Origin of the sequence: Marinospirillum perlucidum, from assembly GCF_003336805.1 — a bacterium.
Lineage (GTDB): Bacteria > Pseudomonadota > Gammaproteobacteria > Pseudomonadales > Halomonadaceae > Marinospirillum > Marinospirillum perlucidum.
In genome coordinates this window covers 345,278-401,321 of the sequence record NZ_QFWJ01000003.1, presented here as the reverse complement: position 1 = coordinate 401,321, position 56,044 = coordinate 345,278, and the positions used below count along the sequence as shown (strand labels likewise).

Annotated in this window: 54 protein-coding genes and 5 tRNA genes (2 of these 59 cut by a window edge); 35 read left to right on the top strand and 24 right to left on the bottom strand. The window is 54.1% G+C overall.

All coding sequences use genetic code 11. From position 1 onward, the window contains the following. The 6 genes from alaS to DFK18_RS06675 form a co-directional block, all read left to right on the top strand. Positions 1–2,597, top strand: partial view of an alanine--tRNA ligase gene (alaS, locus tag DFK18_RS06700; protein ID WP_114417453.1) — the 3' portion only. Its footprint begins 46 nt before the window's first position; only the last 2,597 of its 2,643 coding nucleotides appear in the window; the start codon falls outside the window, past its left edge; the stop codon is at positions 2,595–2,597. Positions 2,598–2,633: 36 nt separating this feature from the next. After that, positions 2,634–3,872, top strand: coding sequence for an aspartate kinase (locus tag DFK18_RS06695; protein ID WP_114417452.1), 1,239 nt, complete (start codon positions 2,634–2,636; stop codon positions 3,870–3,872). 229 nt (positions 3,873–4,101) lie between these two features. Beyond that, entirely contained in the window at positions 4,102–4,296 is a 195-nt protein-coding gene (gene csrA, locus DFK18_RS06690) for a carbon storage regulator CsrA (protein WP_114417451.1), read from the top strand. A gap of 149 nt (positions 4,297–4,445) precedes the next feature. After that, a tRNA-Ser gene (locus tag DFK18_RS06685) sits at positions 4,446–4,536 on the top strand. 17 nt (positions 4,537–4,553) lie between these two features. Beyond that, a tRNA-Arg gene (locus DFK18_RS06680) sits at positions 4,554–4,630 on the top strand. 27 nt (positions 4,631–4,657) lie between these two features. Next, a tRNA-Arg gene (locus DFK18_RS06675) sits at positions 4,658–4,734 on the top strand. Between the two features lie 80 nt (positions 4,735–4,814). Here DFK18_RS06675 and DFK18_RS06670 read toward each other — a convergent pair. The 3 genes from DFK18_RS06670 to purD form a co-directional block, all read right to left on the bottom strand. Further along, positions 4,815–5,687 carry a phosphoribulokinase gene (locus DFK18_RS06670; protein ID WP_114417450.1) on the bottom strand — a complete coding sequence of 291 codons (873 nt, stop codon included), beginning with the start codon at positions 5,685–5,687 and terminating at the stop codon, positions 4,815–4,817. A gap of 3 nt (positions 5,688–5,690) precedes the next feature. After that, the gene (locus DFK18_RS06665; RefSeq protein WP_114417449.1) at positions 5,691–6,122 is read right to left on the bottom strand and encodes an acyl-CoA thioesterase; all 432 of its coding nucleotides are present in this window, start codon (positions 6,120–6,122) and stop codon (positions 5,691–5,693) included. Positions 6,123–6,253: 131 nt separating this feature from the next. Then, a complete protein-coding gene (gene purD / locus DFK18_RS06660) occupies positions 6,254–7,546 on the bottom strand; it encodes a phosphoribosylamine--glycine ligase (RefSeq protein WP_114417448.1) in 1,293 nt (430 codons plus the stop codon). 310 nt (positions 7,547–7,856) lie between these two features. Here purD and DFK18_RS06655 point away from each other — a divergent pair, with 310 nt between their 5' ends. Beyond that, positions 7,857–8,234 (top strand): phasin family protein, encoded by a 378-nt coding sequence (locus DFK18_RS06655; protein ID WP_114417447.1) that lies wholly within the window; start codon positions 7,857–7,859, stop codon positions 8,232–8,234. Positions 8,235–8,337: 103 nt separating this feature from the next. Here DFK18_RS06655 and phaR read toward each other — a convergent pair whose 3' ends face one another. Beyond that, entirely contained in the window at positions 8,338–8,841 is a 504-nt protein-coding gene (gene phaR / locus DFK18_RS06650) for a polyhydroxyalkanoate synthesis repressor PhaR (RefSeq protein ID WP_114417446.1), read from the bottom strand. Positions 8,842–8,988: 147 nt separating this feature from the next. Between phaR and DFK18_RS06645 the strand changes: the two genes are divergently transcribed. Next, positions 8,989–9,357, top strand: coding sequence for a hypothetical protein (locus DFK18_RS06645; RefSeq protein ID WP_114417445.1), 369 nt, complete (start codon positions 8,989–8,991; stop codon positions 9,355–9,357). A 12-nt stretch (positions 9,358–9,369) separates the two neighbouring features. Here DFK18_RS06645 and DFK18_RS06640 read toward each other — a convergent pair whose 3' ends face one another. After that, positions 9,370–10,119 (bottom strand): hypothetical protein, encoded by a 750-nt coding sequence (locus tag DFK18_RS06640; RefSeq protein WP_114417444.1) that lies wholly within the window; start codon positions 10,117–10,119, stop codon positions 9,370–9,372. A gap of 203 nt (positions 10,120–10,322) precedes the next feature. Here DFK18_RS06640 and DFK18_RS06635 point away from each other — a divergent pair, with 203 nt between their 5' ends. Together DFK18_RS06635 and DFK18_RS06630 are read left to right on the top strand one after the other, a co-directional pair. Next, positions 10,323–10,763 carry a PilZ domain-containing protein gene (locus DFK18_RS06635; protein ID WP_114417443.1) on the top strand — a complete coding sequence of 147 codons (441 nt, stop codon included), beginning with the start codon at positions 10,323–10,325 and terminating at the stop codon, positions 10,761–10,763. A 9-nt stretch (positions 10,764–10,772) separates the two neighbouring features. Beyond that, complete coding sequence (locus DFK18_RS06630; RefSeq protein WP_114417442.1) at positions 10,773–11,480, top strand: 16S rRNA (uracil(1498)-N(3))-methyltransferase; 708 nt, start codon at positions 10,773–10,775, stop codon at positions 11,478–11,480. An 11-nt stretch (positions 11,481–11,491) separates the two neighbouring features. On the opposite strand, the gene DFK18_RS06625 is transcribed toward DFK18_RS06630, so the two are convergent. Beyond that, positions 11,492–11,944 (bottom strand): DUF3429 domain-containing protein, encoded by a 453-nt coding sequence (locus tag DFK18_RS06625; RefSeq protein ID WP_114417441.1) that lies wholly within the window; start codon positions 11,942–11,944, stop codon positions 11,492–11,494. Between the two features lie 186 nt (positions 11,945–12,130). Between DFK18_RS06625 and DFK18_RS06620 the strand changes: the two genes are divergently transcribed. Genes DFK18_RS06620 through DFK18_RS06595 form a run of 6 tightly spaced genes read left to right on the top strand, consistent with a single transcriptional unit; the run spans position 12,131 to position 17,935 of the window. Next, positions 12,131–14,926, top strand: coding sequence for a monovalent cation/H+ antiporter subunit A (locus DFK18_RS06620; protein WP_178006177.1), 2,796 nt, complete (start codon positions 12,131–12,133; stop codon positions 14,924–14,926). Beyond that, positions 14,926–15,270: a Na+/H+ antiporter subunit C gene (locus DFK18_RS06615; protein WP_114417440.1), complete on the top strand. Its 345-nt coding sequence runs from the start codon at positions 14,926–14,928 to the stop codon at positions 15,268–15,270. The genes DFK18_RS06620 and DFK18_RS06615 overlap by 1 nt, the downstream gene beginning before the upstream one ends. Next, positions 15,270–16,784: a monovalent cation/H+ antiporter subunit D gene (locus DFK18_RS06610; RefSeq protein ID WP_114417439.1), complete on the top strand. Its 1,515-nt coding sequence runs from the start codon at positions 15,270–15,272 to the stop codon at positions 16,782–16,784. Before DFK18_RS06615 ends, DFK18_RS06610 begins: the two co-directional genes overlap by 1 nt. After that, positions 16,784–17,287, top strand: coding sequence for a Na+/H+ antiporter subunit E (locus DFK18_RS06605; protein WP_114417438.1), 504 nt, complete (start codon positions 16,784–16,786; stop codon positions 17,285–17,287). The genes DFK18_RS06610 and DFK18_RS06605 overlap by 1 nt, the downstream gene beginning before the upstream one ends. Beyond that, positions 17,281–17,550 carry a K+/H+ antiporter subunit F gene (locus DFK18_RS06600; RefSeq protein ID WP_114417437.1) on the top strand — a complete coding sequence of 90 codons (270 nt, stop codon included), beginning with the start codon at positions 17,281–17,283 and terminating at the stop codon, positions 17,548–17,550. The genes DFK18_RS06605 and DFK18_RS06600 overlap by 7 nt, the downstream gene beginning before the upstream one ends. 10 nt (positions 17,551–17,560) lie before the next feature. Continuing rightward, on the top strand, positions 17,561–17,935 hold the full coding sequence (locus DFK18_RS06595) for a Na+/H+ antiporter subunit G (protein WP_342769745.1): 375 nt from the start codon (positions 17,561–17,563) through the stop codon (positions 17,933–17,935). Here the strand turns inward: DFK18_RS06595 and hemH are convergent. After that, positions 17,923–18,921: a ferrochelatase gene (hemH, locus tag DFK18_RS06590; RefSeq protein WP_245944341.1), complete on the bottom strand. Its 999-nt coding sequence runs from the start codon at positions 18,919–18,921 to the stop codon at positions 17,923–17,925. The genes DFK18_RS06595 and hemH overlap by 13 nt on opposite strands. A gap of 126 nt (positions 18,922–19,047) precedes the next feature. After that, entirely contained in the window at positions 19,048–19,347 is a 300-nt protein-coding gene (locus tag DFK18_RS06585) for a DUF6482 family protein (protein ID WP_114417435.1), read from the bottom strand. Positions 19,348–19,647: 300 nt separating this feature from the next. On the opposite strand from DFK18_RS06585, the gene DFK18_RS06580 reads away from it, so the two are divergent. From DFK18_RS06580 to DFK18_RS06570, 3 genes are all read left to right on the top strand, one after another. Beyond that, positions 19,648–21,303, top strand: coding sequence for a BCCT family transporter (locus DFK18_RS06580; RefSeq protein WP_218563912.1), 1,656 nt, complete (start codon positions 19,648–19,650; stop codon positions 21,301–21,303). 87 nt (positions 21,304–21,390) lie between these two features. Beyond that, positions 21,391–23,241, top strand: a complete 1,851-nt coding sequence (locus tag DFK18_RS06575) for a putative nucleotidyltransferase substrate binding domain-containing protein (RefSeq protein ID WP_114417434.1) — start codon at positions 21,391–21,393, stop codon at positions 23,239–23,241. A 16-nt stretch (positions 23,242–23,257) separates the two neighbouring features. Continuing rightward, positions 23,258–24,028, top strand: a complete 771-nt coding sequence (locus DFK18_RS06570; RefSeq protein ID WP_114417433.1) for a 3'-5' exonuclease — start codon at positions 23,258–23,260, stop codon at positions 24,026–24,028. A gap of 96 nt (positions 24,029–24,124) precedes the next feature. On the opposite strand, the gene DFK18_RS06565 is transcribed toward DFK18_RS06570, so the two are convergent. The 3 genes from DFK18_RS06565 to DFK18_RS06555 all read right to left on the bottom strand — a co-directional run bounded on the left by DFK18_RS06565 (position 24,125) and on the right by DFK18_RS06555 (position 29,647). After that, a complete protein-coding gene (locus DFK18_RS06565) occupies positions 24,125–25,357 on the bottom strand; it encodes an EAL and HDOD domain-containing protein (RefSeq protein WP_114417432.1) in 1,233 nt (410 codons plus the stop codon). 79 nt (positions 25,358–25,436) lie between these two features. Continuing rightward, positions 25,437–28,493 (bottom strand): SbcC/MukB-like Walker B domain-containing protein, encoded by a 3,057-nt coding sequence (locus tag DFK18_RS06560; protein ID WP_114417431.1) that lies wholly within the window; start codon positions 28,491–28,493, stop codon positions 25,437–25,439. Beyond that, the gene (locus DFK18_RS06555) at positions 28,490–29,647 is read right to left on the bottom strand and encodes an exonuclease SbcCD subunit D (protein WP_114417430.1); all 1,158 of its coding nucleotides are present in this window, start codon (positions 29,645–29,647) and stop codon (positions 28,490–28,492) included. Before DFK18_RS06555 ends, DFK18_RS06560 begins: the two co-directional genes overlap by 4 nt. 214 nt (positions 29,648–29,861) lie before the next feature. On the opposite strand from DFK18_RS06555, the gene DFK18_RS06550 reads away from it, so the two are divergent. Further along, positions 29,862–31,289, top strand: a complete 1,428-nt coding sequence (locus DFK18_RS06550; protein ID WP_114417429.1) for an MBL fold metallo-hydrolase RNA specificity domain-containing protein — start codon at positions 29,862–29,864, stop codon at positions 31,287–31,289. Positions 31,290–31,542: 253 nt separating this feature from the next. Here the strand turns inward: DFK18_RS06550 and DFK18_RS06545 are convergent. Both DFK18_RS06545 and DFK18_RS06540 read right to left on the bottom strand, forming a co-directional pair. Beyond that, positions 31,543–31,629 (bottom strand) — tRNA-Leu (locus DFK18_RS06545). A gap of 31 nt (positions 31,630–31,660) precedes the next feature. Next, positions 31,661–31,747 (bottom strand) — tRNA-Leu (locus DFK18_RS06540). A gap of 133 nt (positions 31,748–31,880) precedes the next feature. Here DFK18_RS06540 and rnr point away from each other — a divergent pair. The 7 genes from rnr to dnaB all read left to right on the top strand — a co-directional run bounded on the left by rnr (position 31,881) and on the right by dnaB (position 38,957). Next, positions 31,881–34,394 carry a ribonuclease R gene (gene rnr, locus DFK18_RS06535; RefSeq protein WP_114417428.1) on the top strand — a complete coding sequence of 838 codons (2,514 nt, stop codon included), beginning with the start codon at positions 31,881–31,883 and terminating at the stop codon, positions 34,392–34,394. 2 nt (positions 34,395–34,396) lie between these two features. Next, complete coding sequence (gene rlmB, locus DFK18_RS06530; RefSeq protein WP_114417427.1) at positions 34,397–35,206, top strand: 23S rRNA (guanosine(2251)-2'-O)-methyltransferase RlmB; 810 nt, start codon at positions 34,397–34,399, stop codon at positions 35,204–35,206. A gap of 150 nt (positions 35,207–35,356) precedes the next feature. Continuing rightward, positions 35,357–35,764 (top strand): 30S ribosomal protein S6, encoded by a 408-nt coding sequence (rpsF, locus tag DFK18_RS06525; RefSeq protein WP_114417426.1) that lies wholly within the window; start codon positions 35,357–35,359, stop codon positions 35,762–35,764. Positions 35,765–35,787: 23 nt separating this feature from the next. Continuing rightward, positions 35,788–36,015 carry a 30S ribosomal protein S18 gene (rpsR, locus tag DFK18_RS06520; protein WP_114417425.1) on the top strand — a complete coding sequence of 76 codons (228 nt, stop codon included), beginning with the start codon at positions 35,788–35,790 and terminating at the stop codon, positions 36,013–36,015. Between the two features lie 40 nt (positions 36,016–36,055). After that, the gene (locus DFK18_RS06515; RefSeq protein ID WP_114417424.1) at positions 36,056–36,943 is read left to right on the top strand and encodes a hypothetical protein; all 888 of its coding nucleotides are present in this window, start codon (positions 36,056–36,058) and stop codon (positions 36,941–36,943) included. Positions 36,944–36,961: 18 nt separating this feature from the next. Continuing rightward, on the top strand, positions 36,962–37,411 hold the full coding sequence (rplI, locus tag DFK18_RS06510) for a 50S ribosomal protein L9 (protein WP_114417423.1): 450 nt from the start codon (positions 36,962–36,964) through the stop codon (positions 37,409–37,411). Positions 37,412–37,544: 133 nt separating this feature from the next. Continuing rightward, positions 37,545–38,957 (top strand): replicative DNA helicase, encoded by a 1,413-nt coding sequence (gene dnaB, locus DFK18_RS06505; protein ID WP_114417422.1) that lies wholly within the window; start codon positions 37,545–37,547, stop codon positions 38,955–38,957. A gap of 50 nt (positions 38,958–39,007) precedes the next feature. On the opposite strand, the gene DFK18_RS06500 is transcribed toward dnaB, so the two are convergent. After that, positions 39,008–39,508 carry a hypothetical protein gene (locus DFK18_RS06500; RefSeq protein WP_114417421.1) on the bottom strand — a complete coding sequence of 167 codons (501 nt, stop codon included), beginning with the start codon at positions 39,506–39,508 and terminating at the stop codon, positions 39,008–39,010. 36 nt (positions 39,509–39,544) lie between these two features. Further along, positions 39,545–39,877 carry a DUF3392 domain-containing protein gene (locus DFK18_RS06495; RefSeq protein WP_114417420.1) on the bottom strand — a complete coding sequence of 111 codons (333 nt, stop codon included), beginning with the start codon at positions 39,875–39,877 and terminating at the stop codon, positions 39,545–39,547. A 170-nt stretch (positions 39,878–40,047) separates the two neighbouring features. Between DFK18_RS06495 and trpB the strand changes: the two genes are divergently transcribed. From trpB to DFK18_RS06480, 3 genes are all read left to right on the top strand, one after another. Beyond that, positions 40,048–41,274, top strand: a complete 1,227-nt coding sequence (gene trpB, locus DFK18_RS06490; protein ID WP_114417419.1) for a tryptophan synthase subunit beta — start codon at positions 40,048–40,050, stop codon at positions 41,272–41,274. A gap of 127 nt (positions 41,275–41,401) precedes the next feature. Then, positions 41,402–43,027, top strand: coding sequence for a methyl-accepting chemotaxis protein (locus DFK18_RS06485; protein WP_114417418.1), 1,626 nt, complete (start codon positions 41,402–41,404; stop codon positions 43,025–43,027). 172 nt (positions 43,028–43,199) lie between these two features. Next, positions 43,200–43,955, top strand: a complete 756-nt coding sequence (locus tag DFK18_RS06480) for a response regulator (protein ID WP_114417417.1) — start codon at positions 43,200–43,202, stop codon at positions 43,953–43,955. A gap of 54 nt (positions 43,956–44,009) precedes the next feature. On the opposite strand, the gene DFK18_RS06475 is transcribed toward DFK18_RS06480, so the two are convergent. The 4 genes from DFK18_RS06475 to DFK18_RS06460 all read right to left on the bottom strand — a co-directional run bounded on the left by DFK18_RS06475 (position 44,010) and on the right by DFK18_RS06460 (position 47,732). Then, a complete protein-coding gene (locus DFK18_RS06475) occupies positions 44,010–44,783 on the bottom strand; it encodes a ferredoxin--NADP reductase (protein ID WP_114417416.1) in 774 nt (257 codons plus the stop codon). A 120-nt stretch (positions 44,784–44,903) separates the two neighbouring features. After that, a complete protein-coding gene (gene cmoB / locus DFK18_RS06470; RefSeq protein WP_245944340.1) occupies positions 44,904–45,926 on the bottom strand; it encodes a tRNA 5-methoxyuridine(34)/uridine 5-oxyacetic acid(34) synthase CmoB in 1,023 nt (340 codons plus the stop codon). Continuing rightward, a complete protein-coding gene (gene cmoA / locus DFK18_RS06465; RefSeq protein ID WP_114417415.1) occupies positions 45,923–46,684 on the bottom strand; it encodes a carboxy-S-adenosyl-L-methionine synthase CmoA in 762 nt (253 codons plus the stop codon). Before cmoA ends, cmoB begins: the two co-directional genes overlap by 4 nt. A 4-nt stretch (positions 46,685–46,688) precedes the next feature. After that, positions 46,689–47,732, bottom strand: a complete 1,044-nt coding sequence (locus tag DFK18_RS06460) for a methyltransferase (RefSeq protein WP_114417414.1) — start codon at positions 47,730–47,732, stop codon at positions 46,689–46,691. Between the two features lie 153 nt (positions 47,733–47,885). Between DFK18_RS06460 and DFK18_RS06455 the strand changes: the two genes are divergently transcribed. Next, on the top strand, positions 47,886–48,338 hold the full coding sequence (locus DFK18_RS06455; protein ID WP_114417413.1) for a universal stress protein: 453 nt from the start codon (positions 47,886–47,888) through the stop codon (positions 48,336–48,338). Positions 48,339–48,397: 59 nt separating this feature from the next. Here the strand turns inward: DFK18_RS06455 and DFK18_RS06450 are convergent, their stop codons facing one another. From DFK18_RS06450 to DFK18_RS06430, 5 genes are all read right to left on the bottom strand, one after another. After that, positions 48,398–50,503, bottom strand: coding sequence for a TRAP transporter permease (locus DFK18_RS06450; RefSeq protein WP_425451590.1), 2,106 nt, complete (start codon positions 50,501–50,503; stop codon positions 48,398–48,400). A gap of 250 nt (positions 50,504–50,753) precedes the next feature. After that, a complete protein-coding gene (locus DFK18_RS06445; protein WP_114417411.1) occupies positions 50,754–51,737 on the bottom strand; it encodes a TAXI family TRAP transporter solute-binding subunit in 984 nt (327 codons plus the stop codon). 254 nt (positions 51,738–51,991) lie between these two features. Beyond that, positions 51,992–52,255, bottom strand: coding sequence for a late competence development ComFB family protein (locus DFK18_RS06440; protein ID WP_114417410.1), 264 nt, complete (start codon positions 52,253–52,255; stop codon positions 51,992–51,994). An 8-nt stretch (positions 52,256–52,263) separates the two neighbouring features. Next, positions 52,264–53,103, bottom strand: coding sequence for a CheR family methyltransferase (locus tag DFK18_RS06435; RefSeq protein WP_114417409.1), 840 nt, complete (start codon positions 53,101–53,103; stop codon positions 52,264–52,266). Between the two features lie 70 nt (positions 53,104–53,173). Further along, positions 53,174–54,112 (bottom strand): chemotaxis protein CheV, encoded by a 939-nt coding sequence (locus DFK18_RS06430; protein WP_114417408.1) that lies wholly within the window; start codon positions 54,110–54,112, stop codon positions 53,174–53,176. Positions 54,113–54,214: 102 nt separating this feature from the next. Here DFK18_RS06430 and flgA point away from each other — a divergent pair, with 102 nt between their 5' ends. The 4 genes from flgA to DFK18_RS06410 form a co-directional block, all read left to right on the top strand. After that, on the top strand, positions 54,215–54,955 hold the full coding sequence (flgA, locus tag DFK18_RS06425; protein ID WP_114417407.1) for a flagellar basal body P-ring formation chaperone FlgA: 741 nt from the start codon (positions 54,215–54,217) through the stop codon (positions 54,953–54,955). Between the two features lie 110 nt (positions 54,956–55,065). Next, positions 55,066–55,359, top strand: coding sequence for a flagellar biosynthesis anti-sigma factor FlgM (flgM, locus tag DFK18_RS06420; protein WP_114417406.1), 294 nt, complete (start codon positions 55,066–55,068; stop codon positions 55,357–55,359). A gap of 123 nt (positions 55,360–55,482) precedes the next feature. Beyond that, complete coding sequence (locus tag DFK18_RS06415; RefSeq protein ID WP_114417405.1) at positions 55,483–55,974, top strand: flagella synthesis protein FlgN; 492 nt, start codon at positions 55,483–55,485, stop codon at positions 55,972–55,974. Positions 55,975–55,990: 16 nt separating this feature from the next. Beyond that, positions 55,991–56,044: the 5' end (the start) of a flagellar brake protein gene (locus tag DFK18_RS06410; protein ID WP_114417404.1), read on the top strand. The gene runs 675 nt beyond the window's last position; 54 of the gene's 729 nt are visible here — the first part of the coding sequence; the start codon lies at positions 55,991–55,993; the stop codon falls past the right edge of the window.

Sequence of the window (56,044 nt, the reverse complement as noted above, 5' to 3'; positions counted from 1 at the left end):
CCCAAGGCCACACCGCTGTGCCCTCCAGTTCTCTGGTTCCCCAGGACGATCCCACTCTCTTGTTCACCAATGCCGGGATGAACCAGTTCAAGGACAGTTTTCTGGGTCTGGAAAACCGCGGTTACACCCGTGCGACCTCTTCGCAAAAATGCGTGCGGGCAGGCGGCAAGCACAATGACCTGGAAAATGTCGGCTATACCGCCCGACACCACACCTTCTTTGAAATGCTGGGCAATTTCAGTTTTGGCGACTATTTCAAAAAGGATGCCATCCATTTTGCCTGGGAATTTTTGACCGGCGTCCTCAAGCTGCCCCAGGAAAAACTCTGGATTACCGTCTACGCCGCCGATGACGAAGCCTTTGATATCTGGAACCAGCAAATTGGTGTTCCCGCCGAGCGTATTATCCGCATCGGCGACAATAAGGGCGCACCCTATGCTTCGGATAATTTCTGGGCCATGGGTGATACCGGCCCTTGCGGCCCCTGTACCGAAATCTTCTATGACCACGGCGAAGAAATCTGGGGCGGGCCTCCCGGCACCCCCGAGGAAGATGGTGATCGCTACATCGAAATCTGGAACGTGGTTTTCATGCAGTACAACCGCAGCGCCGATGGGGAAATGAACCCCCTGCCTGCACCTTCGGTGGATACCGGCATGGGCCTGGAGCGGATTTCTGCCGTTCTTCAGGGCGTGCATTCCAACTATGAAATCGATCTGTTCCAGAACCTGCTGCAAGCCTGTGCTCAAGCCATAGGTTGCGAAAATGATTCTGCACCTTCGCTGCGCGTCGTCGCCGACCACATTCGCTCCTGCAGTTTCCTGATTGCCGATGGTGTCCAGCCATCCAATGAAGGTCGTGGCTACGTCCTGCGTCGCATTATTCGTCGCGCCTGCCGCCATGGCCATAAACTGGGGGCCCAGGGCAGCTTCTTCTACAAGATTGTTGCCGCTCTGGTCGCTGAAATGGGTGAAGCCTTCCCCGAGCTGAAGAAATACCAGGCCAGCATCGAGAAGACCCTGCAACTGGAAGAAGAGCAGTTTGCCAAGACCCTGGACAAGGGCATGAAGATCCTGGAGCAGGATCTGGCCGACCTCCAAGGTGATGTCATCCCCGGCGATATCGCCTTCAAACTCTATGACACCTACGGTTTTCCTCTGGACCTGACTGCAGATATTGCCCGAGAGCGTTCACTGACCGTGGACGAAGAGGGTTTTGAAAAAGAGATGCAGGATCAGCGTGAGCGTGCCCGTTCGGCCAGCCAGTTCGGTATTGACTACAATGCCGTGATCAAGGTTGATCAGGCCACCGAATTTACCGGCTATGACCAACATCAGGGCGAAGCCCGCATTCTGGCAATCTACCATGAAGGCCAGGAAGTGGATCAACTCCAGGCTGACCAGGAAGGCATCCTGGTCCTGGATCGCACCCCCTTCTATGCCGAGTCCGGCGGTCAGGTCGGCGATACCGGCTACATTCTGGCCGGTAGCAACCGCTTTGAAGTCAAAGACACCACCAAAGCCGGTGAAGCCCATGCTCACCAGGGGATGCTGACCGAAGGCAGCCTCAAAAAAGGTGAAACTGTTCAGACCCAGGTGGATAACAGCCTGCGCCAGCGCACCCGTCTCAATCACTCGGCTACCCACCTGCTGCATGCAGCTCTGCGCAAAGTACTGGGCGAAGGTGTGCAACAAAAGGGTTCTCTGGTCAACGCCCAGCGCCTGAGATTTGACTTCAGCCATCCCGAAGCGGTTACGCCCGAACAGTTGCAGCAAGTGGAGCAGCTGGTCAATGCCCAGATCCGGGCCAATGCACCGGTCAGCATTGAAGTCATGGATCTGGAAAGCGCCAAGTCACGCGGTGCTATGGCACTGTTTGGTGAAAAATATTCGGAAGAGGTCCGTGTCCTGACCATGGGCACCTATGAAGAGGAGCGTCCCTTCTCCATCGAACTCTGTGGCGGCCTGCACGTTGAGCGCACCGGTGATATCGCTTTGATGCACATCACCAGCGAAACAGGTATCGCCTCCGGTGTACGCCGTATCGAAGCGGTCACTGGAGCTGCTGCCCTAGATTTCTTGCTGGGTCGTGAGCAACAACTCTTGCAAGCTGCAGCCCAGCTGAAAACCAAACCCGAACAACTTCTGGAGCGTCTGGAAAGCAATCAGGAACGCTCGCGTCAGCTGGAAAAAGAAGTCCAGCAGTTGAAGAAAAAACTGGCTTCCGGCGCTGGGGGAGACCTCACTGCCGACGCCAGGGAAGTAGCCGGAATCAAGGTTCTGGCTACTCAAGTAGAAGGCGCAGACATGAAGACCCTGCGCGAGCTAATGGATCAGCTCAAACAAAAGCTGGCACCGGCGGCAGTGGTGCTGGCAGCAGTTGATGGCAACAAGGTGAGTCTAGTAGCCGGGATCTCCGGTGATGCAAAAGATCGGCTGCATGCCGGCAAGCTAGTCAACCAGGTTGCCCAACAGGTCGGTGGCAAGGGTGGCGGACGCCCCGACATGGCGCAGGCTGGGGGCACAGATGCGGCCAGCCTGCCAGACGCCCTGGCATCGGTACACGCCTGGGTGGCTGAACAACTGGGTCAGGATTAATTCACAAATAACCCTATACAACCCAAAAGGATATCTATGGCACTTTACGTACAGAAATTCGGTGGTACCTCAGTCGGCACCCCCGAGCGCATCAAAAAGGTCGCTGAACGCGTTGGCCGTTTCCGCAAGGAAGGCCACGATGTCGTGGTCGTGGTCTCCGCCATGAGCGGTGAAACCAACCGCCTGATCGACCTTGCGAAACAAATTCATGAAGAGCCTTCCCCTCGTGAGATGGACATGCTCGTCTCAACCGGCGAGCAGGTGACCATTGCCCTGCTGGCCATGGCTCTGGAGCAACTGGGCGTCCCCGCCACCTCCTACACGGGCGCTCAAGTCGGCATCGTCACCGACCAGGCTCACACCAAGGCACGTATCAAGGAAATCGATACCGATTCCATCCGTGAAGATCTCGATGAAGGTCGAGTGGTTGTCGTTGCCGGTTTCCAGGGTGTGGACGAAGAAGGCAACATCACCACCCTGGGCCGCGGTGGCTCCGATACCACCGGTGTCGCCCTGGCTGCCTCCCTGAAAGCCGATGAATGCCAAATCTACACTGATGTTGACGGCGTCTATACCGCAGATCCTCGCATCTGCAGCAAGGCCAAGCGCCTGGAAACCATTACTGTAGAAGAAATGCTGGAACTGGCCAGTATGGGTTCCAAGGTACTGCAGATTCGCGCCGTGGAATTTGCAGGCAAGTACAAGGTCCCCCTGCGCGTCCTCTCCAGTTTTGAAGACAACGAAGGTCCAGGCACTCTAATTATTGCAGACGATGAGGAGACTCCCTCGATGGAAGAACCACTGATTTCCGGTATTGCTCACCACACCAACGAAGCCAAACTGACTGTTCTGGGCGCACCTGACATTCCCGGTGTTGCTGCCAAGATTCTGGGCCCCATCGGTGACAACAACATCGAAGTGGACATGATCGTTCAGAACGTTTCGCCCGATGGCAAGTCCACTGACTTTTCCTTTACCGTGGCACGTGGCGACTACAAAAAAGCCCAGGCGATTCTGGAAGATGCGGTCAAGGAAATGGGTTCTGGCAAGGTTATCGGCGATACCGCCATTGCCAAGGTGACTCTGGTCGGTGTGGGCATGCGCTCTCACGCAGGTGTAGCCAGCCTGATGTTCAAGACCCTGGCAGAAAACAGCATCAACATCCGCATGGTGTCTACTTCTGAAATCAAGATTTCCGTGGTACTGGATGAGAAGTTTACCGAACTGGCGGTTCGTTCTCTGCACACTGCGTTTAATCTTGACAAGCAGGACTAAGTCTTCTTAGCTACAATTAAAAAATAGGATCTGCCAGATAGGCAAAAATGATTTAACATTTTTATATATTTGGCAGATAATTTTAATGTTAGCGTCATGAAAGGCTGGTACGTCTTCGGGATGCAAGACGATTTCTTCGCTAACAACCCAGGGTTCGCACTGACTCGGTCAACGAACCCAGCCTGTTGAGAGTTCATTTATCTGGATAACTTGATAAGGAGATTCCAAGATGCTCATTTTAACCCGTCGCGTTGGCGAAACCCTGATGATTGGTGACGACGTCACCGTAACCGTACTCGGTGTCAAGGGTAATCAGGTTCGCATCGGTGTGAATGCCCCTAAAGAGGTGGCTGTACACCGTGAAGAAATCTACCAGCGTATCCAACGTGAAAAGGAAGAAGAGGGCAACCAGGGCAATATCTAAACCCCGGCTTTTCTTCTCTTGAAACCACGGCTTAGCCTCAGGGCTACCGTGGTTTTTTTGTTTTATGGGACTTTAACCCTTTGGAAAGCAAAGTTTTTCTTCACAGGGGTAGACAAATAAAAAGAACGTGGTACTATATGCGCCGTGTTGGAGAGGTGGCCGAGTGGCTGAAGGCGCTCCCCTGCTAAGGGAGTATAGGGCAATCCCCTATCGAGGGTTCGAATCCCTCTCTCTCCGCCACTACCATTTTAGATAGTGCGCTCGTAGCTCAGCTGGATAGAGTACCTGGCTACGAACCAGGCGGTCGGAGGTTCGAATCCTCCCGAGCGCGCCACTAAAATGACTTGTTTGAGATGATTGCGCGCTCGTAGCTCAGCTGGATAGAGTACCTGGCTACGAACCAGGCGGTCGGAGGTTCGAATCCTCCCGAGCGCGCCACTCTCGAACAGCCTCCTCAAATTCTTCTTTGCTTTCCTTCTTTTTTCAAATTATTTGCCACCCTCCCTGGCAGATTATTCCTATTTAAATCTTCGTCCTTCCAACAATTCCTGCACACGCGGCAGCATGATCAACTCCATGGCTAGCGGCAACTTGGAACCGGGAATGACCAGCGTATGAGGCCGCGACATAAAACTGTCCTTAATCATCGCCAGAAGATAAGGAAAATCCACTTTCTGCGGGCCTCTGAAGCGGATAACCACCAGGCTTTCATCCGAGGTGGGCACACTGCGTGGCTCAAAGGGGTTGGCCGTATCCACCACCGGAACCCGTTGGAAGTTGATATGGGTACGGGAAAACTGCGGCAGAATAAAGCGCATATAGTCTTCCATGCGTGCCTGAATCGTCTCGATCACGGCTTCCTGGGAATAGCCGCGCATCTTGGTATCGCGATCGATCTTCTGGATCCATTCCAGGTTGATCGAAGGGGCCACACCGATTAACAGGTCCACATACTGGGCGATATTATAATCTTCAGTGACCAAACCACCGTGCAGGCCTTCATAGAGCAGAAGATCCGTGCCTTCAGGCAGGGATTCCCAGGGAGTAAAGGTACCTACCTGATGCCCCGCCTCCACCAGCCATTTATCTTCGGCATGAATATAGTGGCGATAGCTGCCGGTGCCGGTCAGCGAATATTCCTGAAACAGGGTTTCCAGCCGGTCCAGCAGGTTGGCCTCTACCGCAAAGTGGGAGAGGCTTTCCTCTTTTTCCGGCTGCAAAGCCAGAACCTCCGCCAACTCCTGGCGGGTATAGCGGTGAAAACTATCCCCGTGAACAAAAGCTGCCTGCACATCCTGGCGATGAAACATCCGCGCAAAGGCATCCTTGATGGTCGTGGTGCCGGCTCCGGAAGAACCCGTGACGGCAATGATGGGGTATTCGCGTGACATGACCTAGTCCTTATCCAACAACTCAAGAAGCCTTGCAGGCACCTGAGCCGCCTGGCGGGAGGCATAGTCAAAGCAAACCAGCCCCGTTTTTGCCAAGGCTACTGGGGTTCCATCGCTTCTCAACACCCGGTGATAGATTTCAATACTTTTAGAGCCACGATCACCGCCAGCCAGCTCGATAGTCAGTTCATCCGGATAGAAGGCTTCTCCCTGGTAATTCACCACCAGCTCACCGACGACCCAGCCCACCTGGCCACCATCCAGACTCAACTCACTCAGCCCCTCAGAAGCCAACCAGTGGCAACGGGCTTCATGCAAGAGGCTAATCAGGGTGTCATGACCCAGATGCTGGCCATAGTTAATATCGCTGATGCGAAGTAGCTGGCGACTACGAAAAACAACCTTTTCCGGAAACTCCAGGCTGACACGGGCCATAAAAAACCTCCCAGGACAAAAAAGCCCAGACAGGCTGGGCTAAAAAGATGACAATTCGATGAGAGGGCAACTGCTTCAGGCACAGGCCTGCAAACAGCACCCTTTTAAAAACGAGCGTTTAATCAAGCAGCTTAACCCCTGCCCTGCTCGCGAGCAATAGCCCGATAACCGATATCACGGCGATAGAAGCTATCCTTCCAATGAATGGCTTCTACCAGTTCATAGGCTTTTTTCTGGGCTTCGGAGACGCTGGTACCCAGTGCCGTGGCACAAAGTACACGTCCACCAGCCGTTACGACCTGATCATCCTGCATTTTGGTTCCGGCATGAAACACCTTGGCTTCGGTACTTTCGTCCTGCGGCAATCCCTGGATCACCTCGCCCTTGGCATAGCTGCCAGGATAGCCTCCAGCTGCCAGAACCACGCCCAGTGAAGCTCGTTCATCCCACTGCGCCTGGACCTGATCCAGACGCCCCTGAACGGCCGCCTGACAGAGTTCAACCAGGTCGGATTGCAGGCGTAGCATAATCGGCTGGGTTTCCGGATCCCCAAAGCGGCAGTTGTATTCGATCACCTTGGGAGCACCCGAAGCATCAATCATCAAGCCGGCATAAAGAAAACCGGTATAGTCATTACCCTCAGCAGCCATGCCTTCAACGGTGGGTCGGATAACCTCATCCATAATACGCTGGTGCACTTCAGGGGTAACCACTGGCGCCGGTGAATAGGCACCCATGCCGCCGGTATTCAGGCCGGTATCACCATCTCCGACGCGTTTGTGGTCCTGACTAGTGGCCATGGGCAGAATATTCTTGCCATCCAACATGACAATAAAGCTGGCTTCTTCACCTTCCAGGAATTCTTCAATAACAACCCGAGCACCGGCATCACCAAAAGCATTTCCGGACAGCATATCGCGAACGGCATCTTCAGCTTCGTCCAAAGTCATGGCAACGATCACGCCCTTACCAGCTGCCAGACCATCAGCCTTGACCACGATGGGAGCACCCTTTTCCTGAAGGTAGGTCAAAGCCTCTTCAACCTGAGTAAAGACACCGTAGAAAGCAGTGGGAATTTGATGACGAGCCAGGAAGTCCTTGGTAAAGGCCTTGGAGCCTTCCAGTTGCGCGGCTCCCTTGCTGGGGCCAAAAATAGCCAGGCCTTCTTTCTGGAAATAATCCACAATACCTTCAACCAGAGGCACTTCCGGACCAACCAGGGTCAAGGCCACTTCTTCTTTCTTGGCCAGATCAGCCAGACCGGCAAAATCCAGTACATCCAGAGGCACATTGGTCATCTTGGGTTCCAGGGCCGTGCCGGCATTGCCGGGAGCCACGAATACCTGGCTAACCTGCGGGGATTGAGCTGCTTTCCAGGCCAACGCGTGTTCACGGCCACCGCCACCAATTACCAATACGTTCATGCTTAGCGTTCCTCTTAGAGACTCTTGAGTAGCAAAAGCGGCATTATGGCAGATTTTCGCTCGCTAGGCTTGGCCAGGAAGCGGACAAAAGACTTGCTAGGGGAAACTGTTGAATAAGGGGAAAAGAAAAACGATCTGCTTGAGACCTAACAAAGCGATTTTTTTAGCAATTTATACTGGCAGAAAGTGGAAAACTATTAATTACCACTTTTTTGAATTTTCCTGTTTGACCCTCATTGTGCAGTGCACTATATTGAAATCACTTGCTGCAGCGCAGCAACGTTTTTTTCATAACAGAGAGGTACCCGCTATGTTCGATAAAATGATGTCCGATATGCAAGCCATGATGAAGCCTTACCAGGAAAGCTTTGATGGTAAGCAATTTAAGCCGGTTACCAACCTGATGAAGATTCAGGCCCAGGCCCTGGAAAAACTGGGTGCTGAGCAGACTCGTTTCTACAGCGAATGCGTTGACGCCCTTAGCAAGCAGATTGAAGGTATGGGTGCCAAGTCTGACCCTGCAGGCCTGCAGGAGTCCCAGTTCAATTTTGCTCAGGATATGCAGGATCGTGTTGGTCGTCTCTTCAAGACCAATATGGACATCCTCAGCAAAGCAAGAGATGAGGCCACCAGCGAGCTGGAAAGCATCAAGACCAAGGCTCAGGAAAAAACCGCAAAAGCGGCCTAAATCTCTTTTTAGTTCAACAGCTTATTACTCAGCAACTCCCTCTGCCTGTGTTGATAAGCTGTTTTCTTGCCCAGCCGGTTGGCTGGGCTTTTTTATGGCACGATCAACTGGAAGAAGAATCATCTCCCTCGTTCTTATCCTGGGATGAGCGTGGATAGCCACTGCGGGACAGGTTCTTCCACAAAAGCAGATTCTGTTCAGCGACCTTGCGCATCACTTCCATGGGGTTAGCAGCCTGCATAGGGTTGCCTTTCATGGCCTGCTGCATTTGCTGTCGCAGAATCTTCTGCTGCTCCAAAAAGGTTCCGATGCTCTGCTCCAGATAACCACTCATGGAATGCTGCATGCTATCACCGTAAAAACGGATCAACTGCTGGAGCACCTTGTTACTGAACATGGGCGTACCGTCATCGCTCCCGCCCCGGTTTTCCTGCTCGGTAATGATCTGCAAAAGAATATTGCGGGTCAGATCTTCACCGGACTTGGAGTCTTCGACCCTGAATTCTTCCCGGTCAACAATCAACTGACGTATGTCTTCAAGGGTGACATAACGACTCTCCGAGGTGTCGTAAAGACGTCTATTGGCATATTTCCGGATAACTCGCAAAGGGCACCTCACTTGAAAAAACATAAAACCCCAAGGGGTTGAAGGTTTATTCTAGCATTATGATTAATTTATTCATCTGCAGGCTGTTCACTTCTTGTCATCTTCTTGTGTTCAACTAAACTAAGAAAAGAACTCAAGGAGAAAAAAATGCTACTCAAAATTCGCAAAAGCAGTGCTATTTACTTTATTACCAACGATACACCAAAAGGTCGCCTAATCAACCTGAGCAGTCACCTTTATCTCAACCTGCATCAAATTACTGAACTTTCACACTATACGCTGAAATCTTCGCTGGAAAAGCAGAACCACCAGGGTAAAAAGCTGACCTTGACGCCAGACACCAAGGTCTTGCACATCACTCTGGCTCCGACTTTTGCTTCCTACGAGGATAAAAAAGATAAAGACCGCCGTCTGCATGAAAGACGTTTTTATACCCTGCACTTTCTACCCGAAGCTTTGGACGAGTACCTAGCCATTCGCCAGGCACTGAATGGACAGATCCTGAATAATGATTGATCCTGGCAACAACTAATAGATTGGACACCCCGACTCCTGATCCACAGCTTCCAGGCAAACGGCATAATGGGTCGCTGCCCCGGCAGTCGACCTTTGCCGATTCCTTTCCTCGTTACGGTTGAGCTGACGCCCAGCCAGAGTGCGCCACCGCCCCGGTTCAAGAGCCAAGCGGGTTTGCAATTGTTCCCCACTGACTGGGGTCGGCTGGCCTGGCCATTCCCTGGGCAGAAGCTCCAGCTGACGGCTTGAAAACTCCAGAACCACGCGCTCTCCCTGGGCCTTGGCAACGACCCAGAGACCACCGCTCATCCACTGGTAACCACTTTCTCCTCTCCAGGGATGCGCGCTGCCTGTTGGCAACCAAAAACCCTCTTCCAGATAGGCTGGTCTTGCCTGGGTCAGCGTTAGCCGGGTCACCTGGTTGCGGGCCGTGGACAGGTGTTGATTACGAGAAGCCTGACGGGTTTCCGGGTTCAGCGGCCCCCGGGAGAAATACACGCGATACTCCTGGGCAGCGACATCCAGGGCAGCCACCAGCTGCCTGACCGTGACCAGTTCCGCTTCAGGGCCGGTCACCAAAAGCCGCTGATTACGACCGGAAGCAACGACTGTGTCGGGAAGATGGGGCTTTAACAGTGGCAGCATCTCTTCAACCTGAAGCGATTCAAGATCCAAGACCAGTAGTTCGCGCGAGCTAGTTTCCTGTGCTGGTGAAGCCATGGCCCCGCAAAGGAGGAGAAAAGCCAACAGAAGACGTTGCATTCCTGACATCCTGTAAGTAAATTGATGCTTGAGTATAGCCAAGTGAGCCGAAAAGGGTCGAATCAACTTTATTTCACCTGTCGTTACACCTTAACAGGCTTTACCCGTAGAAGTTTACGGAGCAAAGCCCCTACAATGTGCGGGGTAGGCTGCGTAAGTTGCCTTTTTCTCAAATCCAACCAGTGAAAGGAAACAGGATCTTTATGTCCCAGCCCATGACGCTCGACACCCAAACCCAACCAGCCCGGACTCCCCGCTTTATTCGTAAGCGCTACCCCCTGCTTAGCCTGAGTCTCCCGGTCACCTTCAAACTCGAAGGTGATAATTTCCGTCTGGAAACGGCAGAAATCTCGCATGAAGAGGTGCGCGTTAATTGTCCGGCAGCCCAGATTCCCCGTCTGGTTCCACGTACCGCGCATCATCGCCCCGATGAAAAGATTCTGCATCAGGTTTTTCTGGAGCTGGATGGCAAGGAAACTCTTGCACTGCAACTGCAGGTTGCCTTTTGCCGCCGCTACTCGCAAAAGGAGTTCAAGGTGGGCTTTCGTTTCTGTGACATCCCGGAAAGCGATCAACGTAAACTTCAGCGAAGACTGGAAAAAGCTCTTTCAAACCAGGCCAAACCGGCCAGCATGCTGAACTAGGACACCTGCTTGAACCTACTTCTACTGCAGCAAGAGGACTTGCTGGATTCCCACACGGCACTTTTAACCGGTCGCCAGCACCAGCACCTGAAGACAGTGCATAAAAAAACAACCGGGGACCAACTAAAAGCAGGGCTTGTGGGTGGCCTCATGGGTTCAGCCGAAATCATCGAGCAAAACGAAACACGAACCCGCATCCATCTACAGTTGGAGCAGTCGCCACCCCCTCCCCTGCCATTACGTCTGTTACTGGCACTACCCCGCCCCCGCATGCTGGCCCGCAGCCTGGAACATCTGTCCACCCTGGGGGTCAAGGATATTCATTTATTGCAGACAGCACGGGTGGAAAAAAGCTACTGGCAATCGCCGGAACTCAAGCCCGAAAAAATTCACCAGCACCTGCTTCTCGGCCTGGAACAGGCCAGGGACACCCTTTTACCCAGGGTCCACCTGCATACCCGTTTCCGCCCTTTTGTCGAAGATGAATTGCCGGGTTTGATCTGCGATACACGCAAGCTGGTGGCCCATCCCGGAAACTATCCGCAATGCCCTCGTGGATTGAATGAAGCCGTGACCCTGGCTATAGGTCCTGAAGGTGGTTTTGTCGATTATGAAATTGAAAAATTGCAGGAGCAGGGCTTTACCGCTGTTCAGCTAGGACCACGAATTCTGAGGGTGGAAACAGCCGTGACCGCTCTCTTGGCCCGGCTGTTTTAATCAGGTTCGACTTAAAGTACCTGAGCAACCCAGGCAGCGCCCAAGCAAAGCACCACGATCAGCGTTAGCTGAAAGCGCAATTTGGCATACCAGCTGGGCCAGCCACAGCCTTTTTCAGCTACCCAGACCAATAGCATACCCAACATCAAGGCCAGCAACCCCAAACGCAGCGGCATCAACACCGCAATCCAGGCCACCAGGGCAGGCAGAATGCTCCAGACCAGACGTCCGGCAGAGCCACTTTGAATCCCCTGCCCCCAGTGGATGCCGGTCAGAAAGGAAAGGATCACTGCGGCATAACCCATCAGCGCAGAGAGGGAGACCTCCTGATAGTTTTGTGGCATAAAGTAGGCTGCACCAGCCAGACCGATAAAGGGCAGCAGCCCCGCATAACCCAGGAGATAGGCGGTCGAGCGGAGTTTGACACGGGATTCGCCCTGAAAAGCGGAAGAATTGAGCGGCATGCTAACCTCACTTTTAAGTTGTACACTTTATTCGTAAGATTAACCCTGTAGCTCTTCCCTGTACAAGGCTGCGGCATTTTGTATCAAAATTTTTCCTGTACTGGCATGGACTTGATGCCCCGCAAACGGTATAAATCCTGCATTCCAGTCCCTGCTTAACCAGCTGAACCAAGGAGCCGATTGATAATGGCCTTAATCTGGATACTTTTGCTACCCCTGCTCGGTACCCTGGTGCCTTTATTGGCCGCCAACCTAGGCCGAAGTGTCATTGCCTTTTTAACCGCCATAGCTCCTTTTATCGCTCTGGTTTTACTGCTTTTGGCCGCTCCGACAGTCTTTGACGGCCAGATTCTTTCCGCTTCTTTAAGCTGGATTCCTTCTGCCGGTTTAAATCTGGCCCTGCGCCTGGATGGTCTGGCTTTTCTGTTTGCCTTGTTAATTCTCGGCATCGGCCTCTTGATCATCCTCTACGCCCGCTATTACCTGTCATCCAAAGACAACATGGGCCTTTTTTATGCCTATCTGATTCTGTTCATGACAGCCATGCTGGGCATCGTCCTCTCGGGTAATATTCTGCAGTTGTGGTTTTTCTGGGAATTGACCAGTATCAGCTCCTTCCTCCTGATCAGTTTCTGGTCGCACAAATCAGAAGCCCGCAAGGGTGCCCGCATGGCTCTGACCATTACCGGTGCGGGTGGACTGGCTCTCCTGGCGGGTCTGCTCCTGATCGGGCGCATCGTTGGTAGCTATGACCTGGGCGAGGTGCTGGCCAGCGGCGATCTTCTGCGCGAACATGCTGCCTATCCGGCAGCCTTGATTCTGGTTCTGCTGGGGGCTTTCAGTAAATCGGCCCAATTCCCTTTCCACTTCTGGCTGCCCCATGCCATGGCAGCACCCACGCCGGTGAGTGCCTATCTTCACTCGGCTACCATGGTCAAGGCGGGTATTTTCCTCATGGCCCGCTTCTACCCGGTACTGGCCGGAACCGAGCTCTGGTTCCTGATTGTCAGCATGACCGGTTTGATGACCCTGCTTTTGGGGGCTTATGTTGCTCTGTTTAAACATGACCTCAAAGGGCTACTGGCCTATTCCACGATCAGTCATCTGGGCCTGATTACCCTGCTACTGGGCATGAATACCCAGCTATCCACCGTAGCAGCGGTTTTTCATATCATTAACCACGCCACCTTCAAGGCTTCCCTGTTTATGGCGGCCGGTATCATCGACCATGAGTCGGGCACCCGGGATATGCGTCAGTTGAACGGCCTGTGGAAATACATGCCCTATACTGCCACTCTGGCGATGGTAGCGGCAGCTTCCATGGCCGGTGTTCCCCTGCTCAATGGCTTCCTGTCCAAGGAAATGTTCTTTGCCGAAACCCTGGATCAGGTCACCCTGGGTTCTCTCTCCTGGATGGTACCGGTTCTGGCCACCATCGGTGCTGTCTTCTCGGTCGCCTATTCGGCCCGTTTTATTCATGATGTTTTCTTTAATGGCGAACCGATTGATCTGCCTAAAACCCCGCATGAACCGCCCCGCTATATGCGCGTTCCTGTGGAGATCCTGGTTGCCTTGTGTTTACTTTTGGGGGTTTTTCCCGCTTATCTTGTGGGTCCTCTCTTGTCTCAGGCCTCGTCCAGCGTAATCGGTGGCCAACTGCCTGAATACAGCCTGTCGATCTGGCATGGCTTTAATTTGCCCCTTTTGATGAGCCTCTTGGCCATGCTGGGCGGTCTGGCCATTTATCGTAACCGTCGTCACCTGTTTCGTTTCCAGGCACTCTTCCCCGAGCCGGATGCCAAGCTGGTGTTTGAAGGCATCATCCAGCGTCTAACCGGCATCTGCACCCTGGTGGTCAACAAGCTGGAAAACCACTCCCTGCAACGCTACATCTTCCTGATGCTGTTGGCCGCTCTGGTATTGATGGCCGGCCCCATGATCGATCTGAATGCCACCAAGGGTCATTACTCGGAGTTGCCAATCGACCCGATCACTCTGGTCGGGGCACTGCTGCTTACCGTCAGCGCCCTGGCAACGGTGTTGTTAAACCGCAAACGTTTGATTTCCCTGATCATGCTGTCTGTTGTGGGCCTGCTGGTCTCCCTGGCCTTTGCGCGCTTCTCGGCCCCTGACCTGGCATTAACCCAGTTGTCGGTGGAAGTGGTCACCATGATCCTCCTGCTACTGGCGCTTTTCTTCCTGCCCCAATCGACACCCAAGGAATCCAACCCGCGGCGCCTGGTTCGTGATTTGAGTATCGCCGGGCTGATCGGTGGTGTTATCGGCACCATCAACTACGCCATGATTACCCGCCCGCTGGATTCCATTTCCAGCTTCTTCCTGGAAAACAGCTACTCCGGCGGGGGTGGCACCAATGTGGTCAACGTCATCCTGGTGGACTTCCGGGGCATGGATACCCTGGGTGAAATCACGGTTCTGGGGATCGCCGCACTGGGTATCTACAAGCTGATCGTGCGCATGCGCCTCTACATGCCCAGCACCAACAGCCAAGGCCTACCCTGGTCTCCCGACAAGCACCCGATGATGCTGGGCATCGTCTCCCAATCCCTGCTGCCCCTGGCTCTGCTGGTGTCTGTCTATATCTTCCTGCGCGGCCATAACCTGCCCGGTGGCGGCTTTATCGCTGGCCTCGTCACCTCGGTGGCGATCATTCAGCAGTATATTGCCCAGGGTGTAGATTTTGTGAAAGAACGCATGCGCATGGATTACCAGTGGGTGGTCGGCAGCGGTCTCTTTATAGCCCTTTTAACCGGGCTGGGAAGCTGGATCTTCGGTCGCCCCTTCCTGACCTCCTGGTTCGACTATTTCAAACCACCCTTTATCGATAAATTTGAGCTGGCTAGTGCCATGCTCTTTGATCTTGGTGTTTATCTGACCGTGGTGGGGGCAACCCTGATGATCCTGGCGAATCTGGGTAAATTGACCACCAGCCACAGTCCAGCAATCAAGGAGAAAGGCTAATGGAAGCCCTCTATGCATTCTGCGTCGGTCTCTTGACGGCCTGCGGTGTTTTCCTGACGCTCAGGGGCCGCAGCTTTCCGGTGGTCGTCGGTATTACTCTACTGTCCTATGCCGTTAACCTGTTTCTTTTTTCCAGTGGCCGCCTGAAGATGGATGGCGCAGCAGTGCTCGGTGCTTCAGAAAGCTACGCCGACCCTCTGCCCCAGGCGCTGGTTTTGACCGCGATTGTCATCGGCTTTGCTATGACTGCCTTTGTGCTGATACTGGCCATGCGCTCGCGTGCCGATTTGGGTAATGACCATGTGGATGGTCGTCTGCCACCTTCGCCCAAGGATCAAAAATGATGTTGACGCAACACCTGGTTTCTCTTCCCATACTGCTACCCTTGCTGGCGGGCTGCCTGTTGCTGCTCCCGCCTCTGGCCAATAACCTGCCTCGTCACCGTGCCTTCTCTCTGGCCGTCACCCTGGTCATGGTGGCTGTCTGTGCCTGGCTGCTGCAGGTGACTCATACCCAGGGGATGCAGCTCTATTTTCTCGGTGACTGGCAGCCACCTTTCGGTATCATCTTCGTCGGTGACCGCATTTCCGCGCTACTGGTTCTGCTCACCAGTCTTCTGCTGCTGGGCTGTATGCTTTATGCCACTGGCGGTGAAGACACCACAGGCCTGCACTTCTATCCCCTGATGATGTTCCAGGCGGCCGGTATCAATGGGGCTTTTCTGACCGGCGACCTCTTCAACCTCTTTGTTTTCTTCGAGGTACTGCTGATCGCCTCCTACTCCCTGCTGATTCATGGTGGTGGCAAACAGAGAACCCAGTCGGGCATGCACTATGTCATTCTCAATCTGGTTGGCTCCAGCCTTTTCCTGTTTGCCCTGGGCATTCTCTACGGCACCCTGGGCACGCTGAATATTGCTGATATGGCCATGAAAACGCATGAACTCTCGGAAGATCAGTTGGCCCTGACCAAGGCGGGTGGGCTGCTGCTTTTACTGGTTTTTGCGCTCAAAGCTGCCTTGCTGCCCTTGCATTTCTGGCTGCCTCGTACCTATGCCTCAGCCAGCCCCCCGGTAGCCGCCCTGTTTGCCATCATGACCAAGGTAGGCATTTACAGTATCTACCGGGTTCATACCCTGGTATTTGGTCCCCAGGCTGGCGATCTGGCCAGTCTGGCCCAACCCTGGCTCTGGCCTTTTGCTCTGCTGACGCTGGCCGCCGGGATGATCGGCGTTCTCGCCAGCCCCAGTCTGCGCTTGCTGGCAGCCAACCTGGTGCTTATCTCGGTCGGCACCCTGCTGGTGGCTGCAGCCCTGGAAAGCCCCGAGGCCATGGCTGCCGGACTTTATTATCTCCTCCACAGTACCCTCATTTCTGCTGCGCTCTTCCTGCTTGCCGGAGTGATCGGCGATCAACGGGGCAAACCCGGTGATCGTCTGGTGGTCGGACGACCTTTGCTGCAACCCAGGCTTTTAGGAACTGCATTTTTCATAGCCGCCATGGCTGTGATCGGCTTACCTCCCTTCTCCGGTTTTCTCGGCAAGGTGCTTCTGCTGCAGGCCGCTGAAACTACCGCAGAGATGGGTTGGATGTGGCCCACCCTACTACTGGGTAGTCTCGCTTCACTGATCGCGCTGTCACGTGCCGGGACAACCCTGTTCTGGCGGGTCAGCGGCAATAACAACCAGGGTGAAGCTGCCGGTTTGCTGCAGTTATCCGGTATAGCCCTGCTACTGTTCTGTTCACCACTGATGGTGGTGTTTGGCGGTCCTATCACTGAACTGACCCTGTTGGCTGCCGAAGATCTATTCAATACCCAGAAGACTCTGGAAAGTATTCTGGGCAGTGGAGGTAACTAATGGAAAATACCCGTCGTTTTCGATTTTTACCCATGCCCATGCACAGCGTTCTGCTGTTTATGGTCTGGCTGCTCTTGAATAACACCCTGGCTCTGGGACACCTGCTACTGGCGGCTTTTCTGGCGCTGGCTATCCCACTGCTGGTTGCCCCCCTGCAACATACCCAGCCTTCGGTTCGTAGACCCCTGCTGGCGGTCAAACAGGTTCTTCTGGTCTTGGGAGATATCGTCAAGGCCAATATCGAGGTGGCGATTCTTGTCATGGGCCCCCTGTCACGCATGAAACCGGGATTTGTTGCCGTGCCCCTGGATATTGAGCGCGAGCTGCCCATCACCTTGCTAGCCAGTACCATCTCCCTGACTCCCGGGACCGTTAGCTGTGAATTGTCCAAAGACCGGCGTTTTCTGTATATCCACGCACTCAATCTGGTGGATGAAGAAGAACTCATCACCACGATTAAGGAGCGCTACGAAGCGCCCCTGAAGGAGATTTTCGGATGTTGAATTTTGTTTTGGTGCTGGTCAGTGCGCTGGTCAGCATAGCGCTGATTCTCAACCTCTGGCGGATGATCCAGGGTCCGGGCATGGCAGATCGCTTTCTGGCACTGGACACCATGTACATCAACAGTATTGCCCTGATTATCCTTTACGGCATCCATATGGGCTCTCCCCTCTATTTTGAGGGGGCTCTGTTGATTGCTCTTCTAGGGTTTGTCAGTACGGCTGCCCTGTCCAAATACCTGCTACGCGGCGATATTATCGAGTAAGGAGCTTTTGATGGATTGGATAGAAATCATCACAGCAGTATTCATCCTCATTGGTGGCCTGTTTACTCTGATCGGTTCCATCGGTCTGAGCCGCCTGCCGGATTTTTACATGCGCCTGCACGCTCCCACCAAGGCAACCACCCTGGGTCTGGGAGCCCTGCTGCTGGCCTCCATGATTCACTTCACCAGTCTTCGTGGCTATTTCAGTATCCACGAGCTGCTGATCACCTTCTTCCTGTTGATTACTGCACCGGTTAGCGCCCACATGATGGCCAAAGCCGGCTTGCACGTAAAAACCCGGGTAGAAGACTCAACCCGGGGTCTAGAGGTCAGGGATGCAGCCAAACGGCGCAATGAAGAAAACGCTGACGACTACCAGCCCTGAGTATGCTGTTCAACCAGCTCATAAAGTAGCTGGAGGTGTTCGGGGTTGGCATTCAAGGCAGGAATATAGCTGAACCCCTGGCCTCCAGCAGTTTCGTAGATTTCCCGGTTTTCCTCTTCGATTTCTTCCAGGGTTTCCAGACAGTCCGCACTGAACCCCGGACAGATAACCGACAGGCTGGATGTCTTAGCCTGTCCCAGCTGCTCCAGTGTGGCATCGGTATAGGGCTGCAACCAGGGCTCACGGCCAAAGCGCGATTGATAGGTCAGCAACCAACGCCCCTCCTGCAGACCCAGTTCTTCGGCAAGCAAACGGGCCGTGGTCTCACAGTGTTGCGGATAGGGATCGCCCTGGCGGGCGTAACGCTGGGGAATACCGTGGAAGGACATCACCAGCTTCTCGGGTTCCTGCTGATTTTTTTCCCAGGAAGCTCTCACGGATTGCGCCAGAGCACGGATATAAGCCGGATGCTGGTGATAATCACGAACAAAGCGCATTTCCGGTAAATGAGGACAGGGTTTCAGGCTGGCAGCCAAGCGGTCAAAAACCGCTGCGGTCGTGGTGGCTGAATACTGGGGGTAAAGAGGCAGTACCAGCAGTCTTTCCGCGCCGGTTTTACGAATTTCTCGTCCGACCTCTTCCATGGAAGGCGAACCGTAGGTCATGCTCAGAAAAACAGGAATCTTTTCACCCAGCTTGTCGCTGAGCAAGCTTTCCAGTCCCTTCTGTTGCTGGCGACCTATGGCAAGAAGAGGAGAGCCTTCCTCAGTCCAGACTTTGCGATAGTTTTTGGCCACGGGGCCGGGACGCACGCGCAGAATAATCGCATTGAGAAGTAGCCACCAGAGAGGACGACTGACATCCACCACGCGTTTATCCCAGAGAAATTCAGCCAGATATTTTCTCACTGCTGAAGGTGTCGGTGCATCCGGAGTTCCCAGATTCACCAACATAACGGCAAAAGGAGGCGGTTTGACAGTCGGCACTTGTAGACTCCTGCAGGGCTAGTACGTATAAGTTGCGTACAATAATAACCCTGGCCCGGTTGACTAACAACCAGGAGAACAGGAAAAGTGGTATTAAAACAAGAAAGAAGCGGAGTGAAGGCTAGCTTAGAGACTCAGCGGAAGGGCTGCAGCCAGAGGAGAAGAACCGGTTTCCCGACCCAGCACTTCATCATGGGCGACATGATTGAGCAGCACTGCCCGGTGAACACCGAAACGCTTTAGCTCACCCGTTGCCTCATCCAGGCTGCGGTAAACCTTGGGTTGACCCCGCCAGCCCTTGAGCAAATCCGTATCTTCGCCCCAACTGATCTGGATCAGATAAAAGCGACTCGCGGCATGGCTGATGACTCTTAACTCGACATCATCACGTTGTTGCATGAGTTTTTTCAAATCTTTGGCTTGCATAGTAACTCCTTGCGAATTGACCAGAGAGCGACAAAAAACCTTCTAGGATCATTATCGATAACTGCTTAGGCGGTCAGAACGCGTTTAGGTTCCAAAACTTGTACAATTTTTTTCATTTCTCAAAATGCAATCTAGGCGACAAATAGGACAGTTTGATGACAAGCTTGGAATTTTTTCTCATTTGCAAGCCTGGGGCCTAAAACTGTAGTCTTGACAAGCCTTGTACTATAGTCGAAGAGTAGTTTTGTTTTTTTATTCTGAGGTATGTCAATTTTCTGACTGAAGGGAGCAGATGTCATCATGACTCAGCAAACTGAAAAAGAGGCCCTGGCGGATGCCAATGATCCCATGGTGCCTGATGGTGAAGTAAATCCAATCGATACGGATTATCAAATCGGCCAGGATAACCTGGCGGTTCAGGTCGGCCCCTTCGGGCTGGATATTCACAACCGGGTTTTTGCAATTTCAGGCCTGGCGGTGATTGCTTTTGTTCTTCTGACCCTGATTTTCCAGGCTGACGTTGAACCTCTGTTCAAGAGCCTCAGGGGTTGGCTGACCTCCAATCTGGACTGGTTCTTTATTGGCGCGGCCAATATTTTTGTACTGCTTTGTCTTTTCCTGATCGTGTCTCCCCTGGGCAAGGTTCGCCTGGGTGGTACTGAAGCCAAACCCGATTTCTCCTACCTGGGTTGGTTCTCCATGCTTTTTGCTGCCGGTATGGGTATCGGCCTGATGTTCTACGGCGTTTCCGAACCCCTGTCCCACTTCAGCTCCTCTCTGGGTGGAACCAGCATGGAAAACGGCGTGCGCACCGACTGGGCCCCTCTGGGAGCCGCTGGCGGTGATGCTGAAGCTGCTGCTCGCCTGGGCATGGCCGCAACCATCTACCACTGGGCTCTCCACCCCTGGGCAATTTATGCAGTTCTGGCCTTGGGTCTGGCGCTCTTCTCCTTCAACAAGGGGCTGCCATTGACTGTTCGCTCCGTTTTCTATCCTCTGCTGGGGGAAAGAGTCTGGGGCTGGCCCGGCAACATCATCGACATCCTGGCTGTTCTGGCGACCCTCTTCGGTCTGGCCACGTCTTTGGGTCTGGGTGCTTCCCAGGCAGCAGCCGGTCTGCATTATCTGTTTGGCGTTCCCGAAGGCAGCACCACGGAAATCCTGCTGGTCATCGGCATCACCCTGATTGCACTGGTTTCGGTTCTGGCCGGCCTGGAAGCGGGCGTAAAACGTCTTTCCGAAATCAACATGATTCTGGCCGCCCTTTTGATGCTCTTTGTCATCATCGTTGGCCCCACTCTGGCGATCGTTACCGGCTTTGTGGACAACCTCCTGGCTTACCTGCAGCATCTGCCTGCCCTGGCCAACCCTGTGGGTCGTGAAGATGCCAACTTCTCCCAGGGCTGGACTGCCTTCTACTGGGCCTGGTGGATTTCCTGGTCACCTTTTGTCGGCATGTTCATCGCACGGGTTTCCCGTGGCCGTACCGTACGTGAGTTCATCATCTCGGTACTGATTATTCCTTCCCTGGCCTGTGTGATCTGGATGTCCGTTTTTGGCGGCACTGCGATTAGCAAGTTCCTGGAAGGCCATGATGCCATTGCCAGTGCCGACCTGTCGCTGAAGCTGTTCACCATGCTGGATGTGCTGCCTCTGGCGCAGATCACTTCCTTTATTGCGATCATCCTGGTGGTAGTCTTCTTCGTGACCTCCTCGGACTCCGGCTCTCTGGTCATCGACACCATTTCTGCTGGCGGCAAGGTGGATGCCCCCACGCCCCAGCGAGTGTTCTGGTGTACTTTTGAAGGTCTGGTTGCCATTGCCCTGATTCTGGGTGGTGGGCTGGTAGCACTACAGGCGATGGCCGTCTCCACCGGTCTTCCCTTCACGCTCGTACTGCTGATGTCCTGTGTCTCCTTGTACAAAGGACTGGCCAGTGAACCCAAAGCGGTCTAACAGCTTGTAACTTGCGTTTGACCGTAACGAGGGCGGATACTCTTAGGGTATCCGCCTTTTTTAATGCCTGTATGCTGAGGTGAAACTATGGAAGTTGAGCAGCTTGAAGTTCTGGATTTTTTACGCCGCTTCCCGCCCTTTGGTGATCTGCCCGAGGAAGATTTATCCCATCTGGCCAGCCAGGTGGAAGTCGGCTATTTCAAGGCGGGTACCCAGATACTGGAACTGAATCAGGAAATCGATGCCCTGCACGTGATTCGCAGCGGTGCAGTGGAAGTCTTTCGCCGCAATGGCGATCTTTACAACCGCTTGAGTGAAGGCGGCTTTTTCGGCGAGTTTGCACTTTTGCGTAATCGCCGGGTGCGCTTTCCGGTCACGGCTCTGGAAGATACCCTGGTTTACTTTATTCCCGCTGAAGTCTTTATTCAGCTGTTTGAAAACAATGAGCTGTTCGCCGATGCCGTAGAGGTGGAGGACCGCACTCGCCTGCGCCAGGCGGTGTCCCGCCGTGAAGATGCCAACCAGTTGATGACTTCTCGTGTCATTCGCCTGATCGGCCGTGATCCCGTTACTCTGGAGCAGACCGCCAGTGTTCGCGATGCCGCCATCAAGATGAGTGAAGAAAAGGTCTCCTCACTGCTGATCACCGAACCGGAAAAACACGACATCGTCGGCATAATTACCGACAAGGATTTGCGCAACCGGGTGGTCGCTGAAGGCCTGGGCTATGATACGCCGGTCGGCTCCATCATGACCCCTGACCCCATTACCATCGATGCCAAGCAATTTGTTTTTGAAGCCATGCTGGAGATGCTGCGCCACAATCGTCATCATCTTCCCGTGGTTCGCTACCAGAAAACCCTGGGTGTCATTGCCCTGGCCGATATCATTCGCTACGAATCCCAGAACAGTCTCTTTGTTGTCAGCAGCATTTTCCGCCAGCAGACGGTCGAGGAACTCAGTAATCTGGCCAAGGAAGTCAAATCCAGTTTTGTGCGCATGGTCAATGAGGATGCCAACTCACACATGATCGGCAGTGCCATGGCTGTAATAGGCCGCAGTTTCAAACAGCGGCTGCTGGAATTGGGAGAGGAAAAACTCGGCCCGCCACCGGTCCCCTATTGTTTTCTGGCACTGGGATCCATGGCCAGGGATGAACAGTCCATCGTTACCGACCAGGACAATGCCATGATCCTGGATAACCGTTTTGATCCCAAACAGCATGACGACTACTTCCTGCAGTTGGCCCAGTTTGTCAGCGATGGTTTGGCAGCCTGTGGCTACAGTTATTGCACCGGCGGCATCATGGCCACCAATCGCAAATGGCGCCAGCCTTTGTCGGTGTGGGAAAAGTATTTTACCGACTGGATAGAGACACCTGCACCCGAAGCTCTGTTGAACAGCTCCATCTTCTTTGATCTGGATGGCGTCTGGGGCAAGGAAGAGTGGGCCGACAAGCTAAATGACCTGATCCTCAGAAAAACCAAACGCAACCCCCGCTTTCTGGCCTGTATGGCCCGCAATGCGCTCAACCGCACACCGCCGCTGGGCTTTTTCAAAGACTTTGTGATGGAAAAGGATGGCAAGCACAACAACTCCATCAACATGAAGCGCCGGGGAACAGCTCCGGTGGCTGATTTGATCCGGGTACATGCTTTGGCGGTGGGTTCCCGCTCCCACAATTCCTTTGATCGCCTGCAGGATATTATTGCCGCCCAGATACTGCCTAAAGGCCGCGGCCAGGATTTACGTGATGCCCTGGAGCTGATTGCCATGGTCCGTATTCGCCATCAGGCTCTGGCACTGGAAGAAGGCCAGGAACCGGACAACAATGTTGCTCCTGAAAACCTGTCGGATTTTGAACGCAAGAATCTGAAAGATGCCTTCCAGATTCTGAGCAATGCGCAGAAATTCCTCAAATTCCGCTATCCCCTGTAAACAAGGAGCCATCAGAATGTTCTATCTGGGTTCCCAAAAACTGCGAGACCCGCAACAGCAGGATGAAGACCGGACGCGCCAGCAGGAAGTCACCATTACGGACTGGCAAGCCCATTTTGCCCAACTGGCCAAGCAAACCCGGGAAAAACGTCTGCAAGCCTTCTATCGTGCAGGCGTGGTGGATGCCCAAACGCCCCTGAAAGACGTCCCCTTGCTGGCCCTGGATGTGGAAACCACCGGCTTGAACCCGCGCAAGAACAGCATTGTCAGCCTGGGAATGCTGCCCATGACCCTGAATCGCATCCGCTGCAGTGAAGCCAAGCACTGGATCGTCAATCCACTCAGTGGACTGAATAACGAATCCGTCGCCATCCACGGCATTACCCATTCAGCCATCAAGAAGGCGCCTGACCTGGAAGTCGTACTGGATGATCTGCTGGAAACCTTTCGTGGCCACGTTCTGGTCGTGCATCATCGAGGAATAGAAAGGCCCTTTCTGGATGTGGCGATCAAGACACGCCTGGGCGAAGGTTTGCAGTTTCCGGTCATCGATACCATGGAATTGGAAGCCCGGCTGCACCGTCAGAAAGCACTAAGCTGGTGGAAACGTCTACTGGGCCAAAAACCGGCCTCCATCCGTCTAGCCGATAGTCGAGCCCGCTATGGCCTGCCCTGGTACAGACCTCACCATGCACTTAATGATGCTCTGGCCACGGCCGAATTACTCCAGGCCCAGATCGCCTATCGTTTTAGTCCCGACACCCCGATCAGTGAACTCTGGGTTTGAAAAAACCGAGCTTGGCCTTAACTCAGTGGTGCAGATCCATGCCGAATCCTTTCAGGTGAAGAGAAGGACAATCGAGAAGATAGCCAGAAGGCTTTTCTAGCTGGCCTGATCAAGAATTTCAGTCGACCAACCCCGGCACTCCATGTAGATGGCATTCAGCCGCTGGGTCAATTTGGGCGATTTACTGGCCAGAGAGCCCCGCTCAAAAGCCTCGACCAGACGCAGCATCTTGCCGTAGGGGCCTTCGCGACGCAGCAGGGCAGCAACCAGGTGTTTTTCCAGAGGCAGTTGCTGTAAAAGAACCGCGAGCTTTTCCCCCATGAGCACATCCACCTTGGACAGGAGTCCCACCATAAAGGCGCTACGTTCATCCAGTTTCATGCCCTTGGCCAATTGCTGGCACATGGCTGCCTTGGTCAGAGTCAGCAGCATCATCAAACGGCTACAGGGACTATTACTTGCCAGCATCAGAGTGGTGACGATACTGCGCATCCGCTCCATCCCCAGGCGTTTCAGAGCCTGGGAAATCGAGGTAATCTCTTCCCGGCCCCGATTCATGGCCGAATTGGTATATTTCAGCAGGAGAACACAGAGCTGAGGATCCTGGGCCAGCAATTCTTCCAGGTGTTCGTAATCCGGCTCTTCCTTTTGCAATTCCGCCAGAATGCGCACCTGGGCCGTCCGGTTGCTGCCCCGGTTTTTGCTGGTTTCGCGAATGGCCTGGGGCTTGGCAAAGAAAAAACCCTGAAAGAAGTGAAACCCCAGCTCCCGGCATTTATTGAAAGTGGCCAGATCCTCGACTCTTTCGGCCAGCAACTTTACCTTGCTGTCATGAAACGCATCCAACTGGAGTTTTTCCGGTGGCAGAGTCAGTAGATCTATCTTGACGATATCCACCACCTCCAATAGAGGTCGCGTGGCATCATTGAGTTCAAAATAATCCAGGGCTACAGCATAACCCTGCTCTTTGAGCGCTTTGAGCTCCTGCACCAGGCCACTGTCCACGCGCATGCTGTTCTGCACTTCAATAATCAGGCGATCCTGGTGTTCGGGTAGCAATTCTTTCTGGGAAAGCCATTCTCGTGGGGCATTAAAGAAAAGACTGCGCTGGCCAATCAATTTATCCAGACCGATTTCATAGACCGCAGCATTCAATGCCCGGGCTGTGGCCTGCATGGGATCAACAAAATGGGAACTGCGTGCCAGATGATTGGAGCGGTAGAGGAGTTCATCGGCCACATGCTGCATCTTGGCGTTGCAGATGGGTTGCAAGGCAATGCAATAATCCGAAGACATGGAGCCTACTTCCGTTGCATTGCTTTCTTTCATGTAATCACCCGTGAACTCAACGTCAATGTTAACGCTTCAATACTAGCTAAGTCGGGCAGGAACAGCAATTAACATAAAGTTACTCCTGTAGCGCCAGATGACTGCCACGAATCCCCGGAATCACCTCAACTCGCTGCTTTAATTGCTCTTTCAGCTCACTCACATGGGAGATAATGCCCAGCATCCTGCCTCCGGTTTGTAGATCCATAAGGGTGGCTACAGCCAAATCCAGGGTTTCACTGTCGAGGCTGCCAAAACCTTCATCGATGAACAAGGCTTCCAGGCGGATGCCGCCGGCATAAGCCTGCACCACCTCGGACAAGCCCAAAGCCAGCGCCAAAGCAGCCATAAAGGATTCGCCACCGGAAAGAGTAGCAACATCCCGGCGTTTACCAGAATAGCTGTCATGAACTTCCAGATCCAAGCCGGATGCTCCCCGACCACCGGTTTCCAGAGAGCGGACCAGGCTGTAGCGGCCGCGGCTCATCAAATCCAGACGCCGGGATGCCAGGATGAGTACATCATCGAGCAGCACCCCCAGCACAAAACGCTGTAGACTGATTTTGCTGCCTCTGGCTCCTGTAGCCACCTCGGCCAGGGTGCCATGAATGCGATAGCGTTCTTCCAGCTGGCGATTATCCTCATGCGCCTGATCCAAGCGTTCCAGGGTCGACTGCAAGAGCTGACGCCGCTGATCCAGCTCGCGGAAAGAAGCCTGGATCGCCTCCAGGGCTTCTTTGCTGGTCTGCTCGGCTTGCTGTAAAGCGGCCAAGTCCGGGTGCTGACGTTCTGCCAGACTTTGCTGAAGGGAGGCGATACGATCTTTCAGCAACAGCTGCTGCTCTGTCCAGGCTTTAACCTGGTGATCCAGCGCTGCGGCTTCCTGTTCACTGAGTAGCGCCTCCTGCCAGGTTGCTTCGCTGGCAAAACCGGCCTGTTGCAGGCCTTCCTGCCAGGCTTTTTCTGCGCTTTTGTGCTCCCGGTTAGTCGTATCCAGCTGTTGCTGCCAATTTTTCAGCTGCTCCCGGAGAGAGGCCAAGCCCTCCCCCTGACGCTGATCTTCACCTAGGGCCGCCTCCTGCTGTTGCCTCAGTTCTTGCTGCTGTTGCTGGCAGTTTTTCTCGGCCTGGTTCAAGGCCTCCAGACTCCGCCACTGCTCGGGAACACCGGATTCCAGCTGCTCCTGATAGCTGAGCTGACGTATCCGCTCCGCATGCGTTTGTTGGTGTTGTTGCTGGGCCTCCTGCAGTTGCAGCCTGAGATCACGCAGTTGCAGCTGGTATTGCTGCATTTCCTGACTGATCTGCTGCTGGGCCTGCTGAGCTTTTCGGGCCAGGTTCACTTCATGTTGCAACTGCTTCACTTCTGCCTGAACAGCGGTCAGTGGCTGTTCTGCTACTTCCTGCAAGACGGCTTGCAGATCCTGCTGCTGCCCCTGGTTTTCTTTGCTTAACAGCTCCAGCCGCTGGACTTCGTTTTGCCAGCCGGAGAGCATCTCCCGGGCTTCTTCCGCTGACTGACGTGCAGCTTTTAGCTGTTCGCGGGTAATTTGTGCCGGGTTATCTTCGCCTCGAGCCGGTGCCGGATGCTCCGGACTACCGCATACCGGACAGGGCTCGCCCGGAAAGAGCCGACGGGCGAGCTCGGCAGCCTGACTTTGATGCCAGTGGTATTCACTGATTTCGGCTTGGTGTTTTTGCTGCTGGTAGTAGTTGTCAGCCACCTGCTGTTGTTCTCTGGCCGGTTGCAGTTGCGCCTCCAACTGTTGGCCGCCTAAGCGCAGTGTTTCCAGTTGTCGACGTTTTTCCAAACGGCTTTCCAGGCGTTCCAGTCGCAGGGGCAATTCAGCCCAGTAGCCCTCTTGCTGTGCCCCTTCGGCCAACTTTTGCTCCAGTTGATCCAGCCTTTGCTCGGCGGTGGCTCGCTGCTTCTCCAGTTGCTCAAGTTTCTCGGCAGCGGCCTCATCGGCTTTTACCGCTGCTTCAGCCTCAGTCCGTTGTGCCGCCAGCTTCTCCACTCTTTCCCGATAGCCTTGCAGGTCGTGTTGCTGCTGCTGTAATTGGGGCATTTCCTGCTGCAGGCGCGCATCCGCTTTTTCTCTTGCGATCTGGCTCTGTTGTTTTTTCTTCTCGGCTTCCTGCAATTGGGTGTGACAGTCTTGTAACGCCTGCTGCTGTTGAATCTGCTGTTGACTTAGCTTTGCAACCTCCAACTGCAGGGGTTGGATTTTCAGTGCCTGGGTATGTCTTGCCAGACTTTTTTCACGGGCCTGGTGCTCCGCCTGTCCCTGCTCATGCTGCAGATAATCCGACTGCAACTTTTGCAAGCGTTCGAACTCTTGTTGCAGCTGCTGAGCCAGTTCCAGTTCCCGGTAGGCTTGCAGGTGAGCTTTTGCTGCTTTGTCCTGCTGAGCCCAGGCTTCCTGATGGCGCTCTTTAAGATCCTTGAGTTCCTCGGCCACCGCTTTTTCTGTTTGCAACTGACAGCTATCCAACAGCCCGCGAATCCGCTGTTGGTGATCCTGCATTTCCCGCTGGATACTGCTGGCACCGGCTTTGAGCTTGTCTTCCAGTTGCCTGTAAATCTGTGTCTGGAACAGCTGACTGAAAATAGTCTCTCTTTCACTGGAACTGGCCACCAGCAGCTCGCGGAATTGTCCCTGGGGCAAGACCATGACCTGACGAAACTGACTGGCGCTCAGCCCCAACAGCTCTTGTACCTGAGCAGCCACTTCACCATTTTTGGTCGCCAGCAGTTCTTCCCCGCCTTCAGAGCTCAGGCGGTAGAATTCCACACGTGCCGCTTGAGTCGTCCAGCCTTCTCCCTTTTGTTTGGGACGTTCCTGTTCCGGTGCCCGGTAAATCCGATACCAGCGTGAGCCCAGGCTAAAGGTCAGGTCGACCCAGGTTAAATCCCCGGCATCGGCACGATCACAGCGCATTTGCCGCCCACTGCGCTCATTTCCCGTGGTCTGGCCGTAAAGAGCAAAACAGATGGCATCCAGAAGGGCACTTTTTCCGGCACCGGTGGGGCCATTGATCAAGAAGAGCGGGCTTTCGCCCAGGCGGGTAAAATCCAGCTCTTCTTTTCCTGCAAAAGGCCCGAAAGCTTGAAGAGTCAACTGACGCGGTTTCATCGGCCACTGTCCTCCCGATGGATGTCAGCCAGGGCTTTTTTTACCACTTCCAGCTGCTCTGCCGACAAGGACTCGCCTTGCACCTGTTGGTAAAAATCGGCGAACATATCCATCTCCCCGCGCTTGAGTTTTTCCCTGGCCAGTTGCAAGTCACTGCCCGCCGCAAGGCCGGTTTTTTCCAGGTGCAGAAGATTGGGGTAGACCTGGCGCAGTTTGTTCATGGGGTCCAGCAGAGCTTCCGTGTCGGTCAGGCGGACCAGTAAAAAATCATCCCGGTGCGGGTCTGTCTCGCCCTGGGCAAGCAGGGTCTCCAGGTCTCCCTCCAGGATTCGTAAATCCCGCCGGGGCTGCAAAGGCAGGAGTTGATAATCCACTAACCCCTCGGCATTCAACTCCACCAGGGTGACGGATTTGTTCTGGCGCGCTTCGGAAAAACTGTATTTCATCAGCGAGCCGCTATAGCGGATAAATTCTTGGCCCTTGTATTGCGGGGAATGCAGATGACCCAGGGCCACATAATCAAAATCGGCCAGCGGCTGCCAGTCAACCCGATCAGCCCCACCCAGGGCCAGGGGACGCTCGGAGTCAGTTTCTGCTGCGCCATCAAGAAAACAGTGACTGAGTAAAACGCGCGGACGACCCGGAGTGAACTGCTGTTTAATCCGTTCGACCAGATAGGTGTGAGCCGAGTTAAAATCGGTAATCTGGTCCTCTTCCAATTCATCCGCCAGAAGACTTTTGACTGTAGCCGGATCCGCATAGGGCAGACCGTAAAAATCGACCTGGACACCGCCCACCTCCAGGGTTACGGGCTCATCCACCTGTTTCAGGTCTGCCAGAATATGCAGACCTGCTGCCCGCAACTGACGCGAACCAAACCCCAGACGCTCGCTGGAATCATGATTGCCGGGAATAATAATAACGGCCACCTGCAGGTCTTCGATCACCCGATGCAGGAAAGCATCCAGCACCTCCACCGCCTTGGCCGGAGGAACCGAGCGGTCATAGATATCCCCGACAATCAGCAGGACATCAGCCTGCTGCTCTTGGAGGAGGGTAAAAAGCTGCTCCAGCAAATCCTGCTGTTCTTCCAGCAGGGAAAGATTGTGAAACAGACGTCCCAGGTGCCAGTCCGAGGTGTGGATCAAGCGCATGACAGAACCGGTCTCCTAGTAATGACTGAAAGCTTTGCAGGCAACAGGTGCCGCAGAAGTCGTGAGGTTTCCCGACCCAGAGGCCGCGAGCAGAGCCTAGCCAAAGCCGGATAGCTTGTAAACGCCTGATCTCCGACATTTTCCTGCTTGCTGCGCTGTGCAGACTGGTACATGCTATGCAGATAGACACTGCCATCCAGGCTAAGGAGTTGGAATGCATATAGAATTTATTGGTGCCGCCCGGGAAGTCACAGGCTCCTGTCATCTGATTGAAGTTGGCCGTAGCCGGGTTCTTCTGGACTGCGGGCTGGTTCAGGGCAATGGCAAAGCCAAGGACGGTGAAGAAAACGGGGCTGACTTTCCCTTTGACCCCGCCAGTATCGATGCCGTGGTTTTAAGCCACTCCCATCTGGATCACAGTGGCCGCATCCCCTTGTTGGTCAAACAGGGTTTCAAGGGCAAAATCTACACCCAAAGAGCCTGCCAGGAAATGTGCCGCGTCATGTATATGGATGCTGCCCATATTCAGGAAAGGGATGCTTTTACCCAGAATCGCAAGCGGGCACGCAAACACCTGCCCCCCATCGAACCCCTGTTTGATACCCAGGATGCCGAAAAAGCCCTCAAACATTTTCGCGGCATGGATTATGAAAGCAGTCTTCAGGTAGCTGATGGCGTTCAGGCCACCCTCTTTGATGCTGGCCATATTCTCGGCTCCTCCATCGTTCAACTGGATATCGAGGACGACCAAGGTCACCAACGCCGGATTCTTTTCACCGGTGATCTGGGCCATGCCGGAGCCCCCATCCTGCGCAATCCCACCTATCTGCATCAGGCCGACCTAGTGTTGATGGAAAGTACCTACGGCGGGCGCTGTCACCGTAGCTGGGATGAAAGCTTTGAAGAAATGGCCCAGGTGCTCGAGGAAGCCCGCGAAGGCGGCGGCAATGTCATCATTCCTTCCTTTGCCGTAGGCCGTACTCAGGAGCTGCTTTACCTCTTTGCCAAGCACTATAAAGACTGGAACATGGGCTACTGGAAGATTTTCATGGACAGCCCCATGGCCATCGAGGCGACCGAGGTCTATTCCCACCATAGTGATCTCTACGATGCCGAGACCCGTAAACTCTGGCAGAAGCACCAGTACAAGAACCTCCTGCCCAATCTGACCATTACCCGCACACCGGATGAATCCATGGAGATTAACCAGCATAAGTCGGGTGCCATCATTATTGCCGGTAGTGGCATGTGCGAAGGCGGTCGCATCCGCCATCACCTCAAGAATCACATCTGGCGCGAGGGCAATCACCTGGTGTTTGTCGGTTTTCAGGCTCGCAACACCCTGGGCCGTCGCCTGGTGGAAGGGGCCAAAACCATCAAACTCTGGGGTGAGGAAATCGAAGTGGCCGCCCAGGTACATACCATCAACGGCTTCTCCGCTCATGCCGATCAAAAAGGGCTGATTGACTGGTACCGTCAACTGAACGATGCGCCGCCACTACTGCTGGTTCACGGCGAGGAAGAAGCCCAGGATGCCTTGATCGAAGCCCTGGCCCCCTGGACTCAGGCAAGGGCACCGGAAGCCGGCGATCGTCTGGATTTAATCGATCCCTTTTCACCGCTGCAAAAGGCAGGCGAGTAAAGACGGCAAGAGCTTACAGGGAAGTAGGCTCAGACTAAGCCTAAGAAACCTCTGATTAACTATTAAGCTACGACCCACATGGACGTAGAAGTGCTGGAATTTATCAGGAATGAATTCAGCCCTAACCTGCGCTCGTTACGTGAGTCAGAGGTTGCTGAATAATAAAAGCGGGAAAACGCAAAAAAACCAAAAATGAATGGGCAGGATGACTAAAAACAAAGAGGAAGGAAATTCAGAATAACTGCCACTTCGATGGTGCCCAGGAGAAGACTCGAACTTCCACGACCTTTCGGTCACTGATACCTGAAACCAGCGCGTCTACCAATTCCGCCACCTGGGCAAGAAGTGCTACAGTTTGAAGATGTTGAGCGTGGTGCCCAGGAGAAGACTCGAACTTCCACGACCTTTCGGTCACTGATACCTGAAACCAGCGCGTCTACCAATTCCGCCACCTGGGCAACTCAACGGCTGCGTATTCTACAAGTTAAATTTTAATGTGCAAGCCTTTTTTAAAAACTTTTTATCTTCAGTGACATGTTAGACTTGAAGCAGATGCAAATTTTTTGCTGACCGACGAAAGGATAGCGCCCCATGACAACTAGCTGGCCCTTGGATCAAGACCCCCAGGCCTTGAGTGAAGCTGACCGCTACGACCATCCGGTTCCCAGCCGCGAGTACATTCTCCAGTGCCTGGAGGAAGCCGGTCGTCCCATGACCCACGAACAGCTTTGCCGGGCCTACGGCATGACCCACGAGGATTCCATTGAAGCCCTGCGCCGCCGCTTGATTGCCATGGCCAGGGACAACCAACTCTTTTCCAACCGCCGTGGTGCCTACGCCCTGATCAACAAACTGGATCTGATCAAGGGACGAGTACAGGCCCACCGTGACGGCTTCGGTTTCCTTGTGCCTGAAGCCGGTGGCAGTGACCTCTTCCTGCATAACAAGCAGTTGCGCAAAGTCTGGGATGGCGATCTGGTTCTGGTTCGCGAAGTCGGCAAGGATGGACGTGGTCGCCGCGAGGGTGTAGTCGTCGAGGTACTGGAAAGAGGCGTCAAGCAACTGGTTGGCCGCCTCAAATTCCAGTCCAGCGGCTTTGCCCTGGTCATCCCGGAAAACCCTTCCCTGCACCACGAAGTCCTGGTGCCACCCGATCAATTGATGGGAGCCAAAGAAGGAGAGATGGTTCAGGTGGAAATCCTGGAGCATCCAGCCCCGCGTAAAAAGGTGGTCGGTCGCATTACCGAAGTCCTGGGTGATTTCATGTCGCCGGGCATGGAAATCGAAGTCGCCCTGCGCAGCTATGACCTACCCTTTGAATGGCCGGACGAAGTCACCCGCCAGGCTAACCAGCTCAGCGCCCAGGTTGAAGAAGACGACAAGAAAAACCGCGTGGATTTACGCAATCTACCGCTGGTCACTATCGACGGTGAAGACGCCAAGGATTTTGACGATGCTGTCTACTGCCAGAAGAGCACAACCGGTGGCTGGAAACTCTGGGTTGCCATTGCCGATGTCTCTCATTATGTCCGGGCCGGATCACCCCTGGACCAGGAAGCACACAAGCGCGCCACCTCGGTTTACTTTCCCGGCCGCGTAATCCCTATGCTGCCCGAGGCCCTTTCCAATGGTCTCTGCTCGCTCAACCCTCAAGTGGACCGTCTCTGCATGGTCTGCGAGATGAACATCAGCAAACAGGGCAAGCTGACCCGCTACAAATTCTATGAAGGGGTGATGCGCTCCCAGGCTCGCCTGACCTACACCCAGGTCGGCGCTCTGCTGGATGCCCCCGAATCCGAAGCGGCCCAATACCTCTATGACCAGCACGCCCAGCTGCTGCCCGGTCTTTACGAACTCCACAACCTCTACAAGGCTCTGCGTCACGCTCGTGAAGAACGCGGTGCCATCGATTTTGAAACCCGCGAAACCCGGATTATTTTCGGGGCTGACCGCAAGATCGAAAAAATCGTGCCGGTCGAGCGCAATGATGCCCACAAGATCATTGAAGAATGCATGCTGGCCGCCAACGTGGCCACCGCACGCTTTCTGGAAAAACACCGCCTGCCTGCCCTCTACCGGGTTCACGAAGGCCCCAAGGCAGAACGCCTGGAAACCCTGCGAGCCTTCCTGGGCGAACTGGGTATCCATCTGGAAGGCGGCGAAGACCCCACGCCCCAGGATTACCAGGAGGTCTTCAACAGCATTCGCGAAAGACCGGATGCCGAAATTATCCAGACCATGATGCTGCGCTCCATGCGCCAGGCCGTCTACACCCCGGAAAACGAAGGTCACTTCGGCCTGGCTTACAATGCCTACGCCCACTTCACTTCGCCCATCCGGCGCTATCCTGACCTGCTCGTTCACCGAGCCATTCGCGGGCTCATTCGTAGCGGTCAGAAAAGCAGCAATGTCGAGCGCCTTGAAACCACCCCCCAGGAAAAACTGGAAAAATGGCTGCCCTACACCACCCAACAGATGGTGGAACTGGGTGAGCACTGCTCCATGGCCGAAAGACGCGCCGATGAAGCTGTACGGGATGTGACCGACTGGCTCAAATGTGAATTCCTGTCCGATCATGTCGGCGAAGTTTTCACCGGCCGGGTCGCCTCCGTGGTGGGCTTTGGTCTCTTTGTGGAACTACACGACTTCTTTGTTGAAGGGCTGGTACACATCAGCTCCCTGCCGGGCGACTATTATCGCTTCGAGCCGGAGAAACAGCGCCTGCGTGGAGAGCGCAGCGGGCGCTCCTGGCGTTTGGGCGACGAGGTGGAAGTCATTGTTTCGCGCGTGGATCTGGATGATCGCAAGATTGATTTTGATCTGACTGAAACCCTGGCCGTACCCGCCCGCCAGCCTCACAAACGCCGCCGCCCTGCAGCCAAGAGCAAACCGGCAGCAACCAGTCCGGCAGAAGAAGAAAAAACCTTCGAACCCCGGGTGGCATCACCCGAACTCGAAGAAGACGGCAAGAAGAAAAAGAAAAAAGCCAAAAAGAAAAAGGACAAAGCTGGCGACGAGGACAAGTCCAAGAAATCCGGAAAGAAACGCAAGAAGCGTCCGGGTAAAAAAGAACGCGCTAAGAAAAAGAAGGCTAAGAAAGACTGATCATGGCAAAACCCGCTAAAGGTCGCAAAAACTTCTCCAAAAAAACTGCTGCGCCAGCCAGTCTGGCTGCAGTCTTTGGCATCCACGCCGTAACCAGCCTGCTCAAGCATCGCGCCGGTCAGGTCAGTGAACTCTGGGTCCAACAGGGCCGCGAGGATGCTCGTCTTCAGGCACTGGTTGAAGAAGCCGGACAACTGCAAATTCCGGTGGTCACCAAGGAACGTGAACAACTGGATCAGCAAACGGCTGGCGTCCACCAGGGTGTACTGGCCTGGGCCCAACCGCGTCAGGCCGGGAGTGAAAAAGACCTGGAAGACCTGCTGGAAAACCTGGAAGCCACGCCCCTCTTGCTGGTATTGGATGGCGTCACCGACCCTCATAATCTGGGGGCCTGTCTGCGCTCGGCCGAGGCCGCCGGAGCCCATGCAGTCATTACCACCAAGGACAAATCGGCAGGGCTCAACCCCACCGTACGCAAGGTTGCCTGTGGCGCGGCTGAAACCCTGCCGCTGATCCAGGTTACCAACCTGGCCCGCACCCTGCGCAGCCTGGCCGACTATGGCATCTGGATTCTGGGCACCGCGGGCGAAACCCCGACCCAGGTTTACCAGGCGGATCTGGCCCGCCCCCTGGCCCTGGTTATGGGTGCGGAAGGCAAGGGCATGCGGCGTTTGACGCGTGAACACTGTGATCAACTGGTTGCCCTGCCCATGGCCGGGGAAGTATCCAGCCTCAATGTCTCGGTCGCCACCGGCATCGTTCTTTACGAAGCCGTACGTCAGCGCTTGCCAGAAGGCGGGGCGGCAGAGTAAAATGCCGCGCTTGTCTGGGGTATCCTGGAAATTGACCCAGTCAGGACAGGCCGAGTGGCCTGTGAACAATTAAAGAAGTTTCCTCCTTGCTTTTTGCTGCAGGCTGCAAGCAGCCGCTGTAAAAGGCTACTAACCCGTAAGGAGCATTCAATGCGTCATTATGAAATCATTTTCATGGTTCACCCCGATCAGAGCGAGCAAGTGCCTGCAATGATCGAGCGTTACACCACCCTGGCCACTGAAAACGGCGGTACTGTTCATCGTCTGGAAGACTGGGGACGTCGTCACCTGGCCTACTCCATCGACAAGATCAACAAGGCTCACTACGTACTGATGAACCTGGAATGCCCAGAGTCCGTCATTACCGAGCTGGAAGAAATCTTCCGCTACAACGATGCTGTTATTCGCAACCTGATTGTTCGCATGAACGAAGCGGTCACTGAGCCTTCTCCCATGAAAGCCAGCGAATCCCGCGAAGATCGTCGCCGTGATGACCGCGAAGATCAAAACAAGCGTCAAGAGCAGTCTGAAGCTGAAACTCAAGAAGCTGCTGAATAAACCCGAATATCAGGAGAAGCAAAATGGCTCGTTTTTTCCGTCGTCGCAAGTTCTGTCGTTTCACTGCTGAAGGCATCAAGCAGATCGACTATAAAGACATCGACCTGCTGAAAGGCTACGTTACCGAAACCGGCAAGATTGTTCCCAGCCGCATCACCGGTACCAAAGCCAAGTATCAGCGTCAGCTGTCTACTGCTATCAAGCGTGCTCGCTACCTGGCTCTGCTGCCTTTCTCTGACAGCCACGAGTAAGCATGCCGCATCTCTGGAAACCCAAGCCAGGGCTTAAGCAATGCGCTTGCTAGCAGAGTTCGTCATAAAAAGCCGTAGCAGGGCCATCGGCTCTGCTACGGCTGCGGCTTTTCTTCCTGTCCTCTCCATCTTCAGTGGTGCCATCCTGGCACTGGTGTGGTTGCGCATGGGACGCAGGGAAGGGCTGTTGGTACTTTTCTGGGCCTGTCTGCCGGGTGTTTATTTCCTGGTGACCCAGAATAATCCTGATGTTCTCTTTAGTCTTCTGGCTGCCGGGTTGTTCGCGGAAATTCTGCGTTCCACCCAGCAATGGTTTTATGTCCTGATGGCCGGTGTTATTGCCGCCTGTCTGGTCGCCCTGGGTTTTCAGTGGCTCCCTGAAGAAATCCGCACCGAATTTATTCGCATGCTGGTTCAAGAAGGGGGCGTGATAGAAACAGCAGAACTCACTGCTGATCAGCAGCAGGAGTTCGAAAGGATCTTTGCGCAGCTGCTCAATGGCATGATTACCGCCGTGCAGCTACTACTGATCTTTATCAGTCTGTTTCTGGGCCGCTGGTGGCAGGCCGTTCTTTATAATCCGGGTGGTTTCCAGAAGGAATTTCACGAGTTACGCCTGCCCTTGTGGTATGTCGGTCTGACTCTGGTGATTCTGATTCTGGCCAGCCTGAACATGAACTTTCTGCTTCCGGTGGTACCGGTAGTGATGGTGCCTCTGGTTCTGACCGGCTTGTCGCTGGCTCATGCAGTGGTTGCCATCAAACGCTACAACAGTTTCTGGCTGGGCATGTTGTATGTGTTATTGCTTTTTGCCCTGCCTTATTTAGGTGTTCTGCTGGTGCTGATCGCCATGGCGGACAGTCTGATGAACTTTCGTCACCGACTGGCGCCTCCATCCCCGCCATCCGATGGGGACGGAGAGGCCTAACGTCTTGAGGATATAAACATGCAAGTAATTCTGTTGGAAAAAATTGGTAAACTGGGTGCACTGGGTGATGAAGTCAGTGTAAAAAATGGCTATGGTCGTAACTACCTGATCCCTCAGGGTAAAGCCGTTCCTGCTACCAAAGAAAACCGGGAAATGTTCGAACAGCGCCGCGCTGAACTGGAAAAAGCTTCTGCCGACCGCCTGGCTGCTGCCGAAGCTCGCAAGGCTCAGCTGGAAGGCCTGGAAAGAGTCACCATCGCTTCCAAAGCCGGTGAAGAAGGCAAGCTGTTCGGTTCCATCGGCCCACGCGATCTGGCTGAAGCCGCTGTTGCTGCTGGCATCGAACTGAACAAAAGCGAAATTCGTCTGCCTGAAGGCCCTCTGCGCCTGACTGGCGAATACGAACTGCTGGTTCAGCTCCACCCAGAAGTGGAAAGCCTGCTGCGCGTTGCTGTTGTTGCTGAATAAGCTTTACTCGGCAGTCAACAAAAAGGCACAGGTTTTCCTGTGCCTTTTTTTTAGCCTGTCTTTGCTGAAAACAACGACATTCGTTTATCAGCAGGGACTTGTTGTTTCCCCAGGATTCGATTGAGGTCAGGCCATGTCCAGTTTCCAGTCAGCCGATGATCAAGAAACCGCTCAGGTAAAACTGCCACCCCACGCCAAGGAAGCCGAACAATCCGTGCTCGGGGGGTTGCTGCTGGATAACGCCTCCATGGACGCAGTGGCTGAACTCCTGGTGGAAACCGATTTTTATATCAAGGCACATCAGCTGATTTTTCGCGCCATGCGCGAACTGAATGACAAGCTCTCGCCTTTTGATCCCCTGATCCTCAGCAATCACCTGCGCGAGCTGGAGTTGCTGGAGGCAGTCGGCGGTTCTCCCTACTTGTATGAACTGGGGCGTAACACTCCCAGCGCCAGTAACATTCGTGCCTACGCCGAAATCGTGCGTGACCGCTCGGTGCGCCGCCACCTGATTGAGGCCGCCAACCGCATTGCCGATGCCGCCTTCAACCCAGCCGGTCGCAACACCGATGAACTGCTGAATGAAGCCGAGCAACAGGTTTTTGCCATTGCCGAGGAAAGACCCAAATTCGGTGGCCCCCAGCATATTACCGACATTGCCGGGGAAGTGGTCACCATGCTGGAAACGCTGGATGTTAATGCGTCCGGTATTACCGGCCTGCCAACCGGCTTCTCGGATCTGGACGAAATGACCTCGGGCCTGCAGCCTTCGGATCTGGTCATCGTCGCCGGTCGTCCTTCCATGGGTAAAACCACCTTTGCCATGAACCTGGTGGAAAATGCCGCCGTCCACACCGGCAAGCCAGTTCTGGTTTTCTCCATGGAGATGCCCTCCTCCCAGCTGATGATGAGGATCGTTTCCTCGCTGGGTCGAGTCGAGCAAAACCGCCTGAGAACCGGCAACCTGGAAGATGCTGATTGGGACAGAATCACCGGCACCATCCGCCTGATCAAGGACACCAAGCTATTTATTGATGACACCCCCGGCCTGTCCCCCAATGACATGCGTACCCGTACCCGCCGCCTGACCAAGGAACAGGGCTGCAACCCCGCCCTGATCATGGTCGACTATCTACAGCTGATGCGGGTTCCCGGCAATACTGAAAACCGGACCAACGAAATTTCGGAAATCTCCCGGTCGCTCAAAGCGCTGGCCAAGGAATTCAACTGCCCCGTGGTCGCCCTGTCGCAGCTCAACCGGGGGCTGGAGCAGCGTACCAACAAGCGCCCCATCATGTCGGACTTGCGTGAATCCGGGGCCATCGAGCAGGACGCCGATGTCATTGCCTTTGTTTACCGGGATGAGGTTTACAATCCCGAAAACCCGGACAACAAGGGGCTGGCAGAAGTCATTATCGGCAAGCAGCGTAATGGCCCTGTCGGTAGCGTGCATCTGCTCTTTACCGGCAAATTCACCCGCTTTGATAACCTGGCGCCGGAAAGCCTGGCCCAGTACCGAGAAGCAGGTATGATTTACAGCGATTAATAAAAAAGGGCGGTCTGAAAACCGCCCTTTTTTATTCTGTATTTTTGATTTCAACACAAGAGACAGCGCCTTCTGCGCCGATCGTAATCCAGTTCAATATGAGCAAAAGCTTCGGCCTGGGTAAACACCCCTAACCATTCATGACGCCGGTCAGCCGCATAGATGACTTCCACCCGATTGCCCTGATCATCAGCCGGACGCAGACCGTAACCACTCCAGGCCGTACCAAACTGGCCCACAAATGCCGGGGCCTGCCTGTTTTCAGGATCAGCCAGCCATGCCTGAAGGGTTTCGGGTGCCAGCTCCAAAGCAACCGTGGTCTTGGGCTCATCCAGGAAACGCACCTGTTGCGCCGCCAGACTCCCCGGGTCATCAAAAACACCCAGGTGCAAAGCTCTGGCCGGGTGCAACTTGCCCGCTTCCAGCAAGGCATAGAGTGAATAACTCTTGTCCTTGAAGGAAAAAAATTGCCAGAACTGCCAGGGACTGGAAGCTGCAGGCCGCTGCCTGAGTTCACCGGATACTCCTGAGATAGGGGTCGCTACTGACATGAGGCCACTCCAGTTAATTAGATTTATCTAATTATACTAGACTTGGCGCTTACGTTCAGCCATCCATCCAATCAAGAGGAAAAGTGCCACTACCAAAGGCAACAGCCACTTGACCGGAATCAGTCCCAGCCAGTTGCCCAAAACCGGCGTCAAAAGCACTGTCAGCGCACCATAACCAAAAGCACACAAAAGAACGAAGCCACTGATGCGGACGATTCGCGGGTAGGGGCGCAGCTGGCGTTTTACCAGACCATTAATATTATCACCGTAAACCACCAGCAAAGTGGCTACAAAAGCCAGAGTAATATCCTGCAGGTGTGAATGGGCCCAGTTGCCCGAGCGCCAAAGAATTTCGTTAATGAGGTCCATAAAAGATAATCCAAGTGTTGATTATTGTTGCTCAATAATAAGCTGCTGCTATGGCAGTTCAACTTCCAAGCATATCATTTTGTTACCAGGGGTATTGGAGGTAACAGCCACTCAGGTTAGAGTAGTCTGGCTACTTATTTAATTATTGATTCACAAGGCGTTAGCAGAAGATGACTCAAACACCCGATAATACCAAGAAAACACCCAGTGCCCTGATGCTTCCTGACGCAGAAGGTTATTTCGGCCCCTATGGCGGTCAGGCCGTTCCCCCGCATTTGAAAGCCATCATGGATGATATTGCCCAGGCTTATCTGAAGATCCGTGAGACCGAAGACTATCAGCACGAACTGACCGAACTCTACCAGCATTACGTAGGTCGCCCCAGCCCCATTTATTTTGCCAAACGCCTGACCGAAGCCTGCGGCGGCGCCAAGATTTATCTTAAGCGTGAAGACCTCAACCACACAGGCGCGCACAAGATCAACCACGCTCTGGGCGAGGCCCTACTGGCCAAGCACATGGGTAAAACCAAGGTACTGGCAGAAACCGGTGCCGGTCAGCACGGGGTTGCCATGGCCACCGCCTGTGCCCTCGTCGGCCTGCCCTGCGAAATCCATATGGGGGCCGTCGATATTGCCAAGGAACACCCCAACGTCACCAAGATGAAAATCCTGGGTGCCAAGTTGATCAGCGTGGAAAGCGGCACCAAGACCCTGAAGGATGCCGTGGATAGTGCTTTTGAAGAGTACATGAAAGACCCGGACAACTTCTTTTATGCCATCGGCTCGGTGGTCGGCCCCCACCCCTTCCCCATGATGGTTCGTGATTTCCAGTCCATCATCGGTCGTGAAGCCCGCCAGCAATTCCCGGAAATGACCGGCCAGTTGCCCGATTACGTTGTTGCTTGCGTCGGTGGCGGCTCCAACGCCATGGGTATCTTCTCCGGTTTTCTGGATGAAGAGGCGGTCAAACTGGTGGGTGTCGAGCCTTCCGGCCATGGCCTGGGCAAGGGTGAGCATGCCGCTACCCTCTCCTACGGCAAGCCTGGCACCATGCATGGCTTCCACTCCTATATGCTGCAGGACACGGAAGGTGAACCCGATCCGGTTTACTCGATCGCCTCGGGACTCGACTACCCCTCCGTCGGGCCTCACCACAGTTACCTGAAGGATCTGGGCCGCGCCGAATACCATGCCATTGATGATAAAGGCTGTCTGGATGCCTTTATGAAGCTGTCTCAGCTGGAAGGTATTATCCCGGCTCTGGAGTCTGCTCATGCGCTGGCCTGGGCCATGCAGGAAGCCAAGCAACTGGGTCCACAAACCAGTATACTGATTAATATGTCAGGCCGCGGCGACAAGGATGCCGACTTTGTGGCTGAAAAACTAAACCTCTGACCACTCGGCCAGGCCTCTGCTTGCTGTTCTGGATCAAGGTAATTTTATCTAGCCTGGTTTTAAAATGGGCGTAGAATACACCTTACTCGGGTCCAGACAGCAAACGTCTTCAAGGCGGAGAACATGAATGAATAAGTCGCTTGCAAACGCCTCTATCCAAACCAAAGTCAATGCAGCCTTGCTGGGTGTTTTGCTCGTGGTCATGATCGCCTCCATGGTATTCACTGTTCGCAGTGAACGGGCCATGGTGGAAGAGACCATGGAACAAAATGTTTCCGACATGGCCGATTCCTATCTGGATACCCTGAACATCATGATGCTGACGGGCACCCTGGCCCAGTTCCGGGAAGTCCATCGCGAGAAGGTGCTCAGCCAACCCGGTATTACCGAAGCCCGTGTACTCCGGGCAGAGCAGGTTCGCAAACTCTTTGGGCCTGGTGCAGATATCGATCAACCCCAGGACCAACTGGATGAACGCGCGCTTCAGGGTGAGGCCATACGCGAAATCCGCGATACGCCCGAAGGCCGTATTCTGACTGTTCTCCAGCCTGTCTATAACCAGACGGATTACCGTGGCACCAACTGCATGAACTGCCACCTGGGCGAAGAAGGCCAGCAATTGGGTGCCATTCGCCTTAGCTACTCCCTGGCCGAACTGGATAGCCAGATCAACACCAACCTGCTGCAATTGGGTGGCATCCAGACCCTGCTGTTTATCGGTGGCCTGGTGCTCATTTCCTATCTCCTTTACCGCCTGATCATTCGCCCCTTGCAAAGAGTCACTTCGGCCATGCAACAGGTGGAAAATAACTCGGATCTGACGGTGCGCCTGAAGACCATCAAAAGCCAGGACGAAATCGGGGTTCTGGCAGCGACCTTCAACAATATGCTGGAACGCTTTGCTGCCAGCTTGCGCCAGGTGGCCTCCACCACCCGCACCCTGAAATCTTCAGCCCATACCATCTCTACCGTGGCAGAAGAAACCGTCAATGCGGTCAGTGCCCAGCACAGTGAAACCGAACAGATGGCCAGTTCCATGGAACAGATGCAGGCCAGTGCCCACGAAACCCGTGAACATGCTGTACGTACTGCCGAAGCTTCCAGCCAGGCTGATCAGGAAGCCAGCTCCAGCCGCAGCATTACCGATACCTCCATTGCCGGTATTCATGAACTGACCGATCACCTCAACAAGGCTTCAGAAGTCATCCAGGCGCTGGATCAATACAGTGACGACGTTGGTAAGGTACTGGAAATCATCACTGGCATTGCCGAACAGACCAACCTTCTCGCCTTAAACGCCGCCATTGAAGCAGCCCGTGCCGGTGAAAGTGGACGGGGTTTTGCCGTGGTTGCCGATGAAGTCCGCTCGCTGGCCAACCGTACTCATGAAGCCACCCAGGAAGTCAGACGCACCATTGACCGCCTCCAGGAAGAAGCCAAGGGTGCTGTTGCCATGATGGAAACAGCCCGCGAGGGAGCTCAAAAAAGCGTCTCCGATGTAGAGAAGGTCGGGGACTCCCTGATTACCATTGCCGACGCGGTGAATAACATCAGCAACCTGAATGCCCAGATGGCCAATGCTGCCAATGAGCAGCAGGAAGTGGCCGGCCGGGTTAACAGCCAGGTTTCTCATATTGGCACCATTGCCCAACAAACCTCGGCCGATGCTCGCAAATCATCGCAAGTCAGTGATGATCTGGTAAAATTGGCCGATCATCTGGAACAACTGGTCGAGGATTTCAAACTCGATTAATTGACCCTGATCACTGGCATCCGGACAAGAAGCAACAATTCAGCAAGGCAGTCTGCAAAGACTGCCTTTTTACGGTGATAAAATGTGCATTTATTGTCACTAAGCCTATAATTTTTCTTTTATTCAACTTAGACTAGCAAGTCAAGTGAAGCTGTTACCTAGGGAAAAGCCCATGCTTGAAAAAGATGTTGTCTTGGTAGTTGATGACTCAGCAACAGCCCGTACAGCCATTACCAGCGTCCTGCGAGACCGCCTCTACTGCAAAGAAATCCTGGAAGCCAATGATGGCAAAGAAGCCTTGCAGCTACTGAACCAGCATCCTGAAATTGACTGGATTTTTTGTGATTGGGAAATGCCGGTCATGGCTGGCGATGAACTTCTGGCTGCCGTTCGTGAAAACCCCCAGACTGCCCACCTGCCTTTTATCATGATCACCTCCAAGGGCGACCGCGACTCGCTGGTAACAGCTGTTCAACTGGGAGTGACCTCTTTTGTGGTCAAACCCTTTACCGCCAAAAAACTGGTGGAAAAGGTCTTCCTGGCGCGAGGCCGGATGGAAAGGCGCAACGCCGAGCGCATCAAAGCCTCCCAGGGCCAAAAGGCTGAAATGAAGTTTGGCACTGAAACCAGTGTGGATGGCGATCTGATCGATATCTCCCTGTCCGGCATGCTGATCCTCTGTGAGCATGAACCTGTACGTGGAATAACTGTCTTTGACAAGCTGCAAGTCAAGGTTTTACATCCGAGCACCCAACAGGAACTCATCCTCCCCTGCCAGGTAATTCGTCTCGAAGCTGATCCCACGCATCCCTCCAGAGTTGAACAAATCCGCGTGGCGACACGTTTTCAACCCATGCCGGCGGAAACCCGCACCCTGTTGGTTGACTACATTGAAGCAACACGTCGCCTCAGCAATAAAAACGAATAAAAAAATCCCCCGAAGGCCATGACCTCCGGGGGATTTTTTCAGCTCGTCAGCATCTTAGTCGACAAAAGCCCTTTCAATCACATAGTCACCGGGATCACCCATTCGCGGCGAAATATTGAATCCTCGGTCGTCCAGCATCTTGCTGATATCCTTGAGCATATTGGGGCTACCGCAAATCATCGCGCGATCGGTTTGCGGATTCAGTTCCGGCAGGCCCAAATCCTGGGCCAGTTGGCCGCTGGCAGCCAGGTCGGTAATCCGCCCGCGATGAACAAAATCTTCCCGAGTGACGCAGGGATAGTAGATAAACTTCTTCTGGATTTCTTCACTCAGGTATTCATGCTTGGGCAGTTCCTGAGTTAAAAAGCTCTCATAGGCCAGATCCTTCTTGTAACGCACCCCGTGCAGAAGAATGACCTTCTCGAAGCGTTCATAGGTCTCCGGGTCTTGAATCACACTCAAGAAAGGCGCCAGACCGGTGCCAGTGCTGAACAGGTAGAGATTCTTGCCGGGCAGAAGATCGTCCAGCACCAGAGTACCGGTTGGCTTCTTGCTGATCATGATCTCATCACCCTGCTGAAGGTGCTGCAAACGAGAGGTCAGAGGGCCATCGGGTACCTTGATGCTGAAGAATTCCAGCTGCTCTTCATAATTGGGGCTGGCAATGCTGTAGGCCCGCATCAGAGGCTTGCCTTCCACCTGCAGACCAATCATCACAAACTGGCCATTTTTGAAACGCAGACCATCACTACGGGTCGTGGTAAAGCTGAACAGGCTCTCTGTCCAGTGGTGAACCCCGGTGACTTCTTCAGCATAAAACTTGCTCATTGAGTAACCTCTCGACGCTTAGCCTAGTAATTTAATCGGGTATTCTAGGGCTTTTGCATCCCGAGGTTAAATCTTTTGTTTTTATACCCTTATTCTATAAAAAGTTATTTTGATAGAACATCACTCCGGTTTTCGGGCCAGCAGAATCGCCCTTTTGGGTGCCGGGTAGCCTTCACGGGTTAAGTTGGGGTCTTGCGGGTCAAGAAAATCACTAAGCGACTGAAAGGTCATCCAGTCGGTGCTGCGCTGCTCAGCCGTAGAAGTCTGATTGATATCGACACAGCGCACCTCGGCAAAACCCAGGCGCTCCAGCCAAAGCGTGAGGCAAGCCACTGACGGCAGGAACCAGACATTGCCCATGGCGGCATAGCGTCCTCTGGGGAGCAAACAGGTTTGCTCATCTCCGTCCACGACCAGGGTTTCCAAGACCAACTCACCACCCGGACGCAAGGCTGACTTGAGTTCTGCCAGATGATCCAGTGGTGAACGCCGGTGATAAAGTACCCCCATGGACAGGAGGGTATCAAAGGCTTCCAGATCAGCAGGCAGGGCTTCAATTCCCAGAGGCAAATGCTGCACTTGGGGCAGGCCTTCACGGCCCAGCAGTTTTTTGACAGCAGCAAACTGGGCAAAGAAACGTGGTGAAGGATCGATACAGAGGGTCCATTCAGCACCCTCCCCGGCAATTCGCCAGGCGTGGTAGCCACTGCCACCGCCAACATCCAGCACCCGACGACCACGCAGAGGCCCAAGGTGAGGCAGGAGCCGATCCCATTTGTAATCCGAGCGCCATTCGGTATCGATGTAGGTGCCCTGCAGATCAAAAGGCCCCTTGCGCCAGGGCATCAGATTGCGCAGCAGGCCGGTGACCTGTTTTTTCTGATTTGCACTCAGTGGCTGCCCATCGGGCTGGATTCCCTGATCTGCGGTTATTGCGGCCGTTTGCAGGTTAAAATCTGCACTTTCTATCTCTGGCAGCTGGCGAATACGCTGCCACCAGCCGTGAAACTCGGGATGCCGCTGGCGATCCAGGGCTTCAGCCAGTTGGCCCGGTAAAAGAGCCAACCAGGTATGCAGCTGCGGGTGTTCGCGCCCATAGTGGGCCATCAGCTGATAAACATCGGAAAAATCCGGCTGCTTCATGCCTCGCCTCCCTTGATGGCCAGAAAGGATGTGAAATTCAGGTACTGAAACCACTGGGTGGCAAAATCAAAACCAGCTTTTTCCAAGCGCTCCAGATGGGTAGAGGCCAGCTCTGTTCTCAGCACATCCTCCAGGGCTGTGCGCTTCTGGCTAATTTCCATGTCGGAATAGCCATTGGCACGCTTGAAGTCATGGTGAAGCTCGTAGAGCAATTGGGATTGACGCGAGTCCTCAAAGTGAATTTTTTCACTCAGCAGCAAAGCCCCTCCCGGACGCAGCGCCGCAAAGAGCCGATCCAATAGAGGCTGACGATCCGCCAAGGGCAAAAACTGCAGGGTGAAGTTGATCAGAATGAGATCACAGGGTTGGTAATCGAGTGTGCGAATATCCGCACACTGAATTTCCACCTCACGCTGGGGCAACTCCTGATCCAGTAATTGTCGGCAACGCTCGTTCATGGCTTCGGAGGTATCCACGGCATGAATCTGCACCCGCTCCAGGTGGTCCAGCTGCTGGGCGACACTCAGGGTAGAAGCACCCAGGGAGGCTCCCAGGTCATAGATGCGTCCCCCTTCAGGAACATAACGGCGGGCAATCACCCCGGCCATGCCCAGAATTTGCGAATATCCCGGCACGGAACGTTTAATCATGTCCGGGAAGACACGGGCTACCTCTTCATCAAATGAAAAGCTGGCCAGTTCATCCTGGGGATGAGCAAAAAGGGCATCACGGCGAACCCGTTTTTTTGAAGTGGTCATGGCTTTATTTAACTGCTTGATAAACTGTGAATTTTCCTGTTTCTGCACGGCGTTTAAAGCCGCCGAAAGCCGCATCCAGAAGATCCGGATAGGGTAAAAAGCGATTGGCTACCAACCACAGCTGGCCACCGGGTTTCAGGTGTTGCGGGGCCTCTCTGATCAGTCGGCTGGCCAACTCATAGTCTGTTCCCCGACCGGTGTGAAAAGGCGGGTTGGTGATAATCAGATCCACCGGCTTGCTCAAGTCCAGTCCGGTAAAGATATCGGCGGCCTGAACCTCTGCCTTGAGTTGATTAAGTTCCAGCGTCTGACGTGTGGCTTGCAAGGCCAGACCGCTGACATCACAGGCAGTCAGCTCCAGCTCACTGCCCTGATGCAGCATCCAGGCTCCCAGCAGGCCGCCTCCTGCGCCGATGTCCAGCAAGCGCCCCTGCTGGGGTAGCTCCTGCCAGGACTCGCGCAGGGCAGCGATCAGCAACAGGGAGCCCTCATCCACCCGGCCATGGCTGAAAACACCGGGCAGGCTGCACAACTGCAGTTGATCCGGGCCACTGATCACTTCATGAGAAGGTTCCAGCGGCAGGCTCAGGGAAGCATCCTTGTGTAGATAATAAAGTGAACAACGGCGAGCCGAATCCACCTTGTGCAGCTGAAATCCCGCCTTCTCCAACGCCTTGGCCGCTGCCTTGATGCCGCCCTTGTTATCGCCTAGCAGATAAAGGCCTTCACCGACCCTGGGCATCAACTCCTGCAGCCACCAGTAGCCCTCCTCCTTGGCCTTAGGCCAGAAGAGAAGGCTGCGGCCATCCAGGTGTTCCGGTTGCCGGTCACTGACAAAAAATGGGGTCCAGCCCGCCTGACTGGCCGGATTCAACTGACGGTAATCTGCTGACCAGAGACGTTTTTTCAGCCCTGCCGTTGCAGGCGTGAGCGCTGCCAAACGAAAATCCCCGGGCGGGGCAACCAGGTTCAGAGGCTGATCCTGCCAGTCTGGCAGATGACGCAGGATAACTTCATCCAAGGGGCTGCTGGAGGTGGCAGACGACATAACTCAACTTCTCAGAGGGTGAATTTCAAGGCTGCTAAAGATAGAGGTTTTATGCCAGCTTGACCAGCCGCTTTATGGCACAGCAATTGCAATTAATTGCAGGCTCACTCACTTGCCACTTCGGCAAGGTGTTCACAACTGAAGGTAGACAAGATGTCCGAATATAAAACACTGCTTCTCGCAACTGACTTTTCCGAAGGCTCCAAAAATGCCGTTGATCAGGCGATCCGTCTGGCAAAAATGAGCGGAGCCCGCCTGCATCTGCTGCATATTATCACTGAACTGGCTGACAAGCGTCGTCGCCGCATCCCTGCTGATGTCATCGATGTCTTTATCCGTGAAATCAACCAGCACGCCGAAGAAGACATGGAAACCTTCAAGCAGAAGTATTTTGCTCCAGCAATTGCTGAAGGCCTGGAAATCACCACTGAAATCCTGGTCGGCAGTGGCTATCAGGATATCCTGGAAGCAGCCGAAAAAATCCCTGCTGACATGATCATCATGGGCGTTCACAGCCGTTCTGGCCTGGAACGCGCACTGGTGGGCTCCATGGCTGAGCGGGTAGTCAGCCACTCCAGCATTCCCGTGCTGACAGTGCGTGACTGAAGCATAAAAAAACCCTGCCTGTTTCCAGGCAGGGTCCAAACACCTTCGGCAAGGAGTTTTTAACTGTTTTCCTGGCTCGCCTCAGCAGGTGCGGAAGACTTGCCAGTCAGTAGCTGCCAAACCAGAATCAGAGCAGCCAGTGCCAGGCCACCCAGGTCGGTCATCCAGCCACCGGCAATCATGGCCAGTGCAGCGACCAGCAGCAGACCTCGCTGAATCAGGTTGACCCTTGCGTTCAAGAACCAGCCCTGAACGGCAGCGGCGAGCAGATAGATACCGATACCGGCAGTAATGGCCACGCGCAGGATCTGATCCCAGCTACCGTCCATCAGCAGTGCAGGACTGTAGAAGAACATGAAGGGCACGATAAAGGCTGCCAGACCGAACTTGAAGGAGGTCATGGCTGTTCTCAGAGGGTCAGTACCCGAGATGGCCGAAGCCGCATAGCCAGCCAAGGCCACCGGTGGAGTAATTGCAGACAGAACCGCGTAGTAGAACACGAAGAAGTGAGCAACCAGCGGTGGAATGCCAATCTGCTGCAGACCGGGTGCCACCACGGAAGCTGCTACGGCATAGGCCGCAGTGGTCGGCATACCCATGCCCAGCAGAATGCTGATACACATGGCAAAGAAGAGCGCCAGCAGATGACTGGCATCAGCAATGTTCAGCAGCATGGAGGCAAAGCGAGCGCCCACACCGGTCAAGCTGATCACGCCCACGATAATACCGGCACAGGCACAGACGGCAATCAGGGGAATCGCCATGCGCGCACCCAGAGACAGGGCTTCCAGCAGCTGTTTTGGCCCCATACGGAAAGGCGTCAACCAGGACACCACGGCCGCACTCAGCATGGCCAGAGTACCGGCACGAATCACCGAGTAACCCATAAACAGGGTGGAGATCAGAATAATAATCGGCAGGAACAGATAGATCTGGCGCACCATCTTGCCGAACTGAGGCAGCTGGTCACGCGAAAGACCGGACATGCCTTCACGACGCGCTTCCAGATCAACCATCAGGTAGATGGACAGGAAGTAGAGAGCCGCAGGCAACAGGGCTGCAATAGCAATCTCGGTGTAGGGAATGCCAGTAATCTCGGCCATGATGAAGGCACCCGCCCCCATGATGGGAGGCACGATCTGACCACCGGTCGAAGCAGCCGCTTCGATACCGCCCGCACTGCGGGGGTGATAACCCACTTTCTTCATCAGAGGAATGGTCAGACTACCCGTCGCAACCACGTTACCGGCAGAAGTACCGTTGATCATGCCCATCAGGCCGGATGCAAAAACAGCGACCTTGGCAGGGCCACCCCGTGTACGACCAGCGGCAGCAAAAGCGAAATTAACAAAGTAATCACCCACGCGCGAAGCCTGCAAGAAGGCCGCGAAGGTGATGAAAAGAATGATATAGGTTGAGGAAACCGCAGTGGTTGGCCCCAGAATGCCGTTATCGGTGTAGATATAGGTAAAGAAGCGATCCATATCATAGCCGCGGTGTTCGAGGATACCGGGCAGATAAGGACCGGCAAAAGCATAAATCAGGAAGACCGCAGTAATCACCAGAAGCGCCATCCCCGCCACACGACGAGTCAGCTCCATGATCAGAATCACCCCGGCGAAAGCCACCAGGAAATCGGTATTACTGACCATGGGTGTGCCTGCAGCCAAACGCCAGCGACCCAGCACAAACAGCAGATAGGCGGCCACGACAACAGCAGCCACCATCAGCAGCCAGTCGGCCCAGTGGATATCACGGTTATTGCCTTCTTTCCAGATCCAGCTACTGACGATAGCGATCACGGTTCCAGCAGCCAGGGTCCAGGCAGCCAGGGGTAAGACAGCGATTCCATCTCCCAGGGGTAAATCGGGAGGCAGCATCTGGCCGTAGGCTTCCCGCGCGATCCAGGCGTAAACCATGCCCAGAGCGGCTTGCAGCATTAACAGACCGGCAGGAATAAACACCAGCCATTGCAGGGGAGAAATAGGGGACTTCTCGCGATTTCTGTCGAGAGTAAAAGCCGCAATCAGGGCAAAACCAACCAACAAGCCACCCGCAACGTGAAGAATACGAAAGGCCCAGGTTTCAATGGGTTCAATGTTCAGTGCATAGAGGTGCAGCAGGGTATAGAAAACACAGGCAGCAAAGATCACCTTGCCCACCATACCGGTCAGATCCCGCTCGTTGTGACCCAGCGGAATATCGGATACCCCTTCGGCACCGATTTTATCTGAGGCTTCAGCTTCTGCAGCTGCAGGAGATTTATCGGTCATCGTCAGAAATTCACATTTTTCGTGTTAAAGAGCCTCTGATTAACGTTACGTGGCCAGCAGAACCCGCGCAGTCGTTAATCAGAGGTTTCTTAAAACGCCGGCCCGAGGGCCAGCGTCAGCTTTACTTACTCAAAGCCTAGAATCAGTCCTGCAGATTGTCAGGAATGTCTACGCCATTTTCTTCAAACCAGCGAGCTGCGCCTTCGTGCCACTGTACAATAGTGTTGTACTGGGCGTTCTCAGGCAGGGTTTCCTTGGCTGCACCGTGGATCTGCAGCATGCGCTCGTGGTTTTCCATAACGGCTTCAGTGACTTGGTAAACCAGAGAAGCAGGCATGTCCTTGTGAGTGATGGCAAAGTTCCACAGAGACAGAGCAGGAATATCTTCATCAACAGAAGAATAAACGCTGGCAGGAATCACACCCTGGCTCAGTTCTGGGTAATCCGCAGAAATCTGGGCGATGTCTTCGTTGGAGTAGGAGAAGATGTTCACGTCAGCCTGGGCTTCCAGCTGGCTGAAAGCAGAAACCGGCATACCGGCAGCAAAAGCGAAGGCATCAATCAGGCCATCCTGCAGCTGACCGGCCAGATCGGAAGCACCGCCATTGGTGGTGGTCACATCCAGACCCAGTTTTTCAAACAGCTGAGGGTGGTACATATCCGCAGTACCGCCGGCAGGGCCTACACCAACGGTCTTGCCGTCGAGGTCGGAAACCGAATCGATACCGGAATCAGCCAGAGCGATGATCTGCAGAGTTGTCTGGTACATGGGGAAAACAGCACGTACGTCTTCGTGCATCATGCCAGGAGCCAGTTCACTCTTGCCTTGCAGAGCCTGAACCAGAGGACCGGTTGTTACCATACCGAAGTCATGCTCGCCCATCTGTACCAGGGTGGCGTTCTGTACAGGACCGCCAGTTACTTCTGCGCCTGCAGAAATACCCAGCTCTTCACCAACCAGGTTGGCCCAGCCGGAACCGTAGATGTAATAGGTGCCGCCCTGACTGGCAGTACCAACTGTAATGCTGTTGGGCCAATCGCTGCGGTGATCATCTGCCAGAGCGGCCGTGGACATCAGTGCTGCGGTGCAAGTCGCAACAAGCAGTTTTCCAGTGTTAAAACGCATAGGGGGATTTCTCCTGATTATCTTTTTTCTAGGATTTTTCTTTCGTCGATTGCTAAATAGCGCCTTCTAGAATTGCAAGGCCCATGCCAAGCGTAAAAATGCCCCAGATACTGGATTCGCGGCCCTGAAGGCCGCATTAGGTGTGCGGATATCCGCACAGATGGAAAAATCGGCAGGCGAACTTCCGCCACCGGCTTGCAGGCATAAAAAAAGCACCCGCAAAAGGGTGCTTAGTGATCAGAGGTAAAAGCGGGTTACTGGCTGGGATGGGCTTCAACTTTGGCCAGTGCCACTTCCAGTGCCTCCTTGAGTCGCTCTTCCATCTGCAGAATTTCCACCTCGGACATATAAAAGGTGGTATCGACATCAAAGCGCACATAGAAAGCAGGCAGTTGATTCAGAGTCAGGCAGATAACATCCTCGACAAAATCCTGATCCTTGCCATCCAGGCGCTTTTCTCGTGACAGCAGGGATTTCAGGGCCGTTTCATAGTAGTTATGCACATTCTCCGTCACCATAGGCTCACCTATTTTGCTCGGTAAATGATACCCGGACGACACTGCACCATTTCATACTTGTCAGGCATGTTGGACAAGGCCTCGGACGCCCCCAGGAACAGATAACCGCCCGGTTTGAGAGTGGCGTGAATCCGTTTGAGAATATCCTTCTTCAGATCCGCCGAAAAATAGATAAGCACATTGCGGCAGAAGACCACATCAAACCGGCCCAGCATTGTGTAGCTGTGCAGCAGGTTCATCATGCGAAATTCCACGCGCCGCTGAATATTGGGATTGACCTTCCAGCGCCCCTCGCCGGTCTGGGTAAAGTGCTTGGTCAGCCTCTCCTGGGAAAGACCCCGCCCGATCGCCAGCATCTCGTAGGTACCCGAACGCGCCTTACTCAGTGCCGAAGCGGAAATATCCGTGCCCAGAATTTTTTCACCCATGCGAAAAGCACTTGGATTCTTCTTCTTGAATTCTTCCAGCACCATGGAGATGGAATAGGGCTCCTGCCCGGTGGAAGCGGCCGCTGACCAGATTTTCAAGGGTTCACGCGACTGGTTGGCAGCCAATTCGGGCAAGACTTTCTGTTCCAGAATATTGAAAGGATGCACGTCCCGAAACCAGAGGGTTTCATTGGTCGTCATGGCATCGACGACGGCTTCTTTCAGACCCGAGCGGGGATTGCGCTGCATGGCGCGCATCAGATCGGTCAGACTGGCAAGATTCTGCTGCGCCATGATCTTGTTCAGACGGCTGGTCACCAGGTACTGCTTGTTATCACCCAGCAATATCCCACAGGCCTCCTGCAAAAAATTGCGGAAGGCCTCGAACTCCTGAGGGCTTAAGGTTTTAGTGACAGACATCCATACCACCCTTGACCAGCAAATGACTAACCATAATAGTAACTCAAATGACTAAAAGCTACGATTTGCATCACACTTTCTCGCCTGCTACTGCCTGAATCTGGCCGATCACCACGCGGGCCAGCTCATCGGCATCGTATTTGGGCAAGAAGAAGTTGGCACCCACTTTCTTGACCATCGCCTCATTGAAAATACCACTCAGGGAGGAATGCAGCAGCACCGGCAGGTTTGCCAGGCGTGGGTCCTCCTTGATACGGCGCGTCAGGGTATAGCCGTCCATTTCCGGCATTTCGATATCGGAAATAATCATCAACAGCTCATCCTGAACCCGCTTGCCTTCATCCGCCAGGCGGTTCAGATATTCCAAAGCTTCCTTACCATTGGTCAAACTGGTGTAGCCGATCCCTGTTTCCTTCAGGTTTCTTTCCACCTGATGCCGCGCCACACTGGAATCATCCACCAGCAGCAGATGGTAATTGCCCGCTATCGCCTTGACCTCGTCCGTCAGAATGTGATCAGAAACGCCCTGGGCAAAGGGATCAACACTGGCGATGATTTTTTCCACATCGACAATTTCAATCAGCTGGTTATCCATCTGGGTCACCGCTGTCAGAAAGCTGTCTTTACCACTACCACGGGGTGGTGGATGCACGGCCTCCCAATCAATATTGACGATCCTGTCGACTTCGCGAACCAGGAACCCCTGGGTGCGGCGGTTGTACTCCGTTACTATGACAAAATGCTTTTCCGGGTTTTGCATGGCTGGCTGACGTATGGCCATACCCAGATCAACGATGGAAACAGCTCCGTCGCGAACATGCGCAACCCCACGCACATGCGGCGTGTGATGGGGCAGATTCGTCAGGCGTGGACAGGGTATAATCTCCTTGACCTTGAACACATTAATGCCATACAGCTGCCGGCCATTCAGGCGAAAAAGCAGCAATTCCATACGGTTGCCGCCAGCAACCTTGTTGCGGTCGGCCAGCTTGCCTGCGGAAGTGGTCATAGGCACTCTTCTTTAACAGTAAGGATCGTTATTACACAAACTAATCCAGAGTATAAACTGCAAGCGCCCAGATTTCTAAAAACCTTGAAAAGTTGACTGACCATGTTGATCAAAAGCCATCCGGCGGCGAACAAGAAACCCCTAAAAACCGGCTCCTGGCCTCTCCTTCTGGCCTTTTTCCTCAGCCTGATGGCCACTACAGCCGCTGCAACCCCCTATCAGGACCTGGACGCCCTCCAGGAAGAAGCACGCACCTGGATCAACAGCCAGTTGGATCAGGAAAGCGCCAGCCACCAAATCCAGTTCAACACCCTGGATTCCAGCCTGAGGCTGCAGAACTGCCCGGCCCCGCTGGATTTTGAACTCCACAGCAATCAGGAGCTGCGCGGACGCACCCCCATTAAAGTCATTTGCGATCAGGCCAATTGGTTTATCTACATCACCGCCGATATTCAGGTAATGGCCCAGGTAGTCGTTGCTGCCAACCATCTGGCGCGCGGCTCCCTGGTGACTGGCCCCCAGATTCGCTTGGAAGAAAGAGACATCTCCCGCCTGAGATACGACTACTTTACCGACCCCCAGGCGGTGATCGGCATGGAGGTCAAGCGGCGCATCCAGGCAGGCAGCATCCTGACAGGCCGCCAGTTGAACATCACCCAGGCCGTCAATGCCGGGGATGAAGTCATCATCCAGGCGCGCAGTAGCTCGCTGACCATCCGGATTACCGGCGAAGCGCTGGAAGGCGGGCGCATTGGTGACCAGATCCGGGTGCGCAATCTTCAGTCAGGACGCATAATTCGTGCTAGAATCCTTGCCAGAGGGCTGGTTGAAGTTGCTCTTTAGGCTTTACGTAACTTTTTGCCGAATTTCGTGTAAAAAAATCTAAAGTTTTTTCCCGCTGCGCCGAAACCCTTAGTAACAGGCATCATGATTAACTAACGGGATATGCAATTATGGCTATCGAACTCAATGGAATCAGCAATAACCTCAACCCGCGGGTTAGAGGTAGTGATCAGGGTTCGGCAAAAGACAGCGCAGCCACTACTACCAAGGCTGAAACGCCAGCCGCTGCCGAAGATCGTGTCCAGCTGAGCAGTCACGCCCAAAACCTCTACAAGGCTGAAGGTGACGACTCTTTTGATTCCAGCAAGGTCGCAGCCCTGCGCCAGCAGATTGAAGAAGGCAGCTACTCTGTAGACTACCAGAAACTGGCCGGTAAGCTGATCGATCTGGAATCCCAGCTCTAAAAGGCTCCCTTGATACAGCAAAACGCTTTTGAACCCCTGCAGGAAACTGCAGCGGGTTCTTTTGTCGTCTCTGCTGATCGGCTACACTGCGGTTAATTAGCGACTAATCAGGAAGGTTCAAGCGTGCCCCAGACCCCGGCCCAGACATTCAAAGACCTGCTGCTGACAGCAATCGGTCATCTCAAGCAGCTACTGCAACTGGTTGAAGAAGAGCACCAGCTACTCAAGGGTGCCCAGGATTCACCAGAAGAGCTGGAGAGAGTCACTGCAGAAAAGACCCGCCTGCTGCAAAACGTGCAGAAGGATGTGGATGCACGCAAAGCCTTTCTGGAAGAACAGCAACTGAGTGCCGACGTCCAGGGACTGGAAGCCTTCTTTGCCAGCCTGCCTGAAGGCAATGCCAAGGCCCTGCGCCAGGGCTGGAACCAACTGGTAACCCTGCTGGAAAAAGTGCATCAGCAAAATAACGTTAATGGTCGCCTGATCAACCGCGCCATGCAGCACTTTGATATTCTGCTCAATACCCTGCAATCCACCCAGGGCAAGGTTAAGGTCTACCACCCTTCCGGTGGCGCCGGAGATCTCAACATCCCCCGCAACCTGGGCAAAGCCTGAAGGACGGAGGTTCACTATGGCCAAAGATGCATCCCATCTGGTAACCGATCCTTCCGAAATTGCCAGCCTG

Bases quoted from the DNA above. Each gene is read 5' to 3' on its own strand.
- purD (WP_114417448.1), bottom strand. From the start codon at position 7,546: ATGAACGTATTGGTAATTGGTGGCGGTGGCCGTGAACACGCGTTGGCC.
- DFK18_RS06430 (WP_114417408.1), bottom strand. From the start codon at position 54,112: ATGACCACTTCCGCAGGCAAGCTGGCCGACCGCAACAAGGTTGCTGGC.
- DFK18_RS06480 (WP_114417417.1), top strand. From the start codon at position 43,200: ATGCTTGAAAAAGATGTTGTCTTGGTAGTTGATGACTCAGCAACAGCC.
- rpsF (WP_114417426.1), top strand. From the start codon at position 35,357: ATGCGTCATTATGAAATCATTTTCATGGTTCACCCCGATCAGAGCGAG.
- DFK18_RS06565 (WP_114417432.1), bottom strand. From the start codon at position 25,357: ATGAAAGAAAGCAATGCAACGGAAGTAGGCTCCATGTCTTCGGATTAT.
- DFK18_RS06580 (WP_218563912.1), top strand. From the start codon at position 19,648: ATGACTCAGCAAACTGAAAAAGAGGCCCTGGCGGATGCCAATGATCCC.
- DFK18_RS06615 (WP_114417440.1), top strand. From the start codon at position 14,926: ATGGAAGCCCTCTATGCATTCTGCGTCGGTCTCTTGACGGCCTGCGGT.
- DFK18_RS06570 (WP_114417433.1), top strand. From the start codon at position 23,258: ATGTTCTATCTGGGTTCCCAAAAACTGCGAGACCCGCAACAGCAGGAT.
- rnr (WP_114417428.1), top strand. From the start codon at position 31,881: ATGACAACTAGCTGGCCCTTGGATCAAGACCCCCAGGCCTTGAGTGAA.
- DFK18_RS06670 (WP_114417450.1), bottom strand. From the start codon at position 5,687: ATGTCACGCGAATACCCCATCATTGCCGTCACGGGTTCTTCCGGAGCC.
- DFK18_RS06625 (WP_114417441.1), bottom strand. From the start codon at position 11,944: ATGCCGCTCAATTCTTCCGCTTTTCAGGGCGAATCCCGTGTCAAACTC.
- DFK18_RS06645 (WP_114417445.1), top strand. From the start codon at position 8,989: ATGCTACTCAAAATTCGCAAAAGCAGTGCTATTTACTTTATTACCAAC.
- DFK18_RS06560 (WP_114417431.1), bottom strand. From the start codon at position 28,493: ATGAAACCGCGTCAGTTGACTCTTCAAGCTTTCGGGCCTTTTGCAGGA.
- DFK18_RS06595 (WP_342769745.1), top strand. From the start codon at position 17,561: ATGGATTGGATAGAAATCATCACAGCAGTATTCATCCTCATTGGTGGC.
- flgA (WP_114417407.1), top strand. From the start codon at position 54,215: ATGTTGATCAAAAGCCATCCGGCGGCGAACAAGAAACCCCTAAAAACC.
- DFK18_RS06550 (WP_114417429.1), top strand. From the start codon at position 29,862: ATGCATATAGAATTTATTGGTGCCGCCCGGGAAGTCACAGGCTCCTGT.
- flgM (WP_114417406.1), top strand. From the start codon at position 55,066: ATGGCTATCGAACTCAATGGAATCAGCAATAACCTCAACCCGCGGGTT.
- DFK18_RS06575 (WP_114417434.1), top strand. From the start codon at position 21,391: ATGGAAGTTGAGCAGCTTGAAGTTCTGGATTTTTTACGCCGCTTCCCG.
- DFK18_RS06485 (WP_114417418.1), top strand. From the start codon at position 41,402: ATGAATAAGTCGCTTGCAAACGCCTCTATCCAAACCAAAGTCAATGCA.
- DFK18_RS06515 (WP_114417424.1), top strand. From the start codon at position 36,056: ATGCGCTTGCTAGCAGAGTTCGTCATAAAAAGCCGTAGCAGGGCCATC.
- rplI (WP_114417423.1), top strand. From the start codon at position 36,962: ATGCAAGTAATTCTGTTGGAAAAAATTGGTAAACTGGGTGCACTGGGT.
- DFK18_RS06585 (WP_114417435.1), bottom strand. From the start codon at position 19,347: ATGCAAGCCAAAGATTTGAAAAAACTCATGCAACAACGTGATGATGTC.
- DFK18_RS06605 (WP_114417438.1), top strand. From the start codon at position 16,784: ATGGAAAATACCCGTCGTTTTCGATTTTTACCCATGCCCATGCACAGC.
- DFK18_RS06440 (WP_114417410.1), bottom strand. From the start codon at position 52,255: ATGGTGACGGAGAATGTGCATAACTACTATGAAACGGCCCTGAAATCC.
- DFK18_RS06620 (WP_178006177.1), top strand. From the start codon at position 12,131: ATGGCCTTAATCTGGATACTTTTGCTACCCCTGCTCGGTACCCTGGTG.
- DFK18_RS06455 (WP_114417413.1), top strand. From the start codon at position 47,886: ATGTCCGAATATAAAACACTGCTTCTCGCAACTGACTTTTCCGAAGGC.
- DFK18_RS06445 (WP_114417411.1), bottom strand. From the start codon at position 51,737: ATGCGTTTTAACACTGGAAAACTGCTTGTTGCGACTTGCACCGCAGCA.
- DFK18_RS06495 (WP_114417420.1), bottom strand. From the start codon at position 39,877: ATGGACCTCATTAACGAAATTCTTTGGCGCTCGGGCAACTGGGCCCAT.
- DFK18_RS06695 (WP_114417452.1), top strand. From the start codon at position 2,634: ATGGCACTTTACGTACAGAAATTCGGTGGTACCTCAGTCGGCACCCCC.
- DFK18_RS06450 (WP_425451590.1), bottom strand. From the start codon at position 50,503: ATGGTGGGCAAGGTGATCTTTGCTGCCTGTGTTTTCTATACCCTGCTG.
- DFK18_RS06655 (WP_114417447.1), top strand. From the start codon at position 7,857: ATGTTCGATAAAATGATGTCCGATATGCAAGCCATGATGAAGCCTTAC.
- DFK18_RS06460 (WP_114417414.1), bottom strand. From the start codon at position 47,732: ATGTCGTCTGCCACCTCCAGCAGCCCCTTGGATGAAGTTATCCTGCGT.
- DFK18_RS06610 (WP_114417439.1), top strand. From the start codon at position 15,270: ATGTTGACGCAACACCTGGTTTCTCTTCCCATACTGCTACCCTTGCTG.
- DFK18_RS06500 (WP_114417421.1), bottom strand. From the start codon at position 39,508: ATGTCAGTAGCGACCCCTATCTCAGGAGTATCCGGTGAACTCAGGCAG.
- DFK18_RS06665 (WP_114417449.1), bottom strand. From the start codon at position 6,122: ATGGCCCGTGTCAGCCTGGAGTTTCCGGAAAAGGTTGTTTTTCGTAGT.
- rpsR (WP_114417425.1), top strand. From the start codon at position 35,788: ATGGCTCGTTTTTTCCGTCGTCGCAAGTTCTGTCGTTTCACTGCTGAA.
- cmoB (WP_245944340.1), bottom strand. From the start codon at position 45,926: ATGAAGCAGCCGGATTTTTCCGATGTTTATCAGCTGATGGCCCACTAT.
- dnaB (WP_114417422.1), top strand. From the start codon at position 37,545: ATGTCCAGTTTCCAGTCAGCCGATGATCAAGAAACCGCTCAGGTAAAA.
- rlmB (WP_114417427.1), top strand. From the start codon at position 34,397: ATGGCAAAACCCGCTAAAGGTCGCAAAAACTTCTCCAAAAAAACTGCT.
- cmoA (WP_114417415.1), bottom strand. From the start codon at position 46,684: ATGACCACTTCAAAAAAACGGGTTCGCCGTGATGCCCTTTTTGCTCAT.
- DFK18_RS06635 (WP_114417443.1), top strand. From the start codon at position 10,323: ATGTCCCAGCCCATGACGCTCGACACCCAAACCCAACCAGCCCGGACT.
- trpB (WP_114417419.1), top strand. From the start codon at position 40,048: ATGACTCAAACACCCGATAATACCAAGAAAACACCCAGTGCCCTGATG.
- DFK18_RS06600 (WP_114417437.1), top strand. From the start codon at position 17,281: ATGTTGAATTTTGTTTTGGTGCTGGTCAGTGCGCTGGTCAGCATAGCG.
- csrA (WP_114417451.1), top strand. From the start codon at position 4,102: ATGCTCATTTTAACCCGTCGCGTTGGCGAAACCCTGATGATTGGTGAC.
- DFK18_RS06475 (WP_114417416.1), bottom strand. From the start codon at position 44,783: ATGAGCAAGTTTTATGCTGAAGAAGTCACCGGGGTTCACCACTGGACA.
- DFK18_RS06640 (WP_114417444.1), bottom strand. From the start codon at position 10,119: ATGCAACGTCTTCTGTTGGCTTTTCTCCTCCTTTGCGGGGCCATGGCT.
- DFK18_RS06555 (WP_114417430.1), bottom strand. From the start codon at position 29,647: ATGCGCTTGATCCACACCTCGGACTGGCACCTGGGACGTCTGTTTCAC.
- DFK18_RS06435 (WP_114417409.1), bottom strand. From the start codon at position 53,103: ATGTCTGTCACTAAAACCTTAAGCCCTCAGGAGTTCGAGGCCTTCCGC.